Genomic DNA, 57671 nt, shown 5'->3' with positions numbered 1-57671 from the left:
ACTGGCTCATGTGCAGGCCCGCTTTGGGCGTGATGTACCAGCCTGGGCGAACGATAGGATAAGCCACCGTTGTGTAGGACGAGAAACGCGTACCATCTGGAGCCAGACGGGTACTGCGCATGCTGTCAAATTCGCTTAGATTGCCACTGTAAAACGGCAAACGGAAACGGGTTGCGTAGTTATCGCTGACTACATCAAAGCCACCCCAGTTATAACGGGATGCACCCAAATACCACTCAGGCAATTTGTCGTACTGTGGCTGACGATATCCAGTAGAAGAATCCTGCAGGGTCTGATACCGCGTCGCACTGACGTGAGAGCGGAAATACTTGGAACCACCCCAACCCAGAGTCACCGTGCTGGCCAGATCCTGAATGGTGGAATCGTTCAATCCAAAACTGCTGAAGTCACGGAAATAATCATCATCCGAGACACGGCGGATATCCGCATTCAAATAGAAACTGGCAGGCAGGCTCTGGCGATATTGCCCCATGAACAACCAGCGTTTATAACCCAGCTCCTTGTCATCAGGCAGGTAGTTACCGGTCAGCTCTCCGGAGAAGCTGTCACCCAGGTAACGGAACTCCCCACCCAGCATGGCACCGCGCTTGCCCATGAAACGTGGCGTCAGGGTGGCGTCGTAATTAGGGGCCAGATTCAGGTAATACGGCACGCTCAGGTCTACACCACCCCGCGTCGTCATGCCGTAAGTAGGCAAAAGGAAACCGGACTTGCGCTCTTTACGGAGCGGAAAGGTCAGGTAGGGAGAATACAACAGGGGCATACCCTTGAAGTACAAGACGCCATTACGCGCCACCCCTTCGTTTTCCTTGGAATACAGATCAACCTTGGGCGACTGGATATACCAGGCAGGCTCAGGACATGGACAACCCGAGTAATTCACATCGGATAGCCGCATATGGTTGGAACTGAGAATATCAGCCTGCGTCGCGGTACCGCTACCGCCGGTGGCCCCCAGCCAGAACTCCGGGGACGACATGCGCCCTGTATCCGCGTCCAGGTTGTAATCAAACTCCGGGCTGCGCACCAGGGCCCCATCACGCATGATCAGGCCGTTGCCACGTACTTCCACCTGGCCGGTTTTTTCCTGATAGTCGATCCGGTCGCCTTTGACGACAGAATCAATGCGCCGGACCTGGGCACCGCCTTCCAGACGCAAGGTGCCATCTTCCAGTGTTTTCATCTGGTCGCCTATCAGATAGACGGCCATATCCTCTTCCTGGAGCTTGCGCACTTGCAAACCGGGGGACGTCTTTAAAGACGGACGCACGGACGACTGAGCCTGGGCGACCCCCATGCCTGTCATCATCAACACGATATACCACGCCGCAACTCGCACTAAGACTGCGCCTCCAGTTGTGTCCTGCATTTATGTCCTGCATTTGTTCCACCAGAGACGAAAAACCCTGGCGACCCGGTATTATAGTTAAGCCTGCCGTTTAGCGGCACTGCTAAACACTAATCCGTTACGATCTTCTGCTTCCCTTTATTTATGTCTGCTTCTATTTCTGCCGCTACCGACCCTCGTTTGCAGCAAGCAATTACCTGGCTGAACACCCTGAAGTCCCGGTTTGGACTGGATCTGGACAGCCTGCAAACGGCCTCCAGCGACGCCAGCTTTCGCCGTTACTTTCGCCTGCAAGCCCAGGATCGAACCGTCATTTTGATGGATGCGCCTCCGGCCACGGAAGACTGCAAGCCCTTTGTGCACGTTACCGAACTGCTGGCACCGACGGGCATCCACGTGCCCGAAATCCTGGCAGCAGACACTGAACAAGGCTTTTTGCTGCTCAGCGATCTGGGTCAGGACAATTTTCAGACCGCGCTGAAAAACCCCATGCCGCAAAGCGAGCTGGACAAACTGTACCGCAGTACGCTGTTGACCTTGGTGAAATTGCAACAAGCCGACACCACGGGCTTGCCTCCCTACAACGAACAGCGTTTGCTGGAAGAGCTGCAGGTGTTCCCCGAGTGGTACATCCAAAAACATCGCCAGTTCGAACTGAGCGAAAAAGATCAGGAGATGTTGCGCAAAACCTTTGCCGAGCTGGTTCAGGCCAATGTGCAAAGCGCTACTGTACTCGTGCACCGGGATTTCCACAGCCCTAATTTGATGATGCCCCTGCCCGGCCAAAGCGAGCCCGGTGTTATCGACTACCAGGACGCCCTGGCTGGCCCCATCACCTATGACATTGCCTCCCTGGTGATGGACGCGCGTGTTACCTGGACGGAAGAGCAGCAACTGGACTGGGCAATTCGCTACTGGCAAGCCGCCATGGAAGCCGGCCTGGATGTGCCTGCCGACTTTGCCGTGTTCCACCAGCAATACGAATGGATGGGCCTGCAACGCAATCTGCGCATTCTGGGTGTGTTTGCCCGCCTCTCTCTGCGTGACGGCAAACATCATTATCTGGACCATATGCCCCGCCTGCTGGGCTATGTACATCAGGTGGCCAGCCGCTACGAGTGTTTTAACGGTTTGCTGCGCCTGCTGAACCGCCTGGAAGGTCGCCAAACTGTTTTGGGCATGACGGTCTGATGCGCGCCATGATTCTGGCGGCCGGTCGAGGCGAGCGCATGCGCCCCTTGACCGACACCTGCCCCAAACCCCTGATTCCAGCAGGTGGTCGGCCTCTCATCGTCTGGCACTTGCGCGCGCTGGCCAAAGCCGGCTTTCGAGAAGTCATCATCAACCACGCCTGGCTGGGTGAGCAGATTGAATCCACTCTGGGTGATGGCAGCCAATGGGGCCTGCGCCTGAGCTACTCGCCTGAATCATCTGCCCTGGAAACTGCCGGAGGCATTGCCAAGGCACTGGATTTTTTCCAGGGCCAGCCTTTCCTGTTAATGAATGGCGATATCTGGTCCGATTGGGATCCTGCCCAAGCCTTTGCCATGGCCGAACGTTTGCAAGCTGGCCGGGAGCAGGCCTGGTTGATCCTGACACCCAACCCGCCCCACCACCCCGAAGGCGACTTTGGCATGCAAGAAGGACAATTGCACCTATGTGCCAAAACCCTTGCGGGTGCCCGCAGCGCCACCTTGAGCGGCATAGGGGTCTACAAACCCGAACTCTTTGCCCATCTGCCTAAAGATCAGCCTGCCAAAGCCGCCCCCCTGCTGCATGCCGCCATCGAGCGCCGGCAGGTGCTGGGCAGTCTGCATGAAGGTTTCTGGATGGATGTCGGTACCCCCGAACGATTAGCCGAGTTAAACCAACACTTGGAATCGTTAGCACCCTCACAGTAAACTGATATTTTCCAGGCTAGCTGGCAGACGTTTCCAAGCACAACAAAGGGCAACAAAGCCAGCCATCCCGCCTCCGTAGCCCCAATGACGTCTATGCTAATGGGTTTTGTAATCGGGACTTGATTTGCTTTGAGTCCCTTGTCTGACAGGAACGTCTGTTCTCATGCTTGGTTCCTCCAAACGCACCGTATTCAAACCCACCGCCTACGGCTCCAGCCGTCGAAAACGCCGTATTCCACGCTGGTTTGTCCTGCTTTTGACAGGTATTGCCCTAGGTGCTGGTGGCCTGCTGTTCTTGCAAAAAAGCTATGGCCCTACGCGCCTGACCGTGGAGCAGTCGGAACAACTGCACTATGACCTCAACAGCGCCAATGCTGACAAGCAACGTCTGCAAGCTCAGTTGAACCAGACCAGTCGCGATCTTGAAGATGTCAGCCAGAAGGAAGACAAGCTGGGCAAACAGACCAGCGATCTGCAGGCCATGGTCACCAAGCTGGAAAAGGATATCGCGCTATTTGCCGATGCCATGCCTCCTGACCCGCGCGGCACCTCCCCTGGCATTCGCGCTGCCGAGTTCTCGGTTACGGACGGCCAACTGAACCACTTTGTGCTGCTAATGCAGGACAAGGGCAAGGACGCCGAATTCACCGGCACCATGGAGTTGGTTGCTGCTGGCCGCTACAGCAATGGTCGCAGCGGCAATGTGGACCTGCCCAGCCAGCCTGTCAGCGTAGGCCGTTACGCCTACATCAATGGCTCCGCAGAGCTGCCCGCCGGCTTTACACCCCGTCAGGTCACGATCCGCATCAAGCCGGATGGCGCGAACCGCGTCGTTGCCACGCGCACCATCTACGTGACGCCCTCCCGATAAGCGCTGACCTGTCACGCACAGGCTGATAGTCACAAGAAAGCCCTTCAGGATTTTGGCGATGAAGCCAAGGGCCTGAAGGGCTTTTTTTAGCCGACGATCCAGCCAGACTCTTAAGCCACGTGCTGCAAAAAGTCTTTCAAACGTTGGCTAGGTGGATTACTCAGCAACTCCGCAGGTGGGCCATCGTGTGCCACCCTGCCCTGATCAATAAAGATCAGGCGGCTCCCCACGCGACGCGCAAAATCCATCTCGTGTGTCACCACCACCATGGTCATGCCCTCTTCCGCCAGCAACTGCATGACCTTGAGCACTTCCTGACGCAATTCCGGGTCCAGTGCGGAGGTAGGCTCATCAAACAGCATCAGCTTGGGCTTGATCGCCAGAGCGCGAGCAATGGCGACCCGCTGCTGCTGACCACCGGACAGCTCGTTAGGATAATGATTCATACGCTCGGCCAGGCCGACCTTGGCCAGCAGCTCCGTCGCTTCCTCACGCGCCTGAGAGCGGCTGGTGCCACGCGTATGGATAGGCCCGAACATGACGTTTTCCAAAGCGCTCATCTGTGGAAACAGATTGAACTGCTGGAACACCATCCCTGCTTCCCGGCGCAAGTCGCGCACCTGAGCGGGCGTGCCATTGACGCTCAAACCATTGACCACGATATCGCCAGCCTGAATGTCTTCCAGCTTGTTGATGCAGCGCAGGAAGGTGGATTTTCCCGACCCGGACGGGCCAACCACCACAACCACTTCGCCTTTATCAATATTCAGACTGATATCGTCGAGCACGATATTGTCGCCAAAGCGCTTGGTTACCTTCTTGAACTCGACAATACTCATACAATCCTCATGCGGTGTTCAATAAACTTCAGAGTCAGGGCAATCAGGCTGGTCAGGATCAGGTAGATCACCGCCACCGCTCCCCAAATCTCCACCGAACGGAAGTTATTCGCAATAATTTCCTGGCCCTGACGAGTCAGCTCGGCAACCCCAATCACAATAAACAGCGAAGAATCCTTCAAGCTGATGATGCACTGATTACCCATGGCGGGAATCATGCGGCGAAACGCCACCGGTCCAATAATGTGGCGCAAGATCTTGTGAAATGGCAGGCCCATGGCCTCTCCGGCCTCTTTCAGGCCCTTGGGCACAGATTGCAAGGCACCACGCACAATCTCGGAAATATAAGCCCCGGAGTTGATCATCAAGGTGAAGATCGCCGCGGTCAGCCCGTCAATTCGGATACTGGCCAGCATGGGCAGCGCGAAGTAGATGAACATCACCTGCACCACGATAGGCGTGCCGCGGATGAACAGCACGTAAAGCTGGCACAGGAAAGAGAGTACATACAGCAGATAGCGTCTGAAAAAACCCAATAGCGACAGAGCGATCAGCGCCTGTATGGAGCTCCAGATCCAGGCTGGCACAAAGCTTAGCCAATTGCTCATCAGCCAGGACAGGCCCTTGAGCGCAAAGCCCAGTGCAAACACGCCCAACACGAACAAGGCGGCTCGGCGCCAGGTGACCGGTACCCGAATATAGGTGGTAATCACCCCGGTCAGAAAACCCAATATAGCGCCACCCACCAACCCCAAAAGGGTAATGAGCAGCGTCATTTTTGTACCTTCCAGAAGGCTGGGTAAAGCCCCCCAGATAGCGTCCCATTCAAAAGTCACAGTGCTACCTTTGTCTTTGAATAAACGCCCACAACAGAGCGTCAAAAAATAAAAGCGGTGATCCCGTTACGACACGCGATCACCGCTTGGCATGCGCTTGGCTTTACGCCTGTTTATTCAGGCTGTTTACCAAACCATTTCTGGTAGATTTTGTCGTAGGTGCCATCAGCACGAATATCTTTCAAAGCCTGGTTCACAACCGGCACCAATTCGCTGTCCTTGGGAAAGGCAATACCGTAGAAGTCGCCACTTTTCACGGCGCCAGTGACCTTCACACGATCTTTACCGCCGGTCTGGGCGTAGTACTGCACGTTAGGCGTATCGTGCACCACCGCGTCCACACGGCCTGTTGCCAGCTCCAGGAAGGCATTGTCGATATTGGGGAACAGCTTGAGCTTGGCAGTAGGTACCGAGCGCTGCATGAAGTCCACCGTGGCGGTACCGATCTTCACCGCCACAGTCTTGCCTTCCAGATCGGAGGCAGTCTTGATGGCCGAGTTATCGGTGTTGACCAGAATGGCCAGACCGCTTTCGTAGTAAGGATCGGAGAAATCGATCACTTGCTTGCGGTCATCACGAATGGTGATCCCGGCCAGCGCAGCATCCAGATTGCGAGTTTGCAGGCCCGGAATAATGCCGTTGAAGTCCATGGGCTGGAAGCGGTAATTCAGATTGGCCTTCTTGGCGACCGCATCCCACAGGTCGATGTCAAAACCGGTGTATTTACCGTTTTGCTTGAACTCAAAAGGCACAAACGCCGTATCGGTTGCGACCACCAGCTCTTTGCCTTGTTGTGCCAGAGCCTGCCCAGCGGGCAAAGCCAAAGCCAAGGCCAAACCGGCCATCAGGGTTTTCATTTTCTTATTGAACATCCGTTACTCCTCTGTAGGGACTGACCCAAAACCAGCCAGTTCGATGTTTTACCCAAGTCAGCGCAGGCTCATGACCTGCCCCAGCGTTGATCTATCCTACCCGAAGCAGCACAACTGTTTGTATTTAATAGTTTTAAAAAAAGAAAAACCTCGGGAAATCCCGAGGTTTTTTCATACAGCGAGTCGTATCAACACTCAAATTCAGAACGCAGGAACAATAGAACCTTTGTACTTGTCAGCGATGAATTTCTTCACGTCTTCGCTATGCAGAGCCTGGATCAGCTTGGCCACGCGTGGGTCATCCTTGGACTTGGCAGCTACAGCGATCAAGTTGGCGTAAGGGGAGTCTGCACCTTCGATAGCCAAAGCATCCTTGGTGGGGTTCAGACCGGCTTCCAGCGCGTAGTTGGTGTTGATCAGGGCGATATCCACATCAGCCAGAACGCGAGGCAAGGTAGCGGCTTCCAGCTCCTTGAACTTCAGCTTCTTGGGGTTCTGGTCCACATCACGCGAGGTTGCCAGAATGTTGGAGGGATCTTTCAGAGTCAGAACACCGGCTTTTTGCAGCAGCAGCAAGGCACGGGCACCGTTGGAAGGATCGTTAGGGATCGCCACCAACGCGCCTTCTTTCAGCTCATCCAGGCTCTTGATCTTGGTGGAGTAAGCACCGAAGGGCTCAACGTGAACCACAGCCACCGACACCAGATCGGTTTTGTGTTCTTTATTGAAGGTATCCAGGTAAGGTTTGTGCTGGAAGAAGTTGGCATCGATATGGCCGTCAGCCACTTGCTGGTTGGGCTGCACGTAATCGGTGAACACCTTGATATCCAGGTTCACACCTTCCTTGGCCAAAGCAGGCTTCACAAACTCCAGCAGCTCGGCATGCGGCACGGGGGTAGCAGCAACCGACAGGGTCTCGGCAGCTTGGGCCACGCTGGCCAGCAGAGCCGACACGGACAAGGCCAGAACGGGAACAAATTTCTTCAAAGACATGAGCGACTCCAGTTTCAGAAAGGCAAGACTATGACGATAGCTGCCAGGACTTATTTTCGGCTCAAGCGAGCCACCATGGCGTCTCCAAACACCTGCAGGAGTTGCACCAGCACCACCAGGATAGTCACGGTCACCACCATGACATCCGTTTGATATCGTTGATAACCAAAGCGCAAGGCCAGGTCACCCAGGCCACCGCCGCCGATCACACCGGACATGGCCGAATACCCCACCAGGGCAATGGCGGTCACAATCAGGGCCGCCACAATGCCGGTCGTCGCCTCAGGCAGCAAAGCCAGCAAAACGGTCTGACGGGAGTTCGCTCCCATGGCACGGCAGGCCTCATTCACACCGGGGTCCAGTTCACGCAGGACGTTTTCCACCAAACGGGCAAAAAACGGCGCGGCGCTCAGGACCAAGGGTGGAATAGCGCCCTGCACCCCCAACGACGTACCGGCCAGAATGCGTGTCAAAGGAATAATGACGATCAGGAGAATCAGGAACGGCACGGACCGCAAAATATTCACGATCAAGGACAAGCTCTGGTAGATCCAGGCATTGTCCAGCATCTGCTTGCGGCTGGTCAGAAACAGCAGCACGCCTAATGGCAAACCAATAATTGCGGTAAAGCCCAGCGAAATACCCGTCATCAACAAGGTATCAATCGTGGCTTCACCAATCAGCGCCCAATCCAGGTTGCTAAAGTTCATGGTCGCAATACCTCAAATTGGACATTCAATTCAGTCAGCAAGGCATCCAGCCCTGCTTTAGCCTGCGCATCCCCTTGCACGGCCACCACCAGTTGTCCGTAAGGCTCGGTTTTGATGCGGCCAATGGCTCCCTGCAAGATGCTGACATTCAGCCCCAGCTGGCTGGTAATGCGGCTGATCAAAGGCTCCGTTGTCGCCACACCGCGCACGCTCAAGCGCATGACACTACCGGGCACACCTTCTGCCAAGGCATGCCAGTCGTCAGCGTTCACGCCGCTTTCACTGAGCAAGGACTGCGTAGTGGGATGATGCGGGTGCAGGAACACATCCAGCACTTCACCACACTCCACGATCTTGCCGGCATCAATCACGGCAACCCGATCACAGACTGAGCGAATGACATCCATGCCGTGCGTAATCAGGACAATCGTCAGCCCCAGTTCCTGATTGATCTCGCGCAGCAAACGCAAGATCGACTGGGTGGTTTCCGGATCCAGCGCCGAGGTCGCTTCGTCGCACAGCAAAAGCTGTGGCCGATTGGCCAGGGCACGGGCAATACCGACGCGCTGCTGCTGTCCGCCCGATAACTGACGGGGATACTTATTGGCATGGTCCTTCAAGCCCACCAGCTCCAGCACTTCCAGAGCACGAGCGTGACGTTGGGCGCGATCCACCCCTGCCAGGCGCAGAGGAAAACAGACATTATCCAGAACCGTGCGGGAATGGAGCAGATTGAAATGCTGGAACACCATACCCACGCCCTGTCGGAACGCGCGCAACTGCGCACCCGAAAAGCGTGTGATGTCCTGATCCTGTACCCAGACCTGACCTGAACTGGGTTGCTCAAGCAGATTGAGCATGCGGATCAGCGTACTTTTCCCAGCACCCGAGCGACCAATAATACCGAAGACCTCTCCTTGGTGAATCTGCAAGGAAACGTCGTTCAAAGCATGAACGGTCTTGCCTGCCAGGGAATAGGTTTTTGAGATGTGTTCAAGACGAATCAAGATGAACTCAGCCTAGTTAGTCAGTCGAGTTATAAAAGCCTGAGCTGTAAGCGAAATTTACCATAAAGCAAATTTGACTATGACCAGATAGATATAACCCAAGGAAATATTGAAACCATACTGAGGGCTGCACTGTATAGCAAGATTTCCGACCGGCCAATGCGCGGATGTGACCTTGGCTGTGCAAGGCAAGCGCCCAAAGAAAAAGGCCGCTAAGAGCGGCCTTGTTTCTACGTTTCAGTTTAGTGGTGGGTCGTGCGCGACTCGAACGCGCGACCAACGGATTAAAAGTCCGCTGCTCTACCGACTGAGCTAACGACCCCCGACTGAAAGATGAAATTATGGCCTGATTCGAAGGAGTCGTCAAGCACTAAATGCAAAATAATTGGAAAAAAGGCGTTTTTCTTTAAAAAACCTGAAAACAGCGTCTTGCTAAGGCCCCGCCCCTGCCCTTTTCCCTGTTTCAGAAACAAAATCGGAACATCTATCCAGGAGCATTTACTGCTGAAAATAGAAAATGCCTCCCGAGACTGAGGTCAGACCCCAATGCCGGGAGGCATTCAAAGACGATCAGGCTCGTCTAGCACTTAACGGGCACGAGAAATACGAACCTCGGCACCACGGCGTTTGACCTCAAGCCCTTCGGACGGCAGGATCTTCAATCCTTCCAGACCCTTGATGTAGCTGGAACCCTGCATCTGCATGACGCGAATCTTGTTGCGCATCACAACCGGGCTGTGCTCGGGCATGCCAAACATCCAGACCTCATCCAGCAAACGAGCCGAGTTGAACTCGGATGTATGCTTGACCACCGGTCCCAGACACAGCATATGGCCTTCGCGGCCAAAGACCGGCAAGCGATCCAGACCCACAGTCATTTTCAGGATGGTGCCACCTTCATAGCGCCAGCCCGTGCTCAGATCCCACCAGGCATCGCCTTCAGGCAGATAGACCTCGATATCCTGGCCGGGCTGCAAGACAGGAGCCACCAGCAAGGCAGGACCCAACAAATACTGGGTATCCCACAAGCGAGCCTGGGCATCTGCCGGGAAGCTTTGAGCCATGGAACGCTGTACCGGCAAGCCAGTACGCACGGCGTCTTCAATAATGCCCAATACATAAGGCACCAGACGGAAACGCCACTCCAGCCAATGAGCAACCTGAGCCTGGGTTTCTTCATCAAACGCATCAGGACGCAAGGCAGGAATACCTTGCAGACTGAAGTTTGCCGAGAAAACCGACATGGCCAACCAACGCAGATACAACTCTGGCGTCATTTCGCTAGTCGATGCAGCCGCATTGCCCCAGCCATGAATCTGGATAGGCACGCCGCTATTACCGGTAGCCAAGGCGGACTTCAAGGATTCAGTCAGACCTGCCCAGGTATTTTCCACCTGCGGGCCCAACTGCCAGGCAAAGCGCTGGGAAGATGGGCTCAGGTCGCGGCTGGCAACCACGCCTTCTTGCGGTGTCTTGTGACCGGCAACAGCATCAAACAGGGCCTGACGTGCCAGCACAGGGTAAATTGCACGCAACAGGGCGCCAGACTCGCCACCACGGCTGGTGATGGCATCCGGAATATCAAAGCGGGCATTGCACAGCACGGCACCCAGACCATCGTCGACCATCTGACGCTGGCGCTCGGTCCACATGCGGAACACGTCTTTGTGGGTCAGGTCCAGCAAACCGTAGTCGCGTCCACCGCTTAGCTCGTCGCCAGGGAAGACATAGGCGCAGCCGTCGTCATCATTGATAAGCAACCAACCGCGATCTTCCCACTCTTCGAACAAGCTGGTGCCCGCCAGTACGCAAGGACGAGTCCAGGCGGCCAGCTGCAACTGATCATTCTGCAAGGCAGAGAAAGCGTCGCGAGGGTCAGCCATGCGGGCGGCATCCCACTCCAGCGTAGGCTTGTCCTGCTGAAAATCGTAAGGCTCCGGTGGCGGCAAGACGGCCACATCCAGCGCAATGCCCTGCTCGCGGCACTGATTGGCCAGCTCACGCAAGGACGTTACATCCTGCGCCTGAGCGCCATCCAGCCACAAGCCCATAGGCGTGACACCGGGCTGACCAGCACGGCCCGTCAAGGCGGAGTACTGGTTGATAATTTCGCTGGGATCACCCAGGAACAGGAAGAAATCCAGGTCGGCAGCGTGTACACGAGCGCGGTACGCATCCAGGTCTTGCTGACCCAGATCATGTTCAACCCGCTCGAAGGTATTGATGTATAAACCCCAGCCTTGGGTGCTCCAGAGCAAAGGCAGGCTGCGGTCGTCCGGACGATCGGTATCAACCGTTTCCTCGCGGCGGTCCAGTTCGCCCAGGGTTTCGCCCAAACCATACAGGGCGTCTTCCTCGGCCAGGGCCAGAACCAGCTGCCAGCAACTGTTGGGCTCTTGCTCGAGCATCAATGGCTGATCGCCACTGCTCAAGAGCAGTTGCTCGCCACGCCGGACCTCAAAGCGCCACGGATTGGCCTGAATGTGCAGGGCAAGCTCGCCCTGCTCAATCCGCCAGCCCGAATCGGCTGCTTCCAGTTGAAATTCGCTGACCGCCTCATGGCGGGCCAGCAGCATATCGCCCAAAGCTTTGGCACGGGTACTGAGCTTTTCATTATCGAGCCGGGTAGCCGGCATACAGCGGAAACGAAAAACACCCGGCGCATGAGCTTCGATGCGCAGCGCAAAATCGGTTTCGACAAAAGCGAAATCGGCCTGGGCCGGTTTCGTCGTCAACAAACTCAGATGATTAAACAATTGTGTCACGTCGTCAGAGTGGAGCGAACGGCACGATGCTGATCGCAGGGTCACGCTCAAGATTACTTAACAAGGCCACTATTTTGACGTATTTGCGCTACAAAGGAAAATGTTGCTTCACATTTCGCCGAAATAATTCGAAAAAAGGGCCTTAGCGAGGTATTAAGGCTTGCTCCAAACGCCGCTCCAAAGGAATGGGTTCCTCCAGACAATAAGCGGCAAACAAACTGGCTGCCAGCAGGCTCCAACTCAAACCACGTGAGCCGTAAGCCGCAGCCATAAACAAACCGGGCAGGCCCGGCACAAAACCCATCACGGGCAAATGATCACTTAAAGCACAGCGCCAACCGGCCCATCCTTGTGCAGGTGTTGCCACCGTCACAGCGGGATTGGCCAGCATGACAGAAACTTTTTCTATATTTTGCTGATGGCCCTGGCGGCTGACCTGGGCAGATTCACCAAAACGTTCGTAGGTGCTGCCGATAACTTGCCCCTGCGGGTCTACAGGCAGGATATAGCCCTGACCACTTAAAGTCACTTCACCACGAGTCAAAGCCTGGTCGGCAGGCAAGTATGTCACCTGCCCGGCCAGACGTTGCATGGCCGCCAACCGTGGTAGAGGATGCTGGGCCAAGAACTCGTCGGGCAGCAAACTCAGGCTTTGGGCTGCCGCGGCTATCACTACACGATTGCTGCTTTCCAGGCGCTCCCCCTGCTGATTGCAGATATCCCACACCCCCGGCTCCTGGCCGGCTCGCAAGGACACCTGCTCTGGCAGACATTGAATCAAGGGGTGATCCAGCAGATGAGCCACCAGTGCACCGGGATTCACCACCATGCCTTGCGGAAAATACAGGCCACCGCCTTGCAGCGGCACCCCAGCCAAGGCCGAGCCCTGCTCACGATCCAGCCATTGCACCCAATCCTGGTCCAAGGCCAAACGCTCCAGCGCCTGCTGAATTTCGGCATCACTATTGCCCGCCTGGCCAAACACCAAGGTTCCGACTCGACGCGGGCGAGCCGCTTCCGGCAAGTCTTTCCAGCCCTGCCAGGCATGCAGAACAGCATTACGGCTCAAGCGGGCCAAGGGGGCATCATCCAGGGCGAACACGGGGGAGATGGCAGCCAGACGGTGACCTTGATGCGTCGCATCCAGGCCCTGGCTCAGTGCCGGATCACAAACCAGAACGGGCACACCTTTGCGGGCCAACTCCCAGGCACAGGTCGCCCCCGCCAAACCGGCACCAATCACTACCGCCCGCCCTTGCTGTGGTGGCAAATTGCTGCGTCGTCCCAGGTGGGGACGCAAGCGAGCGCGAATGGTGCACCACTTCCCCCCGGCACCGGGGACTTTTTCCACTTCAAAACCTACCGAGGCCAGATCACGTCGCACCTGCCCGGCACAGCACCAGGAAGCCGCTGTCGCCCCCGGCGCAGCCAGACGCACCAGTTGCCCCAGGACCGACCGCGACCACATGGAAGGATTGCCACGGGGCGCAAAGCCATCCAGGTAAAACGCGTCCGCATGGCAGTGCAACTCGCGCATCATGGTTTCGGCTTGCCCAAAGGCCAAGGTCAGTGTGACTTGTCCCCTATCCAGCTCCAGCCTGTGTATGCCCGGCACCAGTATGGGCCAGGCTGCCAGCAGTTCCTGGGCTTGGGTCTGCAACTCCTCGGGCAAGCGGGCGTACAGAATCGCCAAATCTGAATGGCGGAAAGGATGAGCCTCAACCGACACGAAATGCAGCCGCTGGCTGCGCTCCGGGTCCTGACGCCAGGCCTGCCAGGTAGCCAGAAAGCTGGCCCCCAGTCCAAAGCCGGTTTCACAAATCGTAAATTGGGATCGCCCCCGCCAACGCTCGGGCAGACCATTACCGTGCAGAAACACCCGTCGTGCCTGCCCCAAAGGGCCATCTGCCGGGTGATAGCTATCCTGATACACCGCGCTGACAGGCACGCCACGCTCATTGAATTCCAGAACGGCCGGGACCAGGGGCTCAAACGCAGAGGCAGCCATTAATTTTCCTGCCCATAACAACACTCACACACGCTCTAACCCCTTAAACTGGCCTTAATCAAACTGACACCAACAAACACGTACAATGAAAAGTCTCAGCTTCAGACTTTTCTTTTTTAAAACCGGATTGCCATGCCATTGTCACGTTTACCGCTCAGCGCCTGCCTGGACGCTGCTGTTACCGCAGCCCATGCCGCCGCCGCTATTTTACAAGCCTATGCGTCGGACCGTAGCTCTCTGGTGATCAGCAACAAAATGCACAACGATCTGGTGTCGCAAGCCGATCATGAAGCCGAGCAGGCCTGCATCAGTGTGCTGATGGAGCGCACCCCGGACATTGATATCGTGGCCGAGGAAAGCGGCGGTGTGAATACAGGCCGTCCCACCTGGTATATCGACCCGCTGGATGGCACGACCAACTTCCTGCACGGCATTCCTCACTATGCCGTCTCAGTTGCCCTGATTGCCCCGGCCGGCACGCAAATGGATAACGGCGTTCTGACCCAGGACACGCCGGTCATTGCCGTGGTCTACGACCCCAATCGCGAAGAGCTGTTTACCGCCATGTACGGTGTGGGCGCCTGGTTGAATGGCAGCCGTATTCAGACATCCTCATCGAAAAAACTGGCGGACTCGGTATTGGCCACAGGCTTTCCCTTCCGCGACTTCTCTTTTTCCGACCAATACATGCCCAGCCTGAACGCCTCCATTACAGGCAGCCGTGGTGTGCGCCGCATGGGTGCCGCCGCGCTGGATCTGGCCTGGGTGGCTTGTGGGCGTTACGACGGTTACTGGGAAATGGGCCTGGCCCCTTGGGACGTTGCCGCTGGCACCTTGCTGGTGCGTGAAGCCAAGGGTGTGTGTCAGGACCTGTATCAGGAAGAGCCCTGGCCCGTCAGCGGTCACGTCTACGCAGGCAATGCCCACATTGCCGATGAGTTGCTGGGCATGGTGCGTCCGTCGCTGACACAGCGTCCGACCAAACCCAAGCCTTAACGCCTTATTCGGGGCCAGTTGCCAAACCTCCTGCTCTGATCTTCATCGCCCGATAAAAAAGCGAGCCATTTAAAAACGGCTCGCTTTTTTCATACAGATCAGGTTGCAGGCCAGGTTTAGCGATTTGCTGAGTAATCGTCCCGTCCTCCAAACCTCCAAATCAAGCCTGCGCTTCAGGCTTGGCTTGCTCATCCCGCAGGACGCGGCGCAAGATCTTGCCCACATTGCTTTTGGGCAGCTCATCACGGAACTCAATAATGCGGGGACGCTTGTACGCCGTCAGACGCTCTTTGCACCATTGCTTGATATCGGCTTCAGTCAAGGACGGATTACGTTTGACCACGAACAGCTTGATGCTTTCACCACTGTGCTCGCTGGGCACCCCCACCGCCGCCACTTCCAGCACATCAGGATGCGCCGCCACTACGTCTTCAATTTCATTGGGATAAACGTTGAAGCCCGACACCAGAATCATGTCTTTCTTGCGATCCACTAGACGAATACGTCCCTGCTGATCCATGACACCGATATCACCCGTCTTCAAGAAACCATTAGGCGTAAAGACATTGGCGGTTTCCTCCGGCTGGTTCCAGTAAGCCGACATAACCTGCGGCCCTTTGACGGCCAGCTCGCCTTGTTCGCCCATGGCAACCGGTTGCCCCTGTTCATCCAGCAAGAGCACATCGGTTGAAGGCAAGGGAAATCCAATCGTGCCACTGTAATCGCGTGAATCCGTCGAGTTCACCGCCACCACCGGGGAGGTTTCCGACAGACCATAGCCTTCAATCAAAGGGCAGCCCGTCACAGCCAGCCAACGCTCGGCCACGGCTTTTTGCAAGGCGGCACCACCGGCCAGACACAGTTTGAGCTGCGCAAACGGCAAGGTACGGAATTTTTCGTGATTCGCCAGCGCATTGAACAAGGTATTCACCGCTGGAACAACTTCAGGCGGATTGCGTTTCCAGGCCTTGTAAACCGAATTGAGATCGCGCGGATTCATCACCAGCACCATATGCATACCTGCATACATGGCAAACAGACCGCAAACCGTCAGCGCAAAGATGTGATACAGCGGCAAGGCCACCATCATGGTGTAAGCCGGACCTTTAAAGTCGCCCAAAGCGGGAAAGCCCACGGCCTCCACCTGCAAGACGTTTGCCATCAAATTGCGCTGGCTCAACATGGCGCCTTTAGGGCGGCCCGTTGTACCGCCCGTGTATTGCAACAGCGCCAGATCATCCGGTTTGGCGGGCTGACGGCTCAGGCTCAATTTGCTGCCCTGCTCCAGCACGGCCTTCAGACTGTGCGAACCCGGCAAAGAATAAGACGGCACCATGCGTTTCAAATAACGCACGGCGAAATTCACCACGCTGCCCTTGAGCCCCATCAGATCACCCACGGTACTCAACACCACGTGGGCAGGCTTCACATTGTCAGGAACTTGCTGCAGCACATGCGCAAAGGTTTCCAGAATCACAATGACCTGAGCCTGGCTATCGGCCAGTTGGAACTCCAGTTCGCGTTCGGTGTATTGCGGGTTGGTATTGACGCCCACCATGCCCGCCCGCATGGTGCCCAGCAAGCAAATCAGGAAGGGCAAACCATTGGGCAGCATCAACATCACACGGCTGCCACGCTCCAGCCCCTGTGCCTGTAACCAAGCCGCGAAGGCATCCGCGCTGCGGTCCAGATGTTCATAGGAAATGTCATGCCCCATAAAGGTCAGCGCAGTCCTGTCCTTATGCTTTTTCATGGCGGCATCCAGACAATCGATCAAGGTCTGCTCGGCGCCTAACTGAATCTCATGGGGCACGGAGGCCGGATAATGCTCGAGCCAAGGTTTTTGCTGAGTATCCAAGGGCTTGTCACCTAATACGTGTTTATTTATGGTTAACTCTACTCTACTTTATTGTTCAAACCCAAGGACAAGCCCGCATCATGAAGCTGTTTGAACCCATTTCCGCCTGGTCGCATGAAATTGCGGCTATCCGGCGCGATCTCCACACCTACCCCGAACTGGCTTTCGAGGAAACCCGGACGGCCGATCAAGTCGCGTCCTGGCTGGAGAAATGGGATATTCCGGTACATCGTGGCCTGGGCGTGACAGGCGTTGTCGGTATCCTGAAGGGTACGGGCGGCGAAGGTCCATCCGTGGGGCTGCGCGCCGATATGGACGCCCTGCCCATGCAGGAGCTGAACGAGTTCGAACACAAAAGCCGTCACGACGGCAAGATGCATGCCTGTGGACACGATGGACATACCGCCATGCTGCTGGGTGCAGCGCGCTACCTGTCCGAGCACCGTGATTTTGCGGGCACCATCTATCTGATTTTTCAGCCTGCCGAAGAAGGTTTTGGCGGCGCACGCGAAATGATCAAGGATGGCTTGTTCACGCTGTTCCCCATGCAAGCTGTTTTTGGCCTGCATAACTGGCCCGGCATGCCTGCCGGCACCTTCGGGGTTTTGCCAGGCGGCATGATGGCCTCCAGCAATACCTTTGAAATTCGCATTGAAGGCAAAGGCGCCCATGGAGGCATGCCCCATCTGGGCGTGGACCCCATCATGGCGGCCGTGCAACTGGCGCAAAGTCTGCAAACCATTGTCAGCCGCAATGTGGACCCCCTCGAACCCGTGGTGCTGAGCATTACCCAGATTCATGCCGGCTCTGCCGATAACGTTATTCCCAACGAAGCCGTCATGCGCGGCACGGTACGCACCTTCTCCACCGAAGCCCTGGACCTGGTCGAGACCCGCATGCGCGAACTTTGCGAGCAAAGCTGTGCCGCCCAGGGTTGCAAGGCCGAGTTCGACTTTGACCGCCGCTACCCTCCCACCATCAATAATCCCGAGCAAGCGGCCTTTTGCGCACAAGTCATCAAGGAGCTGGTTGGCCCCGACAAGCTGCTTCAGGACATCCGCCCTTCCATGGGCGCCGAAGATTTCTCCTTCATGTTGCAAGAAGTCCCCGGCTGCTATGTCTGGCTAGGCAATGGCGATGGCGACCACCGCAGCCAGGGCCACGGCATGGGTCCGTGCATGCTGCACAACGGCAGCTACGACTTCAACGACGCCCTGATTCCTATTGGTGCCAGCTATTGGGCCAAATTGGCTCTGGACTGGCTGGCACAACACCGTTGATGCTTTAACAAATGTTTCATAGCGGAGCCAAAGCTGGCCGTTACAATGGCAGGTTCTATTGTTGACGGCGTGCGCTCCGCGCGACGGGCATCTGTCCCACCACCCTTTCTTCCAATACGGGAGTATTTGTGACTACTTCAAGCAACATCTCTTCGCTCCCGGACGGAGCCCCCACCCTGCGCGTCATGCCCATGCCCACAGACGCCAATATTCACGGTGACGTGTTTGGTGGCTGGATCATGTCCCAGGTGGACATTGCCGGAGCGATTCCTGCAACACGACGCGCCCAAGGCCGGGTTGCCACCATTTCCGTGAATGCCTTCACCTTCAAGCAGCCCGTGTTTGTGGGTGATTTGCTCAGTTTCTACACAGAAATCATCAAAACAGGCCGCACCTCCATTACGGTTTCGGTGGAAGTGTATGCAGAACGCAAACGCCTGCAACTTGAAACGGTCAAGGTAACGGAAGCCACGCTTACCTATGTGGCTACCGATGACGAGCGCCGCAGCCGCCCGCTGCCCCCTCTCTAAGTATTCGTGACAGGCAGGCCTATGCAGGAAAACCTGGTACCCCCTACTTCGCCCAGTGACACTCCCAAGCCACGCCGCCTGGAGCCCGAGGATGCGCAGCAGGCACTTTATCGCCTGAAAAACATCCTCAAGCGCCAGGAAGTGGTGGAATCGCTGGCCCAGCGCCAGTTCGAGGACGACGACCGCTCCAACCTGCTTGAGGGCTTGATCCATCGCCAGCATGAAAGCGAGATCAAGGCCATCCTGAACGATCTGCACCCGGCCGACATTGCCTTCATTCTGGAGTCCTTGCCCGAGCTGGAGCGCCAGGCCATCTGGCAATTGGTGGATGCCGAGCACGACGCCGACGTGCTGCTGGAAGTAGCCGACTGGGCACGTGAATCGCTGATTCGTTCCATGGACGCCGCGGACCTGATCGCGGCCGCCGGCAATATGGATGCCGACGAAATTGCCGATCTGGTCCCTGACCTGCCGCCCGATGTGGTGGCAGCCGTGCAGCGCGGCCTGACGGACGAGGAGCGTGCACAGTTGATCGAAGCCATGGGCTACCCCGAAGACACCGTGGGCGCCATCATGGACTTTGACATGGTGCGCGTGCGCGAGGATGTCACCCTGGAAGTGGTCCTGCGTTACCTGCGTCGTTTGCAGGAACTGCCAGACCACACTGACCAGATTTTCGTGGTGGACCGGGCCGATAAACTGCAAGGCACACTGTCCCTGACCCGCATGTTAGTCAGCGAGCCTGAAACCCTGGTGTCCTCTGTCATGTCAACCGATTATCTGACGCTGAATCCACTGGATTCGGACTCGGATGCGGCCGGGGCCTTTGAGCGTTATGACCTGGTGTCTGCTCCTGTGGTGGACGATATTGGCCGCCTGATTGGCCGAGTCACCATTGACGAAGTAGTGGACGTGCTGCAAGAGGACTCGGAAGAACAGGCCCTGTCTCGTGCCGGTCTGCAAGAGGACGATATTTTCTCGCCCATCCGTACGGCTATCCGCAACCGGGCTCCCTGGCTGCTGATCAACCTCTGTACGGCGGCAACGGCTTCCTTCATTGCCTCGCGCTTTGAGGACACCGTCAGCCACATCGTGATCCTGGCTTTCCTGATGTCGATTGTGGCCGGTATTGGTGGCAACTCCGGCAACCAGACCATGACCATGATCATTCGTGCCATTGCCACCGGCCGAGTCACAGGTTCCAACGTCCTGCCATTGATCAAGCGCGAACTGCTGGTGACCTTTCTGGTTGGTGTCTGTGGCAGCGCGGTAACGGCATTCTTTGCCTGGTTTATCTCCGACTCGATCGCCATTGCTGCCGTGATGATGGCCGCCATGATCGGCAATATGTTGATTGGCGCGGCGCTGGGCGTGATGATCCCGATTCTGCGTGATCGCTTTGGCAATGACCCTGCTGTGGGCTCCTCGGTATTGCTGACCTTTGCGACGGACTCACTGGGTTTCTTGCTGTTTCTGGGGCTGGCAACAGTTTTCTTGCTGTAAATCACCTGCAGGCATGATTAAAAAAACCGGCTTCTGGCCGGTTTTTTATTTCTGCATCAAAGGGAATCAATCGACTCTTTTAATCTTTTGGCCCCAGAGGGCCTGAAAATCCGGCCACTGGAACATCTAAATATCGGACTGCTGAACGTTGAATTTCAGTATGTGTGCTTCATCTTATTAAGCACAAGCTCTTTACCCTTTCCCGAAGGGAAAAACTTGATAGCCCCCCAAAAAAGTTACCTCAGACTCAAACGCGAGCAACAAACTGTCCTTCCGAACAACTAAGAGCGTGAGGACGACTGTCGGGCCTCTTCCAAGAACACTTCCAGACTCTCCTGTGTCCCCACGGCCTGAGCTCTTTGCAAAGACTCGGTCTGCGCCGTGTGCTCAAAAAAATCCAGTACGCCATTGGTCACTCGCGGCGCAATGCCTGCCAACTCCAGCTGACGACGCACTTGCAGAACCTCGTCTCGGCGGCGCACGCCGTGCACCAGATGGCTGCGCAGGCAGGACTCCATGAAGTCCTGCAAGCCCCGCTGATTCAAATCCTCCAGGACTTCATACAGCTCGGCCCGCAAACCCATGCGCTCGGCCAGCATCAAGTTTTCAATTCCCAAGGCCTCCAGCCCCTTGGTCATCAAACTGCGCAGCAGCTTCAAGCGCATTGCATCCCCCGCCTGTCCCGGCAAGATACGCACAGAAGCGCCCTGAGCCTGCCAAAACGCCGCAGCCCTGCCTGCCCCTTGCCCTGCCGCCAACAAAGCCGTCTGAGCGCCTGTAGAGGGCACAGAGCCCATAATCGCCAGGTCAGCCAGCTCGATTCCATGCTGTCGCGCCAAAGCGTCCATGCTCTCCATGTCCTGGGGCTCGGCCGTACACAAGTCCATGTACAGCGTTCCCACAGACAAATGCGGCATGACGGCCTTGGCCACTATGTCTGCCTGTGTTCCCGTCACTGCCGACAACACGCCGTCAAGACTCCGCCAATCCGTATCCGCCTGCAAACACAGTTTCGCTCCCAATTGCTGCGCCAGTTCGCCGGCTGCGGCACTTTCCCGGCGCACCAGGATAAACGGCACCTGCACACCAGCCGACTTCAAGGCAGCACCATAAAAATGCGCGACTTCGCCCGCCCCGATCAGGGCAACACGATGCAATAAGGGAGATGTTGTCATAGAAAAACACACAGAAGAAACGATCAGCTGCAGCCGGTAGCACCAAGCTGCGTCCTGTAGCTTACAGGGAAAAACGGCACTGCATGAGCGGGATATAACCATTCACAGATCAGTTCGCAGCAACAAAACTGGCATCCAAGAAAAAACCCCATGCGCCAGGGGCTCATGGGGTTTGATCTCGCAGCCTGCAGGCTGGGCAGCTTGAGTCAGAATCAGTTCAAGCGCCCATGGCACTGCTTGTATTTCTTGCCGCTGCCGCATGGGCAAGGATCGTTACGGCCTACGCGTGGCACTTCGCCCTTGGCCGCTTCGTCCAGACCGGGATCTTCACCGCTCAAGGCAGCATCGTAATCCGAATGATGGAAACGGACATTGGAATTGGCAGGAACCTCAACCGCGGCTTCCTCGACCTGCTCCGGAGTCTGAATACGCACGGTCATCAGCACTTTGACCACTTCATCACGCACACGGTCCAGCATGTCGGAGAACAGCTCGAAAGCTTCACGCTTGTATTCCTGTTTGGGGTCTTTCTGGGCATAACCGCGCAGATGAATCCCCTGACGCAGGTGATCCAGGGCCTGCAAATGGCCACGCCATTGCGTATCAATGGACTGCAAGAGCACGGAGCGCTCGAAGTTGCCCCAGTTAGGCTGCCCCACCAGATCAATCTTGGCTTGCAGCAGACGCTGGGATTCTTCGATAACGCGATCATGCAAGTCATCGTCGGTCAGATTGGATTCTTTCTCCAGCATTTCAGCCAAAGGCAGCTCAATCTGGAAGGTGCTTTGCAAAGCGGTGGTCAAGCCGGGAATATCCCATTGCTCTTCCATGGTGTCTTGCGGCACGTATTCACGGAACAGACGGCTGACGGCGGCTTCGCGCAGGCTGCTGATGGTGTCGGAAATATCAGCCGACTCCAGCACTTCATTACGCTGGGCGTAGATCACCTTGCGCTGATCGTTGGCCACGTCGTCATACTGCAGCAACTGTTTACGAATATCGAAGTTGCGGGCCTCGACCTTGCGCTGAGCGGATTCGATGGAACGAGTCACCATGCGGGCTTCGATAGGCTCGCCTTCCGGCAAACGCAGACGCTCCATGATGGCGCGCACACGATCACCGGCGAAGATGCGCATCAGCGAATCTTCCAGCGACAGGTAGAAACGCGAGGAACCTGGGTCACCCTGACGACCGGCACGACCACGCAGCTGGTTGTCGATACGGCGGGATTCGTGACGCTCGGTACCAATAATGCGCAAACCACCAGCCTGTTTGACCTGCTGGTTCAGCGGTTCCCAAGCAGCACGAATAGCCTGGATCTTGGCTTCTTTCTGCTCGGCACTCAGGGACTCGTCTTCACGCACCTGAGAAATTGCACGTTCGATGCTGCCACCCAAGACAATGTCCGTACCACGACCGGCCATATTGGTGGCGATGGTCACGTGACCGGGCATACCAGCTTCAGCCACGATGTCGGCTTCACGGGCGTGTTGCTTGGCGTTCAGCACCTCGTGCTTGACGCCAGCGGCATTCAAGCGTGTGGAAATCAGCTCGGAGTTTTCAATGCTGGTGGTACCTACCAGTACAGGCTGACCACGCTCGTGACAGTCCTGAATGTCTTTCAGAATGGCATTGAACTTCTCGTCATCGGTTTTGAAGACCTGGTCGTTCTGATCCTTGCGGGCCAGCGGACGATTCGGTGGAATGATGACGGTTTCAAGACTATAGATTTCCTGGAACTCATAGGCTTCGGTATCGGCCGTACCCGTCATGCCCGACAGCTTGTCGTACATACGGAAGTAGTTCTGGAAAGTAATCGAAGCCAGCGTCTGGTTTTCGTTCTGGATGCGAACGCCTTCCTTGGCTTCCACAGCCTGGTGCAAGCCATCCGACCAGCGGCGACCAGCCATCAAACGGCCGGTAAATTCGTCCACAATCACCACTTCGCCGTCCTGGACCACGTATTGCTGGTCGCGGAAGAACAGGTTGTGGGCGCGCAGAGCGACCATCAGGTGGTGCATCAGGGAAATGTGGCGCGGTTCGTACAGCGACTCGCCTTCGGGAAGCAAACCGATTTCGGTCAGGATCTGCTCGGCACGTTCGTGACCGGCTTCGGAAATATGAACCTGCTGGCCCTTTTCATCGACCCAGAAGTCGCCTTCGGGCTCGGGCTCGTGTGGACGAGGCTCTTGCGTCATGCGGGTCAGCATGGGCGGAACCACGTTCATGCGCACGTACAGCTCGGTATTGTCTTCGGCCTGGCCGGAGATGATCAGCGGTGTACGGGCTTCGTCGATCAGGATGGAGTCAACTTCGTCGACAATCGCGTAGGACAAACCGCGCTGGCGGCGATCCTCGGCGCGGTATTCCATATTGTCGCGCAGGTAGTCAAAACCAAATTCGTTGTTGGTACCGTAGGTAATGTCAGCCTGGTAGGCAGCAATCTTCTCGGCATTGTCTTGCTGGGGAACTACGACGCCCACGCTCAGACCCAGGAAGTTGTACAGACGCCCCATCCAGTTCGCATCGCGTCGAGCCAGGTAATCATTGACGGTCACCACGTGCACGCCTTTGCCGGACAGTGCATTCAGGTACACGGCCAAAGTCGCGGTCAGGGTTTTACCCTCACCCGTACGCATTTCGGAAATCTTGCCGTTGTGCAAGGCAATGGCACCGAGCATCTGCACGTCAAAGTGGCGCATGCCAAATACACGGACACCCGCCTCGCGTACTACAGCAAAAGCCTCGGGCAGGAGCGAGTTAAGCGAGGCGCCATCCTGAACACGTTGGCGCAGCTCCTGCGTCTTGGCTGCCAAGGCCTCGTCGCTCAGGCCCTGAATAGTAGGCTCAAGAGCATTAATCTGGGCGACCTGCTTACGGTACTGTTTGAGCAGTCGGTCGTTACGACTGCCAATAAGCTTTTTCAGCAATGAAACCATTCTTGTGTCGTCAATGTAGGCGAGGCCGCAAGGGCTTGAATCTGTGCCTCGAGCCTATCTCTGGTTAAAAGGGATGCGCAAGCAAACAATCAGTTTAACGCACATGCTGCAAGACGGAACTACTTGTCCGAATCCAATTGCGCGATCTGCTGTTCTACATACTCACGCGCCGGCAGAAAAAGCTTGGGATCCAGAGCATGTCCGGCCATGCGCACTTCAAAGTGCAGGTGCGAACCTGTGGACTGCCCGGTAGATCCGACACGGGCGATCAACTGCCCTTTTTCTACTACGTCGCCTAATTTAACAACGATTGATGACGCATGGGCGTATCGCGTGCTCATGCCATTGCCATGATTGATTTCCACCAGCTTGCCGTAGCCGGTCATATAGCGGGCTTCCGATACCACCCCACCGGATGCGGCATAGATAGGCGTCCCCTTGGGTGCTGGAAAGTCCAGGCCTTCGTGCAAGGCATGACGGCCCGAAATCGGGTGACGACGCCAGCCAAAGGAAGAAGCTACCTCGTCATAATCCACCGGACGGTAATTGGGCAGACGGGCTTCGTTGCCGGTACGCTCGGTCAGCACGGAATCCAGCATCTGAAACCAGTCCTGTTGCTCGGACATCTGTTTGGCCAGATTATCCAGCTGCTCGCCCAGACGGTCGGCGTTCCAGACCAGATCGGCTCCATCCATGCTGTCCATGACGGCCAGATCCTGCACGGGCATGGCACCGGCCAGCTCCGGATCGGTGTACTCAATGCCGGCCGCCTTGGCCACGCGCTTGCTGACACCGTCCATCTCGATCAGTTTGGCCTGCAAACCGCCGACTTTTTCGGCCAGGCGGGTCACGTTGTCCTGCATGGCAGCGGCCTGGCTCTGGGCCATATCCGCGTCCAGCGACACGCCACCGCGTTCACCCCAGTGCGACTGCACCAGAGCTCCCGCCGCTGCGGAAACGCCCAGCGATACCAGAGCCACCAGGGCGATCACCGTACGGCGCACCCCTTTGGCTTTGGCATCTAAGGACGTATAGTCTTTATGTTGATCCACTATCGTATAACCTCGAACATGACCTGGAAGCCCCCTTTTTCCTCATCCGCGCCAAAACGCAGTAGCGGGCAAAGCCACGCTTTGGGTTGGCTGGCCAGCGACCAGCAAGGTTCCCAGGTACTGGAAATGGCCCGGCAGCTGATGGCGGCGCAGACCCATGTAAGCAAAGCCTTGCCACCTGCTTTGGGCAAGGCTTGTAAAGTAGCCCGTATAGACAGACAGCAATTGACGCTGGCAGTTCCCAGCGCCGCACATGCGGCCAAGCTGCGTCAGCTGTTGCCCACTGTCACACGGCAGATGAATGCCGCTGGCTGGAACATTAGCGAGGCGCTGGTGCACGTGCAAGCCCATTTGTTTGCAGCTGTGACAGAAAAGCCCGCGCGCCAGGTACAAGTCCTGGACGAACGGGCCTTGGAATCATTTGAAAAGCTGCATGACTCATTGCCGCAAGGTCCCTTGGCGCAAGCCATCGAACGCTTGTTGCGTCATCATCGCGGCTAAGCAAAGCACCAGGAGCGGGACCCTAAACAAGTATCAAGCGAATTTCCACTCGCTGGAAAAAGCGTGGGGTGCACTGGCAGCCGACTCGAAAGTCACCAGTTCCCAGCTATCCTGGGCGGCCAGCAAGGCACGCGCCAGCTGGTTATTCAAACCATGGCCGGATTTGCACGCCACATAGCGTGCAATCAGGGGGTGGCCAATCAGGTACAAGTCACCAATAGCATCCAGAATCTTGTGCTTGACGAACTCGTCCTCGTAACGCAGACCGTCGCTGTTCAGGACACGGTACTCGTCCATGACGATGGCATTATCCAAACTGCCGCCACGGGCCAGACCGGCCGCACGCAAAGCTTCCACTTCGCTGGCGAACCCGAAGGTGCGCGCACGTGAAATAGTCTTCACGTACGAGTCATGCGCAAAATCCACCTCGGCAAAATTGGCCGTTGCATCAATGGCCGGGTGGTGAAAATCGATAGAAAACTGAAGGGCAAAGCCTTCGTAGGGCTCCAGACGGGCCCACTTGATGTCCTTCCCCTCGCCTTCAGAGACTTCGATGGGTTTGAGGACACGCAAAAACTTCTTGGCGGCTTCTTGCTCCTGCAAGCCCGCCGAACGCAACAAATACACAAATGTGCCGGCGCTGCCATCCATGATGGGCACTTCTTCAGCCGTCAGGTCCACGTGCAGATTATCAATGCCCAGGCCAGCGATGGCCGACATCAAATGCTCGACGGTTGAAACCCGAACATTATCCTTGATTAGCACCGAAGCCATACGCGTACCACCGACCTTGTCTGCCTGTGCGGGCAAATCCACGATTTCGGGCAGATCGATACGGTGAAACACAATACCCGTGTCAGGCGCAGCAGGGCGCAGTGTCAGTTCGACACGACGGCCAGAGTGCAAGCCGACTCCTTTGGTACTGATGACATTCTTGATGGTGCGCTGACGAAGCATGGCTGTTCTTGTATTTGTAAAGTGTTGTTCGCAAAGACTATTGTAACCGTAATACGGGTTATCCACTATACGCTTTCTAAAAACATAAGCAATTGTCAAGCGTCAAACACCCCGACACAACAAAGCACTTACGCCCCCTGAGCGCGAACGCCCAGGGGGAGTCGTGGGAGAAATCAAATTGGCGACTCGGGTAATCGCCGAACCTGATTTTTAATCAGCCTGCTTGCGCAAGAACGCCGGAATGTCGAAGTGATCCATGCCAGCAGTCTCCAGCGCACGCACCTGGGCCGAAGCCTGGCTGCGTGGATTGCGGATGACGGCAGGCACGTCGGCGTTGGCGTAATCCGCACCGATGACAGGCATGTTGTCCGTACCTGTACGTAACACTTCTTCGTTGTTTTGTACCAACTGTGGGCGCGCTTGCTTGCGACCCAGGCCAGTAGCAACAACAGTCACACGCAGGCTGTCGCCCATGGACTCATCGTAAGCCGTGCCGAAGATAACGGTTGCGTCTTCTGCTGCGTAGCCACGGATGGTGTCCATGATTTCGCGCGTTTCGCGCATCTTCAGGGACGACGAAGAGGTGATGTTCACCAGCATGCCACGGGCACCGTGCAGGTCCACACCTTCCAGCAATGGGCAAGCGATGGCACGCTCAGCCGCTTCACGAGCGCGGTTCGAGCCGGAAGCCACAGCGGTTCCCATCATGGCCTGGCCTTGCTCGCCCATGATGGTTTTCACGTCTTCGAAGTCGACGTTCACGTTACCTTCAACATTGATGATCTCGGCAATACCGGCGCAGGCATTGTGCAAGACATCGTCAGCTGCCTTGAAGCAATCGGACTGTGTTGCGTCCTCATCCATCAAGTCATACAGGTTTTCATTCAATACAACGATCAGGGAGTGAACGTGCTTGCTCAGTTCCTCGATCCCTTCCTCGGCCATGCGCAGACGGCGATTGCCTTCAAAGGAGAAAGGTTTGGTGACGACACCCACAGTCAAAATGCCCAATTCCTTGGCCACTTCGGCCACAACGGGGCTGGCACCCGTACCGGTGCCACCACCCATACCGGCTGTAATAAACACCATATGGGCGCCGTTCAATGCTGCGCGAATTTCTTCGCGAGCGGTTTCCGCTGCTGCACGACCTTGATCAGGCTTGGCACCGGCGCCCAAGCCGCTGCGGCCCAGACGAATCTGAATAGGTGCCTCGCTACTGGCCAGCGCCTGCGAGTCGGTATTGGCGCAAATGAAATCAACGCCCTGAACACCAGAGTTGATCATATGCGTCACAGCGTTACCGCCTGCGCCGCCCACGCCCACGACCTTGATGACCGTGCCGCTACCGCTGGTATCTAACATTTCAAAGTTCATCATGATTGACTCCCACTCAAACACTTAATTAGTCAAGTTTCTACGTACTTCCCCGATACAACTGAAATTTGGAATCAGCTCAAAACATCTGCCAACCAAGGGGTTCGCACCCGGTTTGAACTGCCTCCTGGACAGCCCTTTCAGGCTGCCCGACCTGAGCGTCTTGCAACGCCCTTAATTCATGAACCATTCCTTCATGCGTGCCATCAGCCCTTTCACACTGCCTTTTTGCTGGGCCACTTTGCGGCCACGAGCGCTTTGCAGGCGAGCTTCGGTCAACAGACCCATCACCGTCGAAAAACGGGGGTTGCGCATCACATCAGCCAGGCTGCCTTCGTAGCTGGGCACCGCGATACGCACAGGTTTCAGGAACACGTCCTCGGCCAGCTCCACGATGCCCGGCAACATGGCCGTACCACCAGTCAGCACCACGCCAGAGGACAGCAAGTCTTCGTAGCCCGATTCGCGCAGGCTTTGCTGCACAAAGGTGAACAACTCCTCCACACGCGGCTCGATCACGGCACCCAGGGCCTGGCGCTTGACCTGGCGGTTGGGACGATCACCCAGACCGGGCACTTCAATCATTTCTTCCGGATGGGCCAGCGATTGCTTGGCCACACCAAAACGCAGCTTGATCTCTTCCGCATCCGGCGTAGGGGTGCGCAACATGGCGGCAATGTCGCTGGTGATCTGGTCGCCCGCGATCGGGATCACGTCGGTATGACGAATCGCACCGCCGGTGTAGATGGCGATATCGGTTGTACCGCCACCAATGTCTACCAGCACCACGCCCAGCTCTTTCTCGTCCGCCGTCAGGCAAGACAGGCTGGAGGCCAAAGGCTGCAAAATCAGGTCCTGTACTTCCAGACCACAACGACGCACACACTTGACGATGTTCTGCGCTGCGCTGACGGCACCGGTCACAATGTGTACCCGCACTTCCAGACGCAGACCGCTCATGCCTATGGGTTCGCGAATATCTTCTTGCGAATCCACGATGAACTCCTGCGTGAGCACGTGCAGCACTTGCTGGTCGGTGGGGATATTCACGGCCTTGGCCGTTTCAATCACGCGTGCCACATCGGTCGCCGTGACTTCCTTGTCTTTGACCGCCACCATGCCGCTGGAGTTAAAGCTGGTGATGTGGCTGCCTGCAATTCCGGTGTAGACCTCACGGATCTTGCAATCGGCCATCAACTCCGCCTCTTCCAAAGCGCGCTGGATAGAATTGACTGTCGTCTCGATATTGACGACCACCCCTTTGCGCATGCCCTGGGATTCATGCTGTCCCAGACCAAGCACTTCAAACCGGCCTTCCGGCAGCACTTCGGCCACCACCGCAACCACTTTGCTGGTGCCGATGTCCAATGCAACGATCAGGTCTTTGATGTCACGAGTCATATGTTCTTTACTTCACAGGGGTAGATGAAACCGGAGCCAGCGTTATCGCAAAGCCATTCGGGTAACGTAAGTCGGCACTTTGCAAAGCACGGTCGCCAAGCCGTTGCATCAAGGCAGGCCAAGCCTGCACAAATCGTTCAACACGTACCGCAAAGGGCAATGCACCTTTACGACCGTGCGGGTCGGCAATATCAGCAGCCGGGTCACGCCCCAGGCTTAGCTGCATGCCGTTGGACAACACTACATCCCAGGCGTAGCGCGGGCTCAGCGTCACTTCACTGACCTGTACATCCAGCGGCCCAAACCAGCGTGCCAACTCGGCATACCGTTGCACCACCAGACGCTCCGAATTCGGAGGACCGCTTAGCTGGGGTAAATCCACATCATCAGGCACCACGGCTTTATTGGCCGAAAATGATTCACCCCAGGTGTTGATCATTTCGTCTTCGTTCCAATAGGCCAGCGGCTGCTGTTCTTCAATCCGTACCGACAAGCTATTGGGCCAAACGCGGCGGATCTGCGCGCGACGTACCCAAGGAGCCGTTTCAATCAGAGCGCGGGACTTGTCCAGATCTACTGTGAAGAAGTTGCCTTGCAGGCGACCGGCAATCGTGGCTTTCACCCCTTCAGGAGTCACATAGGCCAGACGTTCGCCTTGCGAGGACTCGATCTGAATGCGTTCGATATTGAAGTACGGACGACGCACAGCCCAAACCACAACACTGATCACCAATGCCGATACCGCTAGCAAAGCCAGCGTATTGGCGATCAGGTTGGTCAGACGTGCATCGGAAAACATGAGTCAGGCTCCCCGTTCTATAGGCTGCGAGCAATGGCCTGCACCTTGCAGCGCGCCGTTGCCAAAATGTTCACGCACAACTGGGCGTAGCTGGTGCCCTCTGCTTTGGCTGCCATGGGCACCAAAGAGTGGCTGGTCATGCCCGGAGAGGTATTCATCTCCAGCAGCCAGGGGCGGTTTTGCCCGTCCAGCATGAAATCGGCACGGCCCCAGCCTTCGCAGCCCAGTGCATTGAACGCACGGACGGAAAGGTCCTGGATATGTGCCGTCAATTCGGGCGACAGATCTGCAGGACAGAAGTACTGGGTTTCGTCCGAGTAATACTTGTGTTCGAAGTCGTAATTGCCTTGTGGGGCCACAATATCGATCACGGGCAAGGCACGTGCCTGGGCGCCAACGCCGATGATGGGTACAGTCAATTCGCGACCACGAATGAATTGCTCAGCCAGCACGACGGTGTCGTAATGCATGGCGGTTTCAAAGGCGGCAACAGCCTCCTCGGCGCGGTCCACACGCACCACCCCCACGGTGGAACCTTCATGGGGCGGCTTCATGATCAGGGGCACACCCAGACGTTCAACCGCAGCGGCAACCTGGCTGACATGATCCAGCTGCGCAAAACCGGGAGTGGGCAAACCCAGGTGCTGCCAGATGTGCTTGGTCATGATCTTGTCCATGGCCAGGCCGGAGGCCATCACACCGCTGCCGGTGTAAGGAATGCCCATCCACTCCAAAGCCCCCTGCAAGGTGCCGTCTTCGCCGTAACGACCATGCAAAGCAATAAACACGCGGTCAAAACCGGCCTGAGCCAGTTCGGTCAGTCCTTTCTCGCCCATATCGAACAAATGCGCATCCACGCCCATGCTGCACAGCGCTTCATGCACGCCTGCGCCAGACATCAAGGACACTTCACGTTCGGCGGACTTGCCGCCGTACAACACGCCGACCCGACCAAAATCCGCTGTCATGCCATTTCTCCCAATTGAGCAGGAATCCGGCTGATGGACCCTGCACCCATTACCAACACCACATCGCCGTCACGGACAAAGTCCAGAACGGCTTGTGCCATATCGCTGATTTCGGCCACGAAAATGGGTTCGACCTTGCCGAGCACACGCACTGCGCGACTCAAGGCTCGGCCATCGGCGGCCACAAGGGGAGCCTCACCGGCAGGATAGACCTCTCCAAGGAGGACCGCATCGGCCTGGCTAAGTACCTGCACGAAATCTTCAAAGCAATCACGGGTGCGTGTGTAGCGGTGCGGCTGGAATGCCAGCACGATGCGGCGATCAGGCCAAGCACCACGTGCGGCCGCCAAGGTAGCAGCCATTTCGACAGGATGGTGACCATAATCGTCAACAACAGTAAACGTGCCACCACCCTGCGCCTGGGAAACCGGGAAGTCACCCACCATGGAGAAGCGACGCCCCACGCCGGTGAACTCTTTCAGACCACGGGCAATGACCTCGTCACTGACACCCAGCTCAGTGGCAACCGCAATGGCAGCCAAGGCATTGAGTACATTGTGCTTTCCGGGCAGATTCAGGCACACGGACAGCAGGGGAAGATCGCCTGTGGCCCCTTTGCGCTGCACATCAAAACACATGGTGGTGCCACGGCTTTCGATGTTGATCGCGCGGACCTGGGCATCGGTATCAATGCCGTAAGTCGTGACAGGACGCGATACAAAAGGAATGATTTCGCGCACATTCGCATCGTCGTTGCACACGATGGCGCTGCCGTAGAACGGCAGGCGGTGCGTGAAGTCGATGAAGGCGCTTTTCAGTCGGGCAACGTCATGGCCATAGGTGTCCATATGGTCGACGTCGATATTGGTGATGATGGCCATCACCGGCAACAGGTTCAGGAAAGAAGCATCGGACTCATCCGCTTCCACCACGATGTAATCGCCCTGCCCCAAGCGAGCATTGGCACCGGCCGAATTCAGGCGACCACCGATCACAAAGGTGGGGTCCAGATCAGCCGCGCCCAGCAGGCTGGCTACCAGGCTGGTGGTGGTGGTCTTGCCATGCGTACCAGCCACGGCAATGCCGCGCTTCAAGCGCATCAGCTCGGCCAGCATCAGGGCACGTGGCACCACCGGAATGCGGGCGGCACGCGCGGCCAGCACTTCAGGGTTGTCACCCGCAATGGCGGTGGAGGTGACGATCGCGCCCATGCCAGCGACGTTTTCGGCTTTATGGCCGATCACGATACGAGCACCCAGCTGTTCCAGGCGACGAGTCACCGCCGTTTCCTGAATATCCGAGCCACTGATGGCAAAGCCCAGGTTCAGCATGACTTCGGCAATGCCGCTCATGCCCGAGCCGCCAATCCCTACAAAATGAATATGTTGAATGCGGTGTTTCATCCCACCCTCCTTGCCGCCTGCTGACATGCTTCGGCAATCTGCTGCGTGGCATTCAACTGTGCATGTTCTTGCGCGTGGCTGGCCACACGACTTAGCTCTTCACGGTTCAGTCCTTGCAACCATTGCGCAAGCCACTGAGCCGTCAACTCCGATTGTTTCTTGAGCCACGCACCCGAGCATTCGCTCAGGTAGCGGGCGTTGGCTGTCTGGTGATCGTCAATCGCGTGTGGCAGCGGCACGAACAGAGCCGCTACGCCGATTGCAGCCACTTCAGCTACCGTCATGGCACCGGCGCGGCAAATCAGCACATCGGCCTCTTTCATGGCCTGCGCCATATCGCCAATAAAGGCCTTGCAGTCGGCCTGCACCTGATTGTCCGCGTAGCTTTTCTGCAAGCTTTCCAGATGCTGCTGGCCGGACTGATGGGTTACATGCGGGCGCTGCTCGGCAGGGATCAGCGCCATGGCCTCAGGCACCACTTTGTTCAGCGCTGCAGCCCCCAGGCTGCCGCCCACCACCAGAATGCGTAGCGGTCCGCTGCGTTTGGCATAACGCTCGGCAGCCGAACCTTGGCCTACGAAAGCATCGCGCACCGGGTTGCCCACAGTTACTGCACCAGGCAAGGCACCGGGGAAGCCGGTCAACACACTGGTCGCCATTTTGGCCAGGTAGCGATTCGCCGTACCGGCCACCGCATTTTGCTCATGCACTACCAGCGGGCAGCGCGACACAAAAGACATCAGGCCACCGGGGAAAGCCACGTAGCCGCCCATACCCAGTACCACATCCGGCTTGGCTTCCTGCAGGCAGCGATGCGCCTGCCAGCAGGCACGGATCAAAGTAAAGGGTAAGGAGAGCAATGCCTTCACGCCTTTGCCTCGTAGTCCGGAAAATCGCAGAGGCAGCATTTTAATCCCATGCTGTGGGACCAAGCTACCTTCCATGCGCTCGGGATGACCCAGCCACAACACTTGCCAGCCGCGTTGCTGCATGGCTTCAGCCACGGCCAGCCCGGGCATGATGTGCCCGCCTGTACCGCCTGCCATGATCAGGATGGTTGGAGTGCTCATGTGCGCTTACCTCGCATCATTTGCCGATTCTCAAAATCCACCCGCAGCAACAAGGCAAAAGCCACCAGATTCATCACAATACCCGAACCACCGTAACTGACCAAAGGCAAGGTCAGACCCTTGGTAGGCAACAAACCCAGCACCACACCAATATTGATAAAAGCCTGCACGCCAAACCACAGCGCCACACCTTGAGCGACGACACCGCTGAACAAGCGATCCATGGCGCAGGCCTGACGACCAATATTGAAGCTGCGCCATACGACAAAGCCAAAGGTCAGGATCAGGGCGGCCACGCCAACAAAGCCCAGCTCTTCACCAATTACCGCGACGATGAAGTCGGTGTGGGCTTCAGGCAGGTAATGCAGTTTTTCCACGCTGGAACCCAGACCCACGCCAAACCATTCGCCTCGGCCCAAAGCAATCAGCGAGTGCGACAACTGATAGGCACTGCCATAAGCATTGTCAGGATTCCAGGGGTCCAGATACACGAACAAACGTTCACGACGCCAGGGCGAGAGCCAGATCAGCAAAAGGAAGCTGCTGACCATAATGCCCAGCAAGGCAGAGAACAACTTGCCGTTAATTCCGCCAATGAACAAAATGCCCACCGCAATGGCCACAATGACCATGAAGGCGCCCAAGTCAGGCTCCATCAACAGCAACACACCAACCAGACCCAGGGCCACCGCCATAGGCAGGAAACCTCGAATAAAGGTATGCAGGTGCTGCTGCTTGCGCACGGTGTAATCAGCGGCATACAGAACCATGGCTACTTTCATCAGCTCCGAAGGCTGGAAGTTGATGATGCCCAAAGGCAACCAGCGGCGTGCACCGTTTACTTCACGGCCAATGCCGGGAACCAGCACCACCAGCAGCAAGAAAATAGCCAGAGCAAACAGAGGCACGGCCAACTTCTGCCACACTCGCAGCGGCACGGTAGCGGTAAACATGGCCAGCACCACACCCACCACAATGAACAAGGCGTGGCGAATTACAAAGTAGTAACGACCGTAGCTTTCATAGCGCGGTCCGTCTGCCAAAGCGATCGAGGCCGAATACACCATCAGCAAACCAAACAGGGTCAGCATCAGTGTGGCGGCCAGCAAGGGGCGATCAAACGCAGGCAATGCCGTGCGTCCGGGACGTACGGCATTGACACCCGAGGTCAGCTCAGCAAACAGACTCATGCCGGCTCTCCTCTATCCAGTGCCATCTCGGTCACGGCGGCGACAAAACACATGCCGCGATGGTGATAGCTTTTGAACATATCCATGCTGGCGCAGGCCGGAGACAGCAAGACCACATCGCCCGAACGCGCCTGCTCGGCAGCAGCTTGCACAGCAGCTTCCAGACCCTCGCAGAAACGATAACGGACATCATGAGCGTCCAGAACAGAGGCAATCAGCTTGGCGTCCTGCCCAATCAAGAATACTTCGGCCACATTCGAGGCAGCCGCAACGGCCAGCGGCTCAAAATCCTGGCCTTTGCCCAAACCACCGGCAATCAGCCAGACACGCTGATCAAACCCGCGCAAGGCGGCAACAGTCGCGCCGACATTAGTACCTTTGCTGTCATCCAGATATTGAACACCGTCCAGCACACGCACCAGTTCGACACGGTGCGGCTCCCCTTGATAGGTGCGCAGACCATTGAGCAACTCAGCCCAACCCAGACCCAGACAACGAGCCAGCAACAAGGCTGCTTGGGCATTCAAGGCGTTGTGGCGCCCCTTGATCTGCAAAGCCTCAACCGGCATCAGACGTTTCAAGCCACCTTTACCGCGCACGGCAGGCTCAGCCGATGCATTACGTTTTTTCAGGCCTGTGGCCGGCAGCTCAAAATCGGTAGGCTCATTGGTCACCAACCACTGCATGCCGCCATCCGTCAGCAAGCCCATATCGCCCAGCAAAGCGGGCTGGTCCAAACCGAAGCTGCGCACCGACTCTTGGCTGGCATCGGGAATCATGGCCATAACGGCTGGATCATCACGATTGACCAAGGCCACATCACACATGCTGTACATGCGCTGCTTGGACTCAACGTAAGCGTCCATGCCGCCATGCCAGTCCAGATGATCCTGCGAAATATTCAGTACAACGCCAGCATCCGCCTGCAAGCTAAAAGTGCTATCCAGCTGGAAGCTGGACAACTCCAGCACCCAGACCTGAGGCAAGGCATTGTTTTCCAGAGCGTCGCACAGGGCGGTCAGCGCAGCAGGGCTGATATTGCCCACGGCCAGTGCAGAAACACCTGCCTGCTCCAGCAAGTGGCGCGTCATGGCCGTGACGGTAGTCTTGCCATTGGTGCCGGTAATGGCCACCACACGGCTTTCATGGCCTTGATCAGCCAAGTCTTTCAAGGCACGGGCAAATAGCTCGATCTCGCCAATGACTTCGATTCCACGATCTCGTGCCTGGCTTAAAAAGCCGGCCAGAGCAGGCTCCAGAGGCGACAAGCCGGGGCTGATCACCAGGGTATGCACGTCGTTCAGGCTATCGGCCTGCAGGGCATTTTGCCCCAGACGCGTATCCAGAGCCGAACTGCTCAGGGCCTGAAGCTTGTCCAGACCCTGCACGTTCTCGCGTGTATCCGCCAAACGAATGCTGGCCCCCTGGGCCAAAGACCAGCGAGCCGCAGCAAAGCCTGTCTCGCCTAACCCAAGGATAAGCATGAGGCCGTCTTTACGGATCGAAGGAAAACTCAGAGCATTCATCGCAATTTCAATGTAGACAGACCAACCATGACCAGCATCATGGTGATGATCCAGAAGCGAACCACCACCTGTGTTTCTTTCCAGCCGCCAACTTCAAAATGATGGTGCAGCGGCGCCATGCGGAACATTCGTCTGCCCTGCCCGTAGCGTTTCTTGGTGTACTTGAACCAGGTCACCTGCAGCATCACCGACAAGGTTTCCACCACAAACACGCCACCCATAATGAACAGCACGATTTCCTGGCGAACGATCACCGCGATCGTGCCCAGCGCACCGCCCAGGGCCAGCGCCCCCACATCACCCATGAACACTTGGGCGGGATAGGCGTTGAACCACAAAAAGGCCAGACCCGCACCGGCAATGGCTGCACAGATCACCATCAACTCACCCGCGCCGGGAATATAGGGGAACAAGAGATATTTGGAGTAGTCGACCCGGCCAACCACGTAGGCAAAAATACCCAAGGCAGCGCCCACCAGCACGGTAGGCATGATGGCCAGACCGTCCAGGCCGTCCGTCAGGTTGACGGCGTTGCTGGAGCCAACAATCACTGCCCAGGTCAGCACCACAAAGCCCAGCACACCCAGCGGGTAGCTGACGGACTTGAAGAACGGCACGATCAGGTCAGCCTGCGCAGGCAGGGGCATGGTGAAGCCGCTCAGGACCCACTCTTTGAACAAGGGCCACAGCTCGGTATTGGCAGGCACCGAAACGGCAAAGCTCAGGTACACGGCCGCAACCATACCGATCAAGGCTTGCCAGAAAAATTTCTGACGCGAGGACATGCCTTCGGGGTCACGATTGACGACTTTCTTGTAGTCGTCTGCCCAACCAATCCAGCCAAAACCAAAAGTCACCAGCAGAACGACCCACACAAAACGGTTGGTCCAGTCTGCCCACAACAAGGTACTGATACCGATAGAAATCAGGATCAGGACACCGCCCATGGTGGGGGTGCCATTCTTTTGCAAATGCGATTCAGGGCCGTAAGCGCGCACAGCCTGACCGATCTTCAGTTCGGTCAGCTTGCGAATAACCCAGGGACCTGCCAACAAGCCAATTGCCAGCGCAGTGGCGCTGGCCAAAATAGCACGCAGGGTGATGTACTCAAACACCCCAAAGGCGCGAATATGATCGTCTGATAGCCAACGTGCCAGTTCAAGAAGCATGAGTGGCCCCTTCGTTATGGGAGAAGTGGTTTTCCAGGGCGGCAACCACACGCTCCATACGGGCGCTGCGCGAACCCTTGATCAACACATGGGATGGCTCCAGGGCCAGCAGATAAGCCACCATGTCTTCCAAAGTCTCGAATTGATGCGCACGTGCACCAAAAGCCTGGGCAGCATGGCTGGCATCGCCACCCAAGGTCAGCAATTCATCCATGCCACGCTCTTTGGCGTAGGCACCCACTTCAGCGTGCAATTCGGAGCTGTTATCACCGATCTCGGCCATATTGCCCAGCACCAGCACCTTGCGGCCTTTCAGCTGTGCGAGCACATCAATGGCAGCACGTACCGAATCCGGATTGGCGTTGTAGGTGTCGTCAATCAACTGGTAACCGGAAGACAGTTGCTTGGGCTGCATACGGCCCGTGACAGGACGGAAGCTTTCCAAACCCTGCACAATCGCGCTCAACGGCGCACCGGCGGCATGTGCGCAAGCGGCAGCGGCCAAGGCATTGCGCAGGTTGTGGATACCGGGGCTGTTCAAGGTCAGGGCAGCAGACTGGCCTGCCACATGCAACATAAAACGGGTTTGAGCTGGCTCGACAAACATATCGGCCGCAAAGACCGTTTCCTGACCGCTCAGGCCAAAGCGCAATACGGGACGCTGACCAGCCTGCTCAGCCCACATGGCGCTGAAGGCATCATCATCAGGAATCACCAGCGCGCCATCTTGTGGCAGCGCGTCAATCACGGCACCGTTTTCACGAGCCACTGCTTCCACACTGTGCATGAACTCCTGGTGTTCACGCTGTGCGTTATTGATCAGGGCGATCGTGGGGCGAGCCATGGACGCCAGCACGGCGATTTCGCCGGGATGGTTCATGCCCATTTCCAGAACGGCGGCTTTGTGCTCGGAGCTCAAACGCAGGATGGACAGGGGTACACCCAGATCGTTGTTCAAATTACCGCGAGTTGCCAGGCTTTCTGCTTCGCCCAACCAGGCGCGCAAGATCGCGGCAATCATTTCCTTGGTCGTGGTCTTGCCATTGCTGCCGGTCACGCCGATGACAGGGATGTCAAAGCGCGAGCGCCACTCGGTCGCCAAGGTCATCAGCGCACGACGCGTATCGCCCAGCACAATTTGTGGCAGTTCGACTTCGGCATCACGCTGAGCCACGAGGGCCGCCACAGCGCCCTGCTCTTTCGCTTTTTCCAGATAGCGATGACCATCGAACTGCTCGCCGCTCAGGGCCAGGAACACATCACCTTTGCTCAGGCTGCGGGAATCGGTGCTCAAACGCACGCCACGCAACCACAGCAAGGCGGCTTTGGCCCAGTCGGAATCGTCAAACACAGAGCGCTCGCCCTGCACTTCCTGGTAGGTTTCGTGACCCTTACCGGCCAGCAAAACAATATCTTCAGGGCTGGCAGCCCAGATCGAAGACAGGATGGCGCGAGCCCGATCCATTTGCACGGCCGGCGCTTCAGGCATACCAGCCACGATCTGACGAATGATTTCGGCAGGATCTTCAAAACGTGGGTTGTCGGTCGTAACCAGAACGCTGTCGGCCAGACGGGCCGCCACTTCACCCATAATGGGGCGCTTGGCCGTGTCGCGGTTACCGCCGCAACCAAATACGCAAATCAGCTTGCCGCCACGTACGCTGGCCACTTCACGCAAGGCTTGCAGGGCGCGTTCCAGTGCATCGGCAGTATGAGCGTAATCCACCACGACCAAAGGCAAGGGCTGACGACCTGCGGTGCTCTTGGGCGTCACAATTTGCAAACGGCCAGGCACGGACTCCAGCTTGTCCATGATGCGGGCGATCTTGGACACAGGCCAGCCCACTTCCTGCAGTACACCCGCCACCAACAGAAGGTTGGCCACGTTATGCTCGCCCAGCAAGTGGGTCAAAATTTGTGCGGTGCCGTGAGCAGTCACCAGATTGAATACCTGGCCGTCGGCACCGGTATGCACGTCCTGAGCCAGCAGATCCACCTCGGGCTGGCTCATGGAGTAGGAAATCACACGGGCAGCCAGACCGGCCTGCATCAATTCACGGCCCGTTTCATCGTCAGCGTTCACGACGGCGCTACGCAGACCGGGCCAACTGAACAGGCGCAGCTTGGCCTGTTTGTATTCTTCCATGCTGTGGTGATAGTCCAGATGGTCATGCGTCAGGTTGGTGAACCCGGCAATATCAATACGGACACCATCCAGACGGCCTTGCTCCAGACCAATGGACGAGGCTTCCAGGGCCACGGCATTGCCACCTTGGGCGCGAATAGCAGCCAGGCTACGGTGTACGGTCAGCACGTCCGGCGTGGTCAGAACGCCACCCAGATTGGAGCCATCAGGCAAGGTCACGCCCAGCGTACCGATCGTGCCGCAAGGCACTTGGGAATGATTCAAGGCCGACGCCACCCACTGCACGGTGGACGTCTTGCCATTGGTGCCGGTCACCGCCACGACAGTCATGGCCTCGGAAGGACGGCCCCACCATTCGTGGGCCACTTCACCCAGCAAGGCACCCAGATTGGGAACCTGCAAAACAGGCACACCGGGATCAACTGCTTGATCGCCCTGCTCGCGCACAATGGCCACTGCACCTTGCTGCACAGCCTGAACTTCGTACTCACGACCATCACCCTGATGGCCGCGGCAGGCGAAAAACGCATCACCCGCCTTGATCTGGCGGGAATCCAAACACAGATTAGCCGTGGGCGCTACATGCTGCGCCAGCCACTCCAATATTGCTGCGGCGTTCATCGTACATTCTCCGCACCGGGGCCAACGGCCACCAGCGAATCTATGGGCGCATCAGGCTGGACACCTAGGCGTCGCAAGCTCCGGGCCACAATTTCTGAAAAAATCGGCGCGGCAATACGCCCGCCGTAATAATTGGAACTATGTGGTTCGTCAATCGTGACGGCCACCACAATGCGAGGGTCGGAGACAGGCGCGAAGCCGACAAAAGAGCCGCGATACAAGGACTTGCTGTAACGACCATCCACAATCTTGCGGGCCGTGCCGCTCTTGCCAGCGACGCGATAGCCTTGCACCTGAGCCAGACGGGCACCGGCTGGGCCCGCCGCAGCTTCCAGCATGGCGCGAACTTCCGCGGCCACTTTAGGGGTGTAAACCTGAACGCTGGCGGGCTTGCCTTCGCGCTTGAGCAAAGTCATGGAAACCATGTCGCCATTACGCGCAAACGCCGTGTAGGCGTGGGCAATTTGCAGCAGGGAAACCGACAGGCCATAGCCATACGACATGGTGGCGCGCTCGATGGGACGCCAGCGCTCCCAGGGGCGCAGTCTTCCGCTGGCAATACCGGGAAAATCGGCCTGCGGAGAACGGCCAAAACCCAGCTCGGTAAACTTGTTCCACATTTCCTGCGAAGTCAGGCGCTCGGAAATCATGGTCATGCCAATATTGCTGGACCGACGCAAAATACCGGCAGCATCCAGCATGCCATTGTTGCGACTAACGTCACTGATCACACTACCTTGGTAGCGGTACTGACCATTGCCCGTGTTGAACTGGGTGGCGGTGGTGATGCGGTTGATATCCAGCGCCAGAGCCACGGTAAACGGCTTCATGATGGAACCGGGCTCAAAGGTGTCGGTCAAGGCACGGTTACGCAGGGCCGGACCCTTGCGATCATCCCGGTCGTTGGGGTTGTAGGTAGGCAAGTTCACCAGGGCCAGAATCTCCCCGGTTTTCACGTCCATGACCACGGCCGCAGCGGCATTGGCCTTGACGTCTTCCATACCTTTTTTCAAGGCGGTGTACGCGTCGAACTGCAAGCCGGCATCAATGGACAAGTGCAAATCCTGACCGTGGGTAGGCGGGATGATGGCGCGCACGTCCTCCACCACACGTCCCAGACGGTCACGAATTACGCGGCGCGAACCGGGCGTGCCGGACAAGGCGGAGTTGAAGGCAAGCTCAATGCCCTCGATGCCCTGGTCTTCAATATTCGTAAAGCCCACAATGTGCGCCATGACATCCCCTTCGGGATAGAAACGACGCATTTCTTCTTGTTGATGAATACCAGGGATTTTCAATTCAGCGATTTGAGCGGCCACATCCACATCCACCTGACGCTTGATGTAGACGAAGTTGCGATCTTCAACGGACAGACGACGCTCGATATCGGACTGCCCCATACCAAGGAGCTTGGCCAACTGACCAATCTGCTCGGGTTTGGCATTCCGAGCATCATCAGGAATAGCCCAGATGGCTTTGACGGGCACGCTAGAGGCCAGCACCACGGAACCACTACGATCAAAAACCTTGCCACGCATGGGCGGCAACACCTGGGTGCGCTCGTAACGGCGCTCGCCTTGCTGCTGCAAAAATTCGGTAGACAGGCCCTGCAAATACAAAGCCTTGACGATAAGGGCGCCAAAACCCAGAAACAAGAGGACCAGCACCAAACGCGAGCGCCAGAATGGAATCTGGACGCTCAGGACGGGATTTTCGTGATAGCCGAATCGTTTCATGGCCGCCCTCCGGACTGCACCTGGGTCGAGCTCAGCTCACCCCCTTGCAAATAGAGAGTGCGCTCGGGAGAGCTCAGCACCAGGCCCAATTCGTTGCGACCAATATCGTCCACGCGGGCGTTACGGGCCAGCTCGGCCCGTTCCAGTTGCAGACGACGCCAGTCCGTATCCAGTTCACCGGCTTTGGTGACCAGACGATCGGTTTGCACAAACAGCTCGCGCGCCTGATAGCGCGCCGTCACCAAAGAGATGGCCGAAAGCATCAACACCAAAGAGAGGGTGATGACCAGGCGCATCATCGGCGGCCTCGCTTGCCGGCGGGCTGTCGGCTATAGGCGGCCTGTTGCAGCAGACGCTCGCTGGCGCTGCGCATCCAGTCCTGGGGGATGGGAGTGTCGGTGCGTTGCACCACACGTAATACCGCCGAGCGGGCTCGGGGGTTGTCGCTGGACTCCTCGTCGGTGGGCAAGATTCTGCCCAAAGACTGCACCAGAGGCTGGGGCAAGTCTTTTTCCAGGATAGGTAGACGTGACTGTTCCTGCGCGGGACGCGCAGCTGCGTTCATGAACTGTTTGACCATGCGGTCCTCCAGTGAATGAAATGCAATCACCGCAAGCCTGCCCCGAGTCGCCAATCGACTCAGAATTGACGGAAGCGCGTGCGCGAGCTCTTCGAGCTCACGATTGAGGTAAATCCGTATAGCCTGGAAGGTCCTGGTTGCCGGATGTTGACCCTTTTCGCGCGTGCGGACGACACCGGCGACGAGCTCGGCGAGATCACGCGTTGTATGTAGCGGGCGGGATTGGCGGCGATCAACAATCGCCTTTGCAATCTGGAAAGCAAACCGTTCTTCGCCATATTCTGCAATGACCTCCTTTAAAACTTCTACGCTGACCTCGGCCAGCCACTGTTCAGCGGTCAAACCACCGCTGGTATCCATGCGCATGTCCAACGGACCTTCGCGCATAAAAGAGAAACCTCGTTCTGCGTCGTCGATTTGTGGCGAGGAAATGCCCAAATCCATCATGACGCCTTGCAATGGCCCCACATCCAGCTCGTCCAGAGCCTGGGCCAAATCACCAAAACCACTATGTACAACCGTCACACGACTATCTTGTGCTGCCAGCTCCTGGGCCACGGCGATCGCTTGCGGATCCTTGTCGATCACGATCAGGCGCCCCTGGGGACTCAAGTGCGACAACAACAGACGGCTGTGACCACCACGACCAAAAGTGCAATCAACGTACACACCATCGGCCAAACCCTGGATTTCAGGGTTTTGCGCCCAGCGCCGGGCCTCAAAGGACGGATCCACGAGGGCCGCCACCGTAGGCTCCAGCAGCACGGATCGATGTACCAGCGTCATGACTTACTCAGAAAGAAAAAGTGTCGAATACGTCTGTGGAGTTTTCAGCCAGATCCTGGGCCTGTCGGCGTTCCAGTTCCTGCGCATTCCACAACTCAAAATGGGTGGCCATACCCAGCAGCATGGCGTCGCGCTCCAACCCCACTGCGGTGCGCAGTTCGGGAGCGATCAATATCCGACCAGCGGAGTCCAGATCAACGTCCTGAGCACTACCCAGCAGCAGGCGTTGCAAGAAACGGGCACTCATGGGGAAGCGGGCAATTTGTTCGCGCTTTTCTTCCCACACACTGCGCGGATACACCAGCAAACAGCCGTCGGGATGGCGAGTGAGGGTCAAGCGGCCTTGTTCCTGCTGCAAAAGCGCGTCACGGTGCCGAGTCGGAATGGACATCCGACCCTTAGCATCCAGTGTGAGTGCGCTGCTGCCTTGGAACACTATTTTCCCCCACTTTTTTACACTATTTCCTACTTTTCCCCACTCTACGGGGGAAAGCCTTTGCGGTCAAGGCAGTGGTTGCAATTTTTTCAATCACAACAAGCACTTAGCGCACTATCCTAGAAGTGGCTAAAAAAAAATACTGTGTGAAATCAAGAAATTGCAGGGCGCATTAAAAGTGAATTGTTATAAAAATGCGCGCAAGCGACTCTTGCCAAGGATTCAACATCCTTAACAATTGCTTTCAAATGTACGAAACCGGTGCAATTGGTGGCGAACGCCGGGAGAAGTGTGAGACAGGCCTATAGGCCGGATTCTGTATGCCAGCGGGAACCCGCTGGCCGGCAATCATTCCTCTGGACCGACCATTACTGGCCGGTTCTAGCTACCTACCCGCATACTAAGACGAGCCGCCTCTCGGGCTAAAAGCCTGCGTATGCCTATTTGGTATTGCTCCGGGTAGAGGTTACCGCGTTTCACCCCACAGCACTTTGCACCGAAGTACAAGAAAACACGGAGGTCGCCGTATCTGTGCCTGCTTGCGCAAGCCCTTGCTGTGGTCTCGTCTCTGTGGCCCTGGTCCTCGGCTCGTCTGGCGTGATGCCACACTTGCCGGACGGCTGTTAGCCGCTACCCTGCTCTATGGAGTCCGGACCTTCCTCGACACTTACGTACCGCGACTGCCCAGCCTGCCTCACAGATGCATTGTAACCTGCGACAATAGAGAAATTCGCAGGACGCGCTGATTTATCTGGAGTCTTATGTCCACCAATCTGATTTCCCTGACCGATGCCCAATTGGCATTCGGCCACCATGCTTTGCTGGACCATGCCGATCTGGTCATTCAAAGCAATGAACGTATCGGTCTGATCGGGCGCAATGGTGCTGGCAAATCGTCGCTTTTGAAAATTCTGGATCAACGTCAAGCTCCTGACGATGGTCAGGTCAAACGACTGGGCGGGCTGAAAGTAGCCACCGTCGAACAAGAACCGGAGCTGGATCCGAATCTGAGCATTTACGATTTGCTGTGTGGCGATTTCACCGAAGCCGAAGACTGGCAACGCCCTGCCCGCGTCAACGCCCTGATCGACAAGCTGGGCTTGAATCCGGATGCACGGGCTGGCAGCTTGTCGGGCGGACAGCGTAAACGCGTCGCCCTGGCCAATGCCCTGGTGAACGAACCCGACCTGCTCTTGCTGGACGAACCCACCAACCACCTGGACTTTGACGGCATTCTTTGGCTGGAACAATTGCTGCTGGATTTCCGTGGCAGCGCGGTCATCATTACCCACGACCGCCGTTTCCTGGATGTGGTGGCAACGCGAATTGTCGAGCTGGATCGCGGCAAGTTGTTCAGTTTCCCCGGCAACTTCAGCCAATGGCAGGAACGCAAGGCTGAGTACCTGGAAGCGGAAAAGCAGCAGAATGCCAAATTCGACAAATTTCTGGCCCAGGAAGAGGTCTGGATTCGCAAAGGCGTGCAAGCCCGCCGCACCCGAGATGAAGGTCGTGTTCGCCGCCTGGAACAATTGCGCCGTGATCGTGCCGAGCGACGCGAGCGCTCGGGCGACGTCAAGTTCGCCATTTCCGAAGGTCAACGTTCCGGCAAGCTGGTTGCCGAGCTGCAGGATGTCACGCACGGTTATGATGACCGCATCCTGATCAAGGATTTCTCCACCGTGCTGATGCGCGGAGACCGTATTGGCCTGATCGGCCACAACGGCGCCGGCAAAACTACCCTGCTACGCATCATGCTGGGCTTGCAAGAGCCTAACTCTGGCACCGTGCGCCACGGCACCAAACTGAACATAGGCTACTTTGACCAGATGCGCAGTCGCCTGGACGAAAACGCCACTCTGGCGGACACCATCAGCCCCGGCAGTGAGTGGGTAGAAATTGGCAATCAGCGCAAGCACATCATGAGCTACCTGGAAGACTTCCTGTTCCCGGCAGCCCGCGCTCACTCCCCGGTACGCAGTCTGTCTGGCGGTGAACGCGCCCGACTGGCGCTGGCCCGCATGTTTGCCCAACCTACTAATGTATTAGTACTGGACGAACCGACCAACGACCTGGATATCGAAACTCTGGAGCTGCTGGAAGACCTGATTCAGGATTACACGGGCACCGTGCTGCTGGTCAGCCACGACCGTACCTTCCTGGACAACGTGGTCACCCAGGTGATTGCGGCCGAAGGCGACGGCCATTGGGGCGAGTATGTGGGTGGCTACGACGAGTGGCTGGCACAACGCCCGCAAGCCAAAGCCGAGACACCGGCAGCCAGCACTCCAACTCCCGCCGCTGAAAAGCCTGCTGCTGAGCGCAACAACAGGGCCAACAAGCCTGGCCGTCTGGCCCCGTGGGAAGAAAAGGAGCTGGAAGCTTTGCCCGAGAAGATTGCGGCTATAGAAAGCCAGCAAGCCGAACTGGCGGAACAGCTGAGCGCACCGGATCTGTATAAAGATGGCTCTGCTCGAGCCGACGAGATCAACCAACAACTGGATCAGCTCAACACTGACCTGGAGCAGTTATTTGAGCGTTGGGAAAAGCTGGAAGAAAAGCGCCTGGCCAGCTAAAGGGAGACAGAGGAATCAGGGATTCAGCCCGGTAAAGCCGAACTGATCCTCCGGTTCCTCCTCAATCCGGGCAATGCGCTGGCAATCGACCATGATCGGTTCGAGTACCGTGCAACAACACGGCAGAACCTCGCCTGGGCCGACATACGCTAAAGGCTGCTCTTTATAAGCAACCTTTCCATACACAAGAGGAATACGGCAGGAGCCGCAATAGCCGCTCCTGCATTGATACTCAACCTGATGGCCGGTTCGTTCCAAACCTTCCAACAAAGTTTCGCCGTCCCGCAACTGAAAGTCATGATCAGTTGTCCGGACTTGACTCATAACTCGATACCGTCGAAGTCGCCAGCCGACACGGCCGAGTCGATCTGACCGACCAGGTAAGAGCTCAGTTCCACCTCTTGAGGTGCCACCTGCACGGTGTCCGAGGACAGCCAGGTGTTGATCCAGGGAATAGGGTTGTGTTTGACGGACTCAAACGCAGGCTTCAGGCCCACAGCACCCATACGGATATTGGTGATGTATTCCACGTACTGTCCCAGAATGTCCTTGTTCAGACCAATCATGGAACCGTCGCGGAACAGGTAATCCGCCCACTGTTTCTCCTGCTCGGCTGCGTCTTTGAACATATCAAAGCAGACCGGCTCCAGTTCGCGGGCAATCTGAGCGAACTCGGGATCATCGCTACCGGAACGCAGAATATTGATGATGTGTTGCGTACCAGTCAGGTGCAGCGCTTCATCACGCGCAATCAAGCGAATGATCTTGGCATTACCTTCCATCAACTTGCGCTCGGCAAAAGCGAAGGAGCAGGCAAAGCTGACGTAAAAGCGGATGGCCTCAAGAATATTGACGCTCATCATGCACAGGTACAGCTTCTTCTTCAGCTCGTAGACGCTTAGCGTGCGGGTTTCACCGTTGATCTCATGATCGCCCGCGCCCAGTTGGGCATACAGCATGGTGTCGCTGATCAGATCGTCGTAGTACGAAGAAATATCGGCCGCACGCAGCTGAATGTTTTCGTTACGCACGATGTCGTCAAAAATAACGGACGGATCATTGGCAATATTGCGAATGATGTGCGTGTACGAACGCGAGTGAATCGTCTCGGAGAAAGCCCAGGTTTCAATCCAGGTTTCCAGCTCCGGAATCGATACCAGAGGCAGGAAGGCCACGTTGGGGCTGCGACCCTGAATGGAATCCAGCAAGGTCTGATATTTCAGGTTGCTGATGAAAATATGCTTTTCGTGGTCAGGCAGGTTCTGGTAATCGATCCGATCCTGGGTGATGTCCACTTCTTCCGGACGCCAGAAGAAAGACAACTGCTTTTCAATCAGCTTTTCAAAAATCGGATATTTTTGCTGATCGTAGCGAGCCACGTTAACCGGCTGCCCAAAGAACATGGGTTCTTTGAGCTGGTCGTTATCCGTTTTGGAAAAAGTACTATAGGTAGTCATGATGCTATTTACCCTTGCTTAGATCTTGCACGCGCCGCCTGCGCAACCGTCGTCCTCTACTTCGCCATGCGAATCATCGGCACCGTCGCGGGTGTTGTGGTAGTACAAGGTCTTCACACCGTATTTGTAGGCCAGCAGCAAGTCCTTGAGCAGTTGCTTCATCGGTACGCGACCACCCTCGAACCGCTGTGGGTCATAGTTGGTGTTCGCAGAGATCGACTGGTCAACGAACTTCTGCATCACGCCAACCAACTTCAGGTAGTCGTCGTTACCAGGCATTTGCCACAGCAACTCGTACTGATCCTTATATTTTTCAAATTCAGGCACCACCTGACGCAAGATACCGTCCTTGGACTGCTTGACGGATACCAGACCACGCGGAGGCTCAATACCGTTGGTGGCATTGGCAATCTGGCTGGAAGTTTCCGAAGGCATCAAGGCGGTCAGGGTGGAGTTGCGCAGACCGTGCTTGACGATATCAGCACGCAAGGCTTCCCAATCCAGGTGCAGCGGCTCGTTGCAGATACCGTCCACATCTTTCTTGTAGGTGTCGGTAGGCAGCAGACCCTTGGCATAGGTTGTTTCGTCAAAGGCATCGCAAGGACCGTATTCACGCGACAACTGTACCGAAGCCTTCAGCAGGTAGTACTGGATGGCTTCAAAGGTACGGTGGGTCAGGCCCAACGCTGCCGGGTCGGAGTAACGGGTGCCGTTCTTGGCCAGGTAGTAAGCGTAGTTGATGACGCCAACGCCCAGGGAGCGACGCTTGTTGGTTGCGTTCAGCGCAGCCTTGACCGGGTAGTCCTGATAGTCCAGCAAAGCATCCAGAGCGCGAACAATCAGTTCAGCCAGACCGTCCAGCTCGTCCAGGGACTCCAGAGCACCCAGGTTGAAAGCCGACAGCGTGCACAGCGCGATTTCGCCTTCGGGATCGTTCAGATCGTTCAAAGGCTTGGTGGGCAGAGCAATTTCCATGCACAGGTTGGACTGGCGCACGGGAGCGCGGTCGGCCTGGAATGGGCTGTGCGTGTTGCAGTGGTCCACGTTCTGAATGTAGATACGGCCAGTGCTGGCACGCTCTTGCATCAGAAGGGAGAACAGCTCCACGGCAGGCAGGCTGCGCTTGCGGATGGCAGGATCTTGCTCGTACATCTCGTACAGACGCTCGAACTCGTCCTGGTCGGCAAAGAAAGCTTCGTACAGGCCGGGCACGTCGTGCGGCGAGAACAGCGTGATATGGCTGCCCTTGATCAAGCGTTGGTACAGCAAGCGGTTGATCTGAACACCGTAGTCCAGGTGACGGATACGGTTTTCTTCCACACCACGATTGTTCTTCAGAACCAGCAGTGTTTCCACTTCCAGGTGCCACATGGGGTAGAACAAGGTTGCCGCACCACCACGCACGCCGCCTTGCGAGCAGGACTTCACAGCCGCCTGGAACATCTTGAAGAAAGGCAGGCAGCCGGTGTGCTGAGCCTCTCCGCCGCGAATTTCGCTGCCGACGGCGCGAATGCGGCCACCATTGATACCGATACCGGCGCGCTGCGATACGTAACGAACAATGGCGCTGGTCGTAGCATTGATGCTGTCCAGGCTGTCGTCACATTCGATCAGCACGCAAGAGCTGAACTGACGGGTGGGTGTGCGCACGCCAGCCATGATGGGCGTGGGCAAGGAAATCTTGAATTGCGATACCGCGTCGTAGAAACGTTTGATAAAGCTCAGACGTGTGTCGGCTGGGTAACGGGCGAACAGACACATGGCCACCAGTATGTACAGGAACTGGGGGCTTTCGTAGATGCGCTTGGTCACGCGGTTTTGAATCAGATACTTGCCTTCCAGCTGCTTGACGGCACCGTAGGAGAAGTTCATGTCACGCCAGTGATCCAGATGAGCATCCAGCTCATCGAACTCGGCGCGCGTGTAGTCTTGCAGCAGATGCGGATCGTAGCGACCTTCCTTGGTTTGCAAGGTCACGTGATCGAACAGGCTTGGAGGTTCAAACTGACCAAAAGCGATTTTGCGCAGATGGAAAATCGCCAGACGGGCAGCCAGATATTGGTAGTCAGGCGTATCTTCGGAGATCAGATCCGCAGCCGACTTGATGATGGTTTCATGGATGTCGCTAGTGCGAATGCCGTTATAGAACTGAATGTGAGAGCGCAGCTCTACTTGGGAGACGGACACATTACTCAGACCTTCAGCGGCCCAATCAACCACTCGGTGAATCTTGTCGAGGTTAATAGGTTCTGTACGGCCATCTCGTTTGGTGACCATTAGCTGTTCGGTTGATTGCATGTCAGTCTCTGAAATCGGGGGTGATTGACGGAAGACGCGGCTTTTGCAGCCGCCAGCGTCAGTTGATGCACACCATATATAGTGTGATATTGGCGTCATTCTACTACATATAGCGGATTGAGCGAATAGCGGTTTTGCGACTGCAGAGCAGATTCAGCGCATAAAAATGCAACTAATCTTTGCTCTGCTAACAATTTCCTATTGCGTCTGGAGCTCTTGAACGCAGCGCAGCAAAGCCTCGCCATAGGCCTCTCTTTTGCGTACGCCTATGCCTGTAATCGGCTCCAGATCAGCCTCTGAACTAGGACAGCGAATGGCCACTTCGCGCAAAGTAGCATCATGGAAAATGACATAGGCTGGCACACCATGTTCGCGTGCGGTGGCCGCACGCCAGGCGCGCAAAGCCTCGAATCGTCTTTGTTGATCGGGTTCAAGAGCAGGTCCGGCAGGCGCCTGACCTTTTACTCGGTGTGCAGCCGGTCCGCGTGTTACGGTTTCGCGCCGCAACATCAGGGTGCGCTCCCCTTTCAGCACTTCGCGGCTGGCCTCGGTCAGCAACAAGGTGCCGTAGCCCTCCGGGTCCACCGTGACCAAGCTATGCGCCAGCAACTGGCGCAGCACTCCGCGCCAGGCTTGATCGGTCAAATCCTTGCCCACACCAAAGACGGTCAGCTTGTCGTGCTCGTGCTCTTTGACACGATCCGTCAGCTTGCCCAGCAGGATGTCGATCAGGTGCCCGGCCCCGAAGCGCTGACCGCGCTCACGCCATAATCTATAGATGGTGGAGAGCATTTTCTGCGCCGCCACTGTGCCATCCCAGGCTTCTGGCGCTTCCAGACAGGTGTCGCAGTTACCGCAAGGTTCTATTTGCTGGTCAAAATACGCCAGCAAGCGCTGGCGACGGCAGGAAATGGTTTCGCAAAGGCCCAACATGGCATCCAGCGCCTGTCCCTGCTGGCGTCGGTGTGCCGCATCGCCTTGCGACTGGTTAATCATGCGGTGCAATTGCACCACGTCCTGCAGGCCATAGGCCAGCCAGGCCGTGGCCGCTTCGCCATCGCGCCCTGCCCGCCCGGTTTCCTGGTAATACCCTTCCACCGATTTGGGCAGGTCAATGTGGGCTACAAAACGCACATCCGGTTTATTGACGCCCATGCCAAAAGCAATGGTCGCCACCATGACCACCCCTTCTTCTCGAAGGAAGCGAGCCTGGTTGATGGCGCGCTGCTGCGCGTCCAGTCCTGCATGATAGGGCAAGGCATGAATACCGTTCTTGCACAGGAACTCGGCCGTGTCTTCCACGCGCGAGCGCGACAGACAATACACAATCCCCGCATCTCCGGAGTGCTCTTCCTGAATGAAACTCAAGAGCTGCTTGCGCACCTCGTTCTTTTCAATGATGCGGTAGCAAATATTGGGACGATCAAAACTGGCAACAAAATGCCGGGCATCCTCCAGCTTCAGGCGCTGGGCAATTTCTACCCGCGTCAACTGAGTGGCGGTAGCGGTCAAGGCAACCCGTGGCACACCTGGCCAACGCTGGGCCAGCAAATCCAGACCCAGATATTCAGGGCGAAAATCGTGACCCCATTGCGATACGCAGTGGGCTTCGTCAATGGCAAACAGGGAAATCTGGCCGCGTGCCAGCAAATCCAGGCAGCGGTCTGTCAGCAAACGTTCGGGAGCCACATAGAGCAGATCCAACTGCCCCGTCAGAAATTCGCGCTCGACCTCGCGGGCAGTTTGCCAATCCTGGGTGGAGTTCAAATACGCCGCGTTAACGCCCAACTCGTTGAGGGCGTCCACCTGATCCTGCATCAAGGCAATCAGGGGGGACACGACCACGCCGGTGCCGGTTCGCACCAAAGCAGGAATCTGGTAACAGAGCGACTTGCCGCCGCCAGTGGGCATCAAGACCAGGGCGTCACCGCCTTGGATCAGGGTCTCGATAATCTCGTGCTGAGAACCACGAAAACTGTCATAACCAAAAACTTCCTGAAGAACCTCAAGTGCTGACTGGGCCATGCCGCCTGCTTAAAAAATCGGAATAGAAAAACGCAGCGCGATGTTCGACTGACGACTTTCCAGATGACGGCGAGCTTGCAAACCCACCCTAAGGTGGGGACTGTACCAGAACTGCTGCGTGACCCCAAGGTAGCGGTTCTCCCCCCCGGCAACTACCTGCTGCACCTCGTACTGAGTCTTCACTTCACCCCAGCGGCGCAGGGGCACGGACAGACCGACAATCTGCCGACTGCTGGCCGCATCCACCTTCATGCCCTGGTAACGGCTCAAATCCAGAAAATTGTCCTGGTAGCGTTCACCCTGCCACTGCAGGTGCAAATCCTCCAGCACATCCAGGCCGTAGGCTGCCTGATATCGCCACCCCTGCCCCACCGCATGGGAAGCTTTGGCCACGCTGGCCTGCCACACGCCAAAGTCCGGCGATCGATAGGTTGCACCCAGACCGGTCAGCCCAAAATCACGAGCGCTTTCCATCTGGGTATCAATACTGGTACGACTGGTGACATCGGTACTGAGCATCAAGCTGCCAGCCGAAGAGCCATACACAAGATCCCCGTTATCCTGCTTGCCCGTCATGTCCAGCGCGCCAACGGCCAGGGCATAGCGCCATGGCCCGGCCGGGCCCTGCTCGAACTGCTGAGTGATATTGATACCGCCCAGTTCCACGGGCCGCGCCCAGTCCGGTGCGGTAACCGTGTCATTGCCCAGGGTCAGTTGCAGCCCGTCTTCATTCACATAGCGCCAGTTGCGCTCGCCAAACTGCCAGACCTGGTCGGGCGCGCTGCTCAACCAGCGGGCACTCCAAATTGGAGAGGACTGCTGACTATATTGGATGGAGCGCGCCAGACTGGCGGTGCTGGCACCGCTTAAACTGAAATCGGAAAATGTGTAATCCATGGAGGCCGCTGGACTGAGCAGGTCCTGATCTCCTTGGCGATGCCACTGCGTAGCATCAAAAAATGGCTCCACGGGCGGGAGCTCCTGGGCCGGGATGGCCTGCGCCTCATCCACGCCATACACGCGGGTAGCAGACAAATTCTCCAGCCCAACACGATTTTGAGCGGTGGCCAATGGAACAGCGAACAGCATGGCAAGACCGACCAACAGCCCGCCTGCCAAGCCTCGCTGGCAAGCTTTTGTACGCATGATTTATGTCACAAAAAGAGTTTAGCGCCGGGCATCCAGCATCACTTCGCCGCTCGCATCCAGGGAGCGTTTGATGGCGGAGTATTTTTCCAGCACAGCAGACTTATAGACTACACCAATCAGACGGCCCGAGCCGTCACCATTCAATACAGGCAGACGCTCCCCGGCAAAGCTCACAAAGTGTTCCTGAGCCTCGTCCAGACTCATATTCGGGTAGAGCGTCTTGACGAAATCCATGCGCAGAATATCGCCCACCACACGCTCCTGGGCAGCGTTGTCGTCCAACAACATTCGAGTCAGGTCAGGCTGAGCAATCACACCTTGATAAACTTGCTCCTCGTTCACCACATACAAATAGCGCACGGGGTAGTCCAGAAACATCTGCAAGGCATCACGCATCTGGGTGGTGGTGCTGACGACGGTATCAGCCGGACGTACCAGCTCGGCCAAGGTGGTGTGACGCAACTTGTGGCGCAGCAAGGCATCGCGCTCGCGCACCAGGGTGACTTCATACATGGCGACCTCGGCCACACCACGGGACACAAAATAAGCCATGACACAGGCCACAATCAAGGGCAGCACCAACTGATAGCTCAACGTCATTTCAAACAACATCAGTATGGCCATGAAGGGAGCGCTGGTGGCGGCCCCCAGAAACGCGCCCATGCCCACCAAGGTGAACAAGTACAACGGTAAATCCAGACCTGGCAAGATCAGCAAAGTCAGTTGACCAAACAAGGTACCGAAGGCCGCGCCCACAAAGATGGCGGGGGTAAACACACCGCCGACAGCGCCCGAACCAACTGTCAGCCCTGTGGCCAGAACCTTGAACGCCAGGATAAGCAGCACGCTGTACCAGGCCCAGTCGCTGTGCAGCATGGAGGACACTACGCTAAAGCCATTACCCGCCACGCGCGGCATGACAATCAGCAAAAGTCCCAGCAACAAACCACCCAAAGCCAAGCGCAAAGGCAAACCCAGGCCAGTACGCTTGAACAGGGTACGGAACAGATTCAACAATTTCAGGAAAGCGGGTGCAGCCAGACCAATCAGCACACCCAGGACCAGAAAGGGCAAGATGTCCCAACCCGCAACGGCCTGAACATTCGTCATTTCGTAAGGGGCATGATAACCACCCAGCATACGCATGGTCAGGTGAGCACTGACAGCCGCCATCAACAGGGGGCCAAAGCTGCTCATGGTCATGGTGCCCAGCACAATCTCGGCCACAAACACGGCACCGGCGATCGGGGCGCCATAAGCGGCAGCTACACCGGCTGCGGCGCCACAGGCCACCAGCAGGCGCAGACGGGCTTCACCAAACAAGGTGAAGCGGCCAATCGCGGAAGCGGACAAGGAGGCCAGATGCACCATCGCCCCTTCGCGGCCAATCGAGCCGCCCGAGGCCACCGTCATCAAGGACGACAAGGATCGCAGCAGCCCCTGGCGAATGGACAAGCGGCCATCGCCAATGGCCACAGCTTCCATATAGTCAGAATTGCTTCCCGACGGCAGACGCCCTGCCAGCCATAGCAGCATACCGGCACACAAGCCGCCCAAGGTGGGAAACAGGAGGCGCATGTACCAGGGCAGACTTTCCGTGACTGCGACGATCCCCCCGTGCTGACCCGTGACAACTTGCTGCACCAAGCGCATGCCCTGATGAAAGGCCAAAGTCGCCAAGGCACCCAAAATACCAGCCAAGACCGCCCAGGCCAGCATGGCGGGCATATCAGACAACCACTTGAAACCCTGCAGACGCTTGCGCATCGACAGCACGGAATGGGCAATCATAAAAAAGGTCAGCCTTTAAAGCTGGGCGGCAAAGGTGGGCGAGACAATCCAAACATGCGCCAGTACACCCACACGTTGAAAATCAGCACGATGGGCAAGGTAATCACAATCGCCGACAGGATCAGGCTCAGGGCTGGCACCCCGGCAGCGGCGTCCCAGATCGTCATCTCGTCCAGGATCAGATAGGGGAAGAAACTGAACGCCAGCCCGGCCATGACGGACACCATCACGAACAGGGTCAGCAAAAAGGGCAAGGTCGTGGTGCGATAGCTGCTGTTGATCATGCGCTGCAGGCTCATTTCAATCGACACAAAGCAGCTGAGAATCAAGGCCCACAGGAACAATACCAAGCCCCAATACGGCCCGTCGCTCCATTTAAGCAGCACGCCGGCATTCACAAAGGCCAACACGACGGACACACCCACGGCACCGGCTGCAAACCAGCGTACCGAACGACGGCCCCAATTGACCGCTCGGGCACGCAGCTCGCCGGCTTCACGCATGATGAGCCAGCTAGCGCCTAGCAAGCAGTACGCGGCAATAGCACAAAAGCCCATGAAGACAGAGAACCAGATATAACCGGCATCGCTCTGAAAGCCCACTACGACCTGCGCCAGCAGCACACCATGGGAAAACGCCGTCAACCAGGACCCCAGGGCAAAACCCATTTGCCAGCGGGACTGACGCTCTACCGGCGCGCGCAGTCGGAATTCGAAGGAGACGGAACGGGCAAAAACGCCCACACCCAGCGCACATAACGGTCCGTACAGGCCGCCCATCACCGCCCCCCAGGCTTTGGGGAAAGCGCAGACAAACAAACCCAGCCCCAGAAACAGCCAGAACTCGTTGGCATCGCGCCAGGGGCTCAGCAATGACAGCATGCGGGGACGCAAGGAGTCTGGTGCCAGCAAGGACAGGCAGCCCACGCCAATATCGAAGCCGTCCAGAACCGTACCGGCCACAATGATCAAAAAGAACAGGGCCAGAAACGCCAGCGGCATCCAGAACGCCGGATCATGGGCACCCAGGCCCAGCGCATTTGCAAAAGAGTCAATCATGCCCGCCCCCGATGACGTGCGATCGGTACCACACCAAAACGAACGGCATGTCGCAACTTCTGGAAAAAACCAATCATGCACAAGACGTAGACCAGGCCGTAACTCAGCAAACCCAGCCCGACGGTAAAGACGCTCTCGGTGCTTTGCACTTGCACGGCCTGAATATCGTTACCGACCAGATAAGGCAAAAAGCCCAACAGGACGTAGGCTGCGCCACCCAGCAACATGATCCAGCCCAACACCGAGGCGACCACCATGAGCTGACGTTCTCTATAAGAAAGAGAGTGCGGGTCCAGGCCATAACGGCGAGTGCGCAACAAGACCCACAACAGCAGGAACAGCATCAAGGCTCCTGCCAGCACGGCTACACGGAAGGACCAGAAGGTCAGGGTGACGGGCGGCATGGCGTCGGAAAACTGATCCAGACCCATCAAAATGCCACTGTCATTACGACCCAACCAGCGTCCACCTGCATGAGACCAGCGCAGCACACCCAGAACACTGTCCTGCATGGCGGAGGGCGCCGCCACCAGAATCAAATCAGGCTGCGAGCCGCTTTCCCAGTACGCCGCCGCAGCCGCTGCCTTGGCAGGCTGATGCTCCGCAGTCATGAAACCATTGCCTATCACGGCGAGGATCAGGGCCAGCCAAGCCACCCCGCCCAGAAACAAGGCACTGCGAAAGGCCAGACGCTCCTGATCGGTAACCGGCTTTTGCATGGTCTGGGCGCAGGTTACACCCAACATGAAAAAGGCCACCGTCAGCAAACTGCCTGCAAACAAAAGACCGGCATACCAGGGTAAGGCGGGCGTGCTGAGCACATCCAGCCATTCCATCACCACATAATGGCCTTCAATCACATCGACACCCGTTGGCACCTGCATCCAGGCCACAATCGCCACCAACCAGAACGCCGTGACGGTAACGCCCAGGGCCACCATCAGCACCACCACGGTATGAACCAGATTGGACAGCATGCGCTGGGCAAACAGCATCACACCCAAAAAGCAGGATTTGAAAATGAACAAGGACAGCATGGAGGCGGCCAGCATGGGACCGATGACATCGCCCACCTGCTCCATCAGGCCCGGCCAGACACTGCCAAACTGAAGCAGCACGGGCATGGACGCCGCAAAGCTTAAAATAAACGCCA

General features: G+C 57.0%; 45 protein-coding genes, 1 tRNA gene and 1 other RNA gene (2 of these 47 cut by a window edge). 9 read left to right on the top strand and 38 right to left on the bottom strand.

Annotated elements, in window-relative coordinates; translation table 11 throughout:
* On the bottom strand, window positions 1–1360 hold the 5' portion of the coding sequence (locus N879_RS16470) for an LPS-assembly protein LptD (protein ID WP_235484327.1). 998 nt of this gene lie to the left of the window's left edge; only the first 1360 of its 2358 coding nucleotides appear in the window; the start codon lies at window positions 1358–1360; the stop codon falls past the left edge of the window.
* 153 nt (window positions 1361–1513) lie between these two features.
* Here N879_RS16470 and N879_RS16465 point away from each other — a divergent pair, with 153 nt between their 5' ends.
* The 3 genes from N879_RS16465 to N879_RS16455 all read left to right on the top strand — a co-directional run bounded on the left by N879_RS16465 (window position 1514) and on the right by N879_RS16455 (window position 4141).
* Entirely contained in the window at window positions 1514–2560 is a 1047-nt protein-coding gene (locus N879_RS16465; RefSeq protein WP_009454992.1) for an aminoglycoside phosphotransferase family protein, read from the top strand.
* Entirely contained in the window at window positions 2560–3270 is a 711-nt protein-coding gene (murU, locus tag N879_RS16460) for an N-acetylmuramate alpha-1-phosphate uridylyltransferase MurU (protein ID WP_022983465.1), read from the top strand. Before N879_RS16465 ends, murU begins: the two co-directional genes overlap by 1 nt.
* Before the next feature lie 163 nt (window positions 3271–3433).
* Entirely contained in the window at window positions 3434–4141 is a 708-nt protein-coding gene (locus N879_RS16455) for a hypothetical protein (RefSeq protein WP_009454993.1), read from the top strand.
* Window positions 4142–4251: 110 nt separating this feature from the next.
* Here the strand turns inward: N879_RS16455 and glnQ are convergent, their stop codons facing one another.
* From glnQ to mnmC, 9 genes are all read right to left on the bottom strand, one after another.
* Entirely contained in the window at window positions 4252–4980 is a 729-nt protein-coding gene (gene glnQ / locus N879_RS16450; protein WP_009454997.1) for a glutamine ABC transporter ATP-binding protein GlnQ, read from the bottom strand.
* The gene (locus N879_RS16445) at window positions 4977–5756 is read right to left on the bottom strand and encodes an ABC transporter permease subunit (RefSeq protein ID WP_022983464.1); all 780 of its coding nucleotides are present in this window, start codon (window positions 5754–5756) and stop codon (window positions 4977–4979) included. Before N879_RS16445 ends, glnQ begins: the two co-directional genes overlap by 4 nt.
* A gap of 173 nt (window positions 5757–5929) precedes the next feature.
* Window positions 5930–6661, bottom strand: coding sequence for a glutamine ABC transporter substrate-binding protein GlnH (glnH, locus tag N879_RS16440; protein WP_373568170.1), 732 nt, complete (start codon window positions 6659–6661; stop codon window positions 5930–5932).
* 228 nt (window positions 6662–6889) lie between these two features.
* Window positions 6890–7681: a MetQ/NlpA family ABC transporter substrate-binding protein gene (locus tag N879_RS16435; protein WP_009455007.1), complete on the bottom strand. Its 792-nt coding sequence runs from the start codon at window positions 7679–7681 to the stop codon at window positions 6890–6892.
* A gap of 50 nt (window positions 7682–7731) precedes the next feature.
* Window positions 7732–8391 (bottom strand): methionine ABC transporter permease, encoded by a 660-nt coding sequence (locus tag N879_RS16430; protein WP_022983463.1) that lies wholly within the window; start codon window positions 8389–8391, stop codon window positions 7732–7734.
* Window positions 8388–9398: a methionine ABC transporter ATP-binding protein gene (locus N879_RS16425; protein ID WP_009455014.1), complete on the bottom strand. Its 1011-nt coding sequence runs from the start codon at window positions 9396–9398 to the stop codon at window positions 8388–8390. The genes N879_RS16430 and N879_RS16425 overlap by 4 nt, the downstream gene beginning before the upstream one ends.
* 246 nt (window positions 9399–9644) lie before the next feature.
* Window positions 9645–9720 (bottom strand) — tRNA-Lys (locus N879_RS16420).
* Between the two features lie 265 nt (window positions 9721–9985).
* Window positions 9986–12154 carry a glycoside hydrolase family 31 protein gene (locus N879_RS16415; protein ID WP_009455016.1) on the bottom strand — a complete coding sequence of 723 codons (2169 nt, stop codon included), beginning with the start codon at window positions 12152–12154 and terminating at the stop codon, window positions 9986–9988.
* A 151-nt stretch (window positions 12155–12305) separates the two neighbouring features.
* Complete coding sequence (gene mnmC, locus N879_RS16410; RefSeq protein WP_022983461.1) at window positions 12306–14171, bottom strand: FAD-dependent 5-carboxymethylaminomethyl-2-thiouridine(34) oxidoreductase MnmC; 1866 nt, start codon at window positions 14169–14171, stop codon at window positions 12306–12308.
* A gap of 132 nt (window positions 14172–14303) precedes the next feature.
* On the opposite strand from mnmC, the gene N879_RS16405 reads away from it, so the two are divergent.
* On the top strand, window positions 14304–15167 hold the full coding sequence (locus N879_RS16405; protein WP_009455018.1) for an inositol monophosphatase family protein: 864 nt from the start codon (window positions 14304–14306) through the stop codon (window positions 15165–15167).
* Window positions 15168–15327: 160 nt separating this feature from the next.
* Here the strand turns inward: N879_RS16405 and N879_RS16400 are convergent, their stop codons facing one another.
* Window positions 15328–17025, bottom strand: coding sequence for a long-chain-fatty-acid--CoA ligase (locus N879_RS16400; RefSeq protein WP_009455026.1), 1698 nt, complete (start codon window positions 17023–17025; stop codon window positions 15328–15330).
* Window positions 17026–17105: 80 nt separating this feature from the next.
* Here N879_RS16400 and N879_RS16395 point away from each other — a divergent pair, with 80 nt between their 5' ends.
* The 3 genes from N879_RS16395 to mgtE all read left to right on the top strand — a co-directional run bounded on the left by N879_RS16395 (window position 17106) and on the right by mgtE (window position 20338).
* Window positions 17106–18305, top strand: coding sequence for a M20 aminoacylase family protein (locus tag N879_RS16395; RefSeq protein WP_009455028.1), 1200 nt, complete (start codon window positions 17106–17108; stop codon window positions 18303–18305).
* Window positions 18306–18490: 185 nt separating this feature from the next.
* Window positions 18491–18835 (top strand): acyl-CoA thioesterase, encoded by a 345-nt coding sequence (locus N879_RS16390; protein ID WP_003803527.1) that lies wholly within the window; start codon window positions 18491–18493, stop codon window positions 18833–18835.
* A gap of 21 nt (window positions 18836–18856) precedes the next feature.
* On the top strand, window positions 18857–20338 hold the full coding sequence (gene mgtE / locus N879_RS16385; RefSeq protein ID WP_009455029.1) for a magnesium transporter: 1482 nt from the start codon (window positions 18857–18859) through the stop codon (window positions 20336–20338).
* A gap of 281 nt (window positions 20339–20619) precedes the next feature.
* Here mgtE and N879_RS16380 read toward each other — a convergent pair whose 3' ends face one another.
* From N879_RS16380 to N879_RS16370, 3 genes are all read right to left on the bottom strand, one after another.
* Entirely contained in the window at window positions 20620–21513 is an 894-nt protein-coding gene (locus tag N879_RS16380; RefSeq protein WP_022983459.1) for a DUF1932 domain-containing protein, read from the bottom strand.
* 212 nt (window positions 21514–21725) lie between these two features.
* Window positions 21726–24452: a preprotein translocase subunit SecA gene (secA, locus tag N879_RS16375; RefSeq protein ID WP_009455031.1), complete on the bottom strand. Its 2727-nt coding sequence runs from the start codon at window positions 24450–24452 to the stop codon at window positions 21726–21728.
* Between the two features lie 119 nt (window positions 24453–24571).
* Window positions 24572–25504 carry a M23 family metallopeptidase gene (locus N879_RS16370; protein ID WP_009455033.1) on the bottom strand — a complete coding sequence of 311 codons (933 nt, stop codon included), beginning with the start codon at window positions 25502–25504 and terminating at the stop codon, window positions 24572–24574.
* 18 nt (window positions 25505–25522) lie between these two features.
* On the opposite strand from N879_RS16370, the gene N879_RS16365 reads away from it, so the two are divergent.
* Window positions 25523–26005, top strand: coding sequence for a DciA family protein (locus N879_RS16365; protein ID WP_115634326.1), 483 nt, complete (start codon window positions 25523–25525; stop codon window positions 26003–26005).
* 33 nt (window positions 26006–26038) lie between these two features.
* Here the strand turns inward: N879_RS16365 and lpxC are convergent, their stop codons facing one another.
* From lpxC to rnpB, 16 genes are all read right to left on the bottom strand, one after another.
* Entirely contained in the window at window positions 26039–26962 is a 924-nt protein-coding gene (lpxC, locus tag N879_RS16360; protein WP_022983456.1) for a UDP-3-O-acyl-N-acetylglucosamine deacetylase, read from the bottom strand.
* A 210-nt stretch (window positions 26963–27172) separates the two neighbouring features.
* Window positions 27173–28339 (bottom strand): cell division protein FtsZ, encoded by a 1167-nt coding sequence (ftsZ, locus tag N879_RS16355; RefSeq protein WP_022983455.1) that lies wholly within the window; start codon window positions 28337–28339, stop codon window positions 27173–27175.
* Between the two features lie 171 nt (window positions 28340–28510).
* Window positions 28511–29737 (bottom strand): cell division protein FtsA, encoded by a 1227-nt coding sequence (gene ftsA, locus N879_RS16350; protein ID WP_009455039.1) that lies wholly within the window; start codon window positions 29735–29737, stop codon window positions 28511–28513.
* Between the two features lie 7 nt (window positions 29738–29744).
* Window positions 29745–30536 carry a cell division protein FtsQ/DivIB gene (locus N879_RS16345; RefSeq protein ID WP_009455041.1) on the bottom strand — a complete coding sequence of 264 codons (792 nt, stop codon included), beginning with the start codon at window positions 30534–30536 and terminating at the stop codon, window positions 29745–29747.
* Window positions 30537–30553: 17 nt separating this feature from the next.
* The gene (locus tag N879_RS16340; RefSeq protein WP_022983454.1) at window positions 30554–31504 is read right to left on the bottom strand and encodes a D-alanine--D-alanine ligase; all 951 of its coding nucleotides are present in this window, start codon (window positions 31502–31504) and stop codon (window positions 30554–30556) included.
* Complete coding sequence (gene murC / locus N879_RS16335) at window positions 31501–32907, bottom strand: UDP-N-acetylmuramate--L-alanine ligase (protein WP_022983453.1); 1407 nt, start codon at window positions 32905–32907, stop codon at window positions 31501–31503. Before murC ends, N879_RS16340 begins: the two co-directional genes overlap by 4 nt.
* Window positions 32904–33977, bottom strand: coding sequence for an undecaprenyldiphospho-muramoylpentapeptide beta-N-acetylglucosaminyltransferase (gene murG / locus N879_RS16330; RefSeq protein ID WP_009455043.1), 1074 nt, complete (start codon window positions 33975–33977; stop codon window positions 32904–32906). The genes murC and murG overlap by 4 nt, the downstream gene beginning before the upstream one ends.
* Window positions 33974–35167, bottom strand: coding sequence for a putative lipid II flippase FtsW (gene ftsW / locus N879_RS16325; RefSeq protein WP_022983452.1), 1194 nt, complete (start codon window positions 35165–35167; stop codon window positions 33974–33976). The genes murG and ftsW overlap by 4 nt, the downstream gene beginning before the upstream one ends.
* Window positions 35164–36693 (bottom strand): UDP-N-acetylmuramoyl-L-alanine--D-glutamate ligase, encoded by a 1530-nt coding sequence (gene murD, locus N879_RS16320; RefSeq protein ID WP_022983451.1) that lies wholly within the window; start codon window positions 36691–36693, stop codon window positions 35164–35166. The genes ftsW and murD overlap by 4 nt, the downstream gene beginning before the upstream one ends.
* The gene (mraY, locus tag N879_RS16315) at window positions 36690–37862 is read right to left on the bottom strand and encodes a phospho-N-acetylmuramoyl-pentapeptide-transferase (protein WP_009455045.1); all 1173 of its coding nucleotides are present in this window, start codon (window positions 37860–37862) and stop codon (window positions 36690–36692) included. Before mraY ends, murD begins: the two co-directional genes overlap by 4 nt.
* Window positions 37852–40629 carry a bifunctional UDP-N-acetylmuramoyl-L-alanyl-D-glutamate--2,6-diaminopimelate ligase MurE/UDP-N-acetylmuramoyl-tripeptide--D-alanyl-D-alanine ligase MurF gene (gene murF / locus N879_RS16310; protein WP_022983450.1) on the bottom strand — a complete coding sequence of 926 codons (2778 nt, stop codon included), beginning with the start codon at window positions 40627–40629 and terminating at the stop codon, window positions 37852–37854. Before murF ends, mraY begins: the two co-directional genes overlap by 11 nt.
* Window positions 40626–42365 (bottom strand): peptidoglycan D,D-transpeptidase FtsI family protein, encoded by a 1740-nt coding sequence (locus tag N879_RS16305; RefSeq protein ID WP_022983449.1) that lies wholly within the window; start codon window positions 42363–42365, stop codon window positions 40626–40628. The genes murF and N879_RS16305 overlap by 4 nt, the downstream gene beginning before the upstream one ends.
* Window positions 42362–42664 carry a cell division protein FtsL gene (gene ftsL, locus N879_RS16300; protein WP_009455049.1) on the bottom strand — a complete coding sequence of 101 codons (303 nt, stop codon included), beginning with the start codon at window positions 42662–42664 and terminating at the stop codon, window positions 42362–42364. The genes N879_RS16305 and ftsL overlap by 4 nt, the downstream gene beginning before the upstream one ends.
* On the bottom strand, window positions 42661–43731 hold the full coding sequence (gene rsmH, locus N879_RS16295; RefSeq protein ID WP_009455051.1) for a 16S rRNA (cytosine(1402)-N(4))-methyltransferase RsmH: 1071 nt from the start codon (window positions 43729–43731) through the stop codon (window positions 42661–42663). The genes ftsL and rsmH overlap by 4 nt, the downstream gene beginning before the upstream one ends.
* A gap of 7 nt (window positions 43732–43738) precedes the next feature.
* Window positions 43739–44167, bottom strand: a complete 429-nt coding sequence (mraZ, locus tag N879_RS16290; protein WP_009455053.1) for a division/cell wall cluster transcriptional repressor MraZ — start codon at window positions 44165–44167, stop codon at window positions 43739–43741.
* 289 nt (window positions 44168–44456) lie between these two features.
* Window positions 44457–44863: RNase P RNA component class A (rnpB, locus tag N879_RS16905), an RNA gene on the bottom strand.
* A 65-nt stretch (window positions 44864–44928) separates the two neighbouring features.
* On the opposite strand from rnpB, the gene abc-f reads away from it, so the two are divergent.
* A complete protein-coding gene (gene abc-f, locus N879_RS16285; RefSeq protein WP_009455055.1) occupies window positions 44929–46740 on the top strand; it encodes a ribosomal protection-like ABC-F family protein in 1812 nt (603 codons plus the stop codon).
* Between the two features lie 15 nt (window positions 46741–46755).
* Here the strand turns inward: abc-f and yfaE are convergent, their stop codons facing one another.
* The 8 genes from yfaE to N879_RS16245 all read right to left on the bottom strand — a co-directional run.
* Complete coding sequence (yfaE, locus tag N879_RS16280; RefSeq protein WP_009455057.1) at window positions 46756–47064, bottom strand: class I ribonucleotide reductase maintenance protein YfaE; 309 nt, start codon at window positions 47062–47064, stop codon at window positions 46756–46758.
* Window positions 47061–48197 carry a class Ia ribonucleoside-diphosphate reductase subunit beta gene (gene nrdB, locus N879_RS16275; RefSeq protein WP_009455059.1) on the bottom strand — a complete coding sequence of 379 codons (1137 nt, stop codon included), beginning with the start codon at window positions 48195–48197 and terminating at the stop codon, window positions 47061–47063. Before nrdB ends, yfaE begins: the two co-directional genes overlap by 4 nt.
* Window positions 48198–48215: 18 nt before the next feature.
* Window positions 48216–50495, bottom strand: coding sequence for a class 1a ribonucleoside-diphosphate reductase subunit alpha (gene nrdA, locus N879_RS16270; RefSeq protein ID WP_031232983.1), 2280 nt, complete (start codon window positions 50493–50495; stop codon window positions 48216–48218).
* 198 nt (window positions 50496–50693) lie between these two features.
* Window positions 50694–52520: a DNA helicase RecQ gene (gene recQ / locus N879_RS16265; RefSeq protein ID WP_009455063.1), complete on the bottom strand. Its 1827-nt coding sequence runs from the start codon at window positions 52518–52520 to the stop codon at window positions 50694–50696.
* A gap of 9 nt (window positions 52521–52529) precedes the next feature.
* Window positions 52530–53666, bottom strand: a complete 1137-nt coding sequence (locus tag N879_RS16260; protein WP_009455065.1) for a hypothetical protein — start codon at window positions 53664–53666, stop codon at window positions 52530–52532.
* 21 nt (window positions 53667–53687) lie between these two features.
* Entirely contained in the window at window positions 53688–55460 is a 1773-nt protein-coding gene (locus tag N879_RS16255; protein ID WP_022983447.1) for a ClcB-like voltage-gated chloride channel protein, read from the bottom strand.
* An 8-nt stretch (window positions 55461–55468) separates the two neighbouring features.
* Window positions 55469–56518 carry a cytochrome d ubiquinol oxidase subunit II gene (locus N879_RS16250; protein WP_009455069.1) on the bottom strand — a complete coding sequence of 350 codons (1050 nt, stop codon included), beginning with the start codon at window positions 56516–56518 and terminating at the stop codon, window positions 55469–55471.
* On the bottom strand, window positions 56515–57671 hold the 3' portion of the coding sequence (locus N879_RS16245) for a cytochrome ubiquinol oxidase subunit I (protein WP_009455071.1). The gene runs 184 nt beyond the window's last position; 1157 of the gene's 1341 nt are visible here — the last part of the coding sequence; its start codon lies beyond the right edge, outside the window; the stop codon is at window positions 56515–56517. The genes N879_RS16250 and N879_RS16245 overlap by 4 nt, the downstream gene beginning before the upstream one ends.

The sequence above is a fragment of the Alcaligenes sp. EGD-AK7 genome (genome assembly GCF_000465875.3).
Classification (GTDB): Bacteria; Pseudomonadota; Gammaproteobacteria; order Burkholderiales; family Burkholderiaceae_B; genus Alcaligenes; species Alcaligenes phenolicus.
The sequence above is the reverse complement of the archived record's forward strand: the minus strand, read 5'-3'. Positions and strand labels throughout refer to the sequence as shown.

Coding starts and splice junctions, on each gene's coding strand:
- N879_RS16430 (WP_022983463.1), bottom strand. CDS start 8,391: ATGAACTTTAGCAACCTGGATTGGGCGCTGATTGGTGAAGCCACGATT.
- N879_RS16395 (WP_009455028.1), top strand. CDS start 17,106: ATGAAGCTGTTTGAACCCATTTCCGCCTGGTCGCATGAAATTGCGGCT.
- mgtE (WP_009455029.1), top strand. CDS start 18,857: ATGCAGGAAAACCTGGTACCCCCTACTTCGCCCAGTGACACTCCCAAG.
- mnmC (WP_022983461.1), bottom strand. CDS start 14,171: ATGGCTGCCTCTGCGTTTGAGCCCCTGGTCCCGGCCGTTCTGGAATTC.
- N879_RS16455 (WP_009454993.1), top strand. CDS start 3,434: ATGCTTGGTTCCTCCAAACGCACCGTATTCAAACCCACCGCCTACGGC.
- N879_RS16435 (WP_009455007.1), bottom strand. CDS start 7,681: ATGTCTTTGAAGAAATTTGTTCCCGTTCTGGCCTTGTCCGTGTCGGCT.
- N879_RS16390 (WP_003803527.1), top strand. CDS start 18,491: ATGCCCATGCCCACAGACGCCAATATTCACGGTGACGTGTTTGGTGGC.
- murU (WP_022983465.1), top strand. CDS start 2,560: ATGCGCGCCATGATTCTGGCGGCCGGTCGAGGCGAGCGCATGCGCCCC.
- N879_RS16365 (WP_115634326.1), top strand. CDS start 25,523: ATGACCTGGAAGCCCCCTTTTTCCTCATCCGCGCCAAAACGCAGTAGC.
- abc-f (WP_009455055.1), top strand. CDS start 44,929: ATGTCCACCAATCTGATTTCCCTGACCGATGCCCAATTGGCATTCGGC.
- murF (WP_022983450.1), bottom strand. CDS start 40,629: ATGAACGCCGCAGCAATATTGGAGTGGCTGGCGCAGCATGTAGCGCCC.
- N879_RS16380 (WP_022983459.1), bottom strand. CDS start 21,513: ATGACAACATCTCCCTTATTGCATCGTGTTGCCCTGATCGGGGCGGGC.
- N879_RS16260 (WP_009455065.1), bottom strand. CDS start 53,666: ATGCGTACAAAAGCTTGCCAGCGAGGCTTGGCAGGCGGGCTGTTGGTC.
- ftsL (WP_009455049.1), bottom strand. CDS start 42,664: ATGATGCGCCTGGTCATCACCCTCTCTTTGGTGTTGATGCTTTCGGCC.
- nrdA (WP_031232983.1), bottom strand. CDS start 50,495: ATGCAATCAACCGAACAGCTAATGGTCACCAAACGAGATGGCCGTACA.
- secA (WP_009455031.1), bottom strand. CDS start 24,452: ATGGTTTCATTGCTGAAAAAGCTTATTGGCAGTCGTAACGACCGACTG.
- ftsW (WP_022983452.1), bottom strand. CDS start 35,167: ATGAGTCTGTTTGCTGAGCTGACCTCGGGTGTCAATGCCGTACGTCCC.
- nrdB (WP_009455059.1), bottom strand. CDS start 48,197: ATGACTACCTATAGTACTTTTTCCAAAACGGATAACGACCAGCTCAAA.
- glnH (WP_373568170.1), bottom strand. CDS start 6,661: ATGGCCGGTTTGGCCTTGGCTTTGGCTTTGCCCGCTGGGCAGGCTCTG.
- rsmH (WP_009455051.1), bottom strand. CDS start 43,731: ATGACGCTGGTACATCGATCCGTGCTGCTGGAGCCTACGGTGGCGGCC.
- N879_RS16255 (WP_022983447.1), bottom strand. CDS start 55,460: ATGATTGCCCATTCCGTGCTGTCGATGCGCAAGCGTCTGCAGGGTTTC.
- N879_RS16345 (WP_009455041.1), bottom strand. CDS start 30,536: ATGTTTTCCGATGCACGTCTGACCAACCTGATCGCCAATACGCTGGCT.
- N879_RS16340 (WP_022983454.1), bottom strand. CDS start 31,504: ATGACAGCGGATTTTGGTCGGGTCGGCGTGTTGTACGGCGGCAAGTCC.
- N879_RS16405 (WP_009455018.1), top strand. CDS start 14,304: ATGCCATTGTCACGTTTACCGCTCAGCGCCTGCCTGGACGCTGCTGTT.
- N879_RS16445 (WP_022983464.1), bottom strand. CDS start 5,756: ATGACGCTGCTCATTACCCTTTTGGGGTTGGTGGGTGGCGCTATATTG.
- yfaE (WP_009455057.1), bottom strand. CDS start 47,064: ATGAGTCAAGTCCGGACAACTGATCATGACTTTCAGTTGCGGGACGGC.
- N879_RS16305 (WP_022983449.1), bottom strand. CDS start 42,365: ATGAAACGATTCGGCTATCACGAAAATCCCGTCCTGAGCGTCCAGATT.
- murG (WP_009455043.1), bottom strand. CDS start 33,977: ATGAGCACTCCAACCATCCTGATCATGGCAGGCGGTACAGGCGGGCAC.
- mraY (WP_009455045.1), bottom strand. CDS start 37,862: ATGCTTCTTGAACTGGCACGTTGGCTATCAGACGATCATATTCGCGCC.
- N879_RS16465 (WP_009454992.1), top strand. CDS start 1,514: ATGTCTGCTTCTATTTCTGCCGCTACCGACCCTCGTTTGCAGCAAGCA.
- N879_RS16250 (WP_009455069.1), bottom strand. CDS start 56,518: ATGATTGACTCTTTTGCAAATGCGCTGGGCCTGGGTGCCCATGATCCG.
- lpxC (WP_022983456.1), bottom strand. CDS start 26,962: ATGCTTCGTCAGCGCACCATCAAGAATGTCATCAGTACCAAAGGAGTC.
- ftsZ (WP_022983455.1), bottom strand. CDS start 28,339: ATGATGAACTTTGAAATGTTAGATACCAGCGGTAGCGGCACGGTCATC.
- murD (WP_022983451.1), bottom strand. CDS start 36,693: ATGAATGCTCTGAGTTTTCCTTCGATCCGTAAAGACGGCCTCATGCTT.
- recQ (WP_009455063.1), bottom strand. CDS start 52,520: ATGGCCCAGTCAGCACTTGAGGTTCTTCAGGAAGTTTTTGGTTATGAC.
- glnQ (WP_009454997.1), bottom strand. CDS start 4,980: ATGAGTATTGTCGAGTTCAAGAAGGTAACCAAGCGCTTTGGCGACAAT.
- ftsA (WP_009455039.1), bottom strand. CDS start 29,737: ATGACTCGTGACATCAAAGACCTGATCGTTGCATTGGACATCGGCACC.
- murC (WP_022983453.1), bottom strand. CDS start 32,907: ATGAAACACCGCATTCAACATATTCATTTTGTAGGGATTGGCGGCTCG.